Here is a 57,671-nt window from a genome sequence, read left to right on the forward strand (position 1 = left end):
GATTAGAAGGTATCATAACTAATATTAAAAAAGAAATAGATTTATTATCAATAAGATACGAAGATGCAAAAAAAGAAAAAAATGAAAAGATACCTTTATTAATTGAAGAAAAAGGTAAGCTTCAAAGAGGTATAGAACTTGAGGAAAAAATAGAGATTTTAAATTTTTCTATTAAAGAGCTTAAAAAAGAAATTGATATAGAAACTAAGGTAAAAGAAGAACTGAAAAAATTAATAACAGATTTACAAAATCAAGTTGATAGTAAATATAAAAAAATTCAAGACAATAACAAAAATATTGAATCTTTAAGAATAAGTACTCAGCTAAAAGAAAATATATTTGAAGCTTATAACAAAGAAGAAGAGTTAAAAAAAATAGGTGCTGAAAGAGAAGAAAATAAGAACTTATTAAAAGATGTGAACAAAAGAATAGAAGATTTAAAATTTAGAAATATTGATGTTGAAAAAAATAAATCATCTGTAAATATAAAATTGAAAAGACTTCTAGAACATCAAGAAACTTTAAATAGAAGTTGTCCGGGAGACAATAAGATAATATCAAGTGAAAAGGAGTATCTACATAATTTAAAATCAAGATTAGAAAATACAAAGGATTATGAGAAACAAATTAACTCTATTAAAGACGATTTAAATAAAAATGAAAAGAGTAAATTTGATAATCAAAGATACTTAAACGAATCTAGTATAAAATTAGAAAGAATTAATAAGGCTATAGACGACTTAAAAGAGGAACAGGGAAATTTAATATATCAAAATATGGCATCTTATCTAAGACAAGAATTAAAAGACAATGAGCCTTGCCCTGTTTGTGGTTCAATTCACCATGAAAAAATTTATATTAGTGCTAATTTTGAAGAAGCAAAATTAGTAGAAGAAAAAATTAAGAAATTAGAAGATGAATATAGTAAAGAAAAAAGAGATTATGATGAATTGGCTTTAAAAAATAGAGAAATTAATTCTTTTGAGAGTATAAAGAGAAAGACTTTAAATGAATTAGAAAGTAAGTTAGGAGATTATAATTCTTCATCACTTGAGAAAGAAATAGATATAAAGCAAAAAGAATTAAAAATCCTAGAAGAAAAGGTATCATCTTGGGAAGAGGACAAAAATAAAACCATAGAAGAAATCTACAAAATAAAAGATTTAAAATATGATGTAGAAAAAGAAGAAGTAAAAATAAAAGAAAATTTAAATTTAGATAGAAAATTAAGTATAGAACTAAAAGATAAGATAGATAACTTAAATAATAAGTATGATAATCTCAATTTAGAATACTTAGGATTAAAATCTAAAGTTAAAGTTAATGATTTAGCAGTTAAGGTAAAAGAAATTGGCGAAAATGAAAAGAAAGTTGAAAAATTAAATAAGGAAATGTCAATTTTAAATAAAGAAAAAGAAGACCTAGATAAAGAATATAAAGAGAAAGAGAGTTTATTTAATGAAATTGATAAAAAACTTTCTAACTTAGTTCAACATAGGGATACTAAATATAAAGAAGTGAAAAATAAGGAAGAAGAATTGAATAAAATTGCTAAGGGAATTTCACCAGCTAAGTTATTACAAGCTACTATAGATAATATTGATAGAATTACAAATAATGAAAAAGAATTACACGAAGCATTAACTAATAAAAAACATGGTTTTGATGAAAATTCTAAATTGAAAAGTAGTAAAGATGGTGTATTATCTCAAGCTAAAAAGCAACTAGAAAGTAAAACTCAAACTTTAACAACATTATTAATAGATAATAAATTTGACTCTGTTAATTCTGTTGAAAAATCTATTTTACCAAAGGAAGAAAAGGATAAGTACAAAGGGGAAATAGAATATTTTGATGAAGAGACTAAATATTTAATAGTAAAGATATCTGATTTAAATAAAAAATTAAATGGAAGAAGTATAAAACCTGAAGAGTTTGAGAATCTTCATATTTCAATTAATTCATTAAAAAATCAAATAGCTACTTTAAGAAAAGAGATTGGTTCAAAAGAAAATGAACTTAAAAATATTGAAAAATCTTTATTATCAATAAAAGAATTAACTAAAGAGGTTAAAAATGTTGACCATGAATTATCCTTACTAGATGAGATTAATAAATTGATAATGGGTAATAAGTTTGTAGAATATGTGGCTACGAATCAACTTAAATACATTGCATTGGAAGCATCAAAAAGATTAGGTTCAATAACGAGAGGAAGATATGCACTAGAAATCGATGAAAATCTGAATTTTATAATGAGAGATAATATGAATGGAGGGCAGAGAAGAAGTGTTGATTCATTATCAGGAGGAGAAACATTCTTAACATCTTTATCATTAGCCTTAGCACTATCATCTCAGATACAATTAAAAGGAAGTAGTCCATTAGAGTTCTTCTTCTTAGACGAAGGTTTTGGTTCTTTGGATACTGAGTTACTAGAAGTAGTTATGGAGTCTTTAGAAAATCTTCATAATGACCAACTAAGTATAGGTATAATTTCACATGTGGAAGAATTAAAAAATAGAGTACCAGTAAAGCTTATAGTAAGTCCATGTGATGTTGGAAAAGGATCTAGAGTAAAAATAGAATATAGCTAAAATAAATTTGATAAAAGAACCGGCCCTGAGGGGTTGGTTCTTTGTGAGTAAAGAAAAAGAGGCACCTACTGGGGGAATAGTAGATGCCTTAAAAAATATATACTTATTAGGGGGAGAGATATATAATTTCCGCTCTCATATATAATTCTTTCCGTATTTTAGAATTTTATACATTTTTTTTCGAAGCTCAGAAATAAATATCAACAAAGGAGTAACAACAAAATATTATTGTTATAAGAAAGACTCTCTCTTAGCCTTTCTTAATTATAATATATGTGAAAACTCATAAAATGACACAAAATGATAAAAAAAACTTTTTTTCGTTATATTTTATTTGGTGCAATTTTATTAAGGCTATATTTTCATAATAAAGAAGATATTTATTGTAAGTTTAAATTAATAAGGGACAAAATGGATATAATATTTATTATGGCACTATAATAAAATTAATTAATTCAAAATAATATAAAATTATGCTATAATACTTAATAATATAAAAATATACATATAGGAGAGTGGTAAGGGTTGGATAGTTCGACCAGTAGTTTGATTCAGATAATTTTATTAGTAATTTTATTAATAGGGTCAGGATTTTTCTCTGCATCTGAGACAGCATTAATGTCACTTAGCAGAATAAAAATAAGACATATGGAGGAAGATGGAGTTAGAGGAGCAAAGTTTGTGGGTTCTTTATTAGAAGATTCAAATAGATTGTTAACATCAATATTAATAGGTAATAATATTGTGAATATAGCAGCAACTTCTATAACAACTTCATTATTTACTACCACATTAGGATTAGGAGCTCAAGGTGTGGCGATGGCTACAGCTTTAATGACTGTATTGGTTTTAATCTTTGGTGAAATAACACCAAAAACAATATCAGCAAATACTCCAGAAAAAGTATCTTTAATGGTTGCTAAACCAATTAAATTTTTTATGGTAATATTAAAGCCAGTAGTTGGAATATTTAATGTTATTACAAAAATAATATTTAAACTTCTTGGGGTACCTGATAATGGTGTAAGACCATTCATTACAGAAGAAGAATTAAAAACTATGGTAAATGTAAGTCATGAAGAAGGCTTATTGGAAATAGAAGAAAGAGAAATAATTAACAATGTCTTCGAATTTGGAGATATGCAAGCAAAAGAGGCTATGGTTCAAAGATTAGATATTGTAGCAATTGATTTAGAAGATAGTTATGACGAAATAATAGAATTATTTAAAACAGAAAAATTAAGTAGGATGCCTGTATATGAAGAAACAATAGATGATATTATAGGTATATTAAATATAAAAGATGTAATATTCTTGAATGATGAAGAAATAGCTAACTTTGATGTAAAAGAATATATGAGAGCTCCTTTCTTCACTTATGAATTTAAGAAAATTACTCAACTTCTAGAGGAAATGAAAAAAGACAAAAGCCAAATGGCCATTGTAGTAGATGAATATGGTGGTACAGCAGGTTTAATTACCATAGAAGATTTAGTAGAAGTTATAGTTGGAGATATAGAAGATGAATATGACGAAGAGGAAGATGAAATCGAAGTAATAAGCTCTAATGAATTCCTTGTTGAAGGAAGTACTAAAATCAGCGATGTAAATGAAGTCTTAAATATTAACTTAGAATCAGAAGAATTTGACTCCATAGGTGGATATATCATAGGATATATCAAACACATACCAGAAGAGAATGAACTTATAGAAGTAGATGGAGTTAAATTTAATATAGAATCAGTAGATAAAAACAGAATAAAGAAAATCAGAATAATGTTATAACAAATAAAGCACTGTTTTTAAACAGTGTTTTTATTTACACTTTTAGCAATAGATAAATAAAGATATATTATTGGTTATATAAATAAAGTTAGTTTTGTATATTAAAATCGTATTAAGCATATAATCAAAAATAGAGAGAGGAATGATGTGTATGTCTGTATTGAACAGCTCTTTTTTACATAGGTTAAAAAACAATGTAATATTTTTCGTTATATATTCAGTATTATTTTTATTAATAGTAAAGACCTTTGGATATATAGCTCCATTTTTTATAGCAGGTTTATTGGCAATTATCATAAATCCCATATCAGAGAAGCTAAAAAGAAGATTTAAAATAAATAAAGGTATATCAACTTTATTTCTAAGTTTATTAGGTGTTGGATTAGTTATATTTTTAGCATCATTCTTATTAGTAAAAGGAAGCCAGCAGCTAGTTTCATTTTTAAATAACATAGATAGCAATAGTTATTCATACATTGGAACTATGGTAAATGACTGGGTCAATAATTTGGATAAATATGTTAATTATTTTCAAGGTATAGCTAATAATAGTATAGATATTGAAGGATTAGTAGCTAATTATGGTAAGAGTCTTGCAGATATAGCTAAGACAATGTTATCTAAAATAATAAATTTAGCAACATCATTACCAACGGTAGTACTTATCATAATAACATTATTTATGTCTACATATTTTATAGCTAAGGATTTTGATAAAATAGAAAATGGATTTCTAAGTATTTTTACAGATGATACAAAAATAAAAGTACGTAGAGTTAAGAGTGAAATAATGTACTCCATAAAAGGGTACATAAAGGCATATACAATTTTAATGAGTATTACATTTTTAGTTATATGGATAAGTTTTTCTGTGTTTAAGGTTCCTTATGGATTACCTTTAGGTATAATTGGAGCATTACTCGATCTAATACCTTTCTTAGGTATAATTGTAATATTTGTTCCAGTTATAATTTATTACTTTGTTATAGAAAACTATTTTGTTGCCATAGGAATAGCAGTAGTATTTATAGGATTGTCAATACTTAGACAAATCTTAGAACCGAAGTTAGTATCAGCTAATGTTGGTATAAGCCCATTGCTTACAATAGCTGCAATATTTATAGGCATACAAGTTGGTGGAATATTAGGAATAATATTCTGTTTAGGATTATTAGTTATGCATGACATATTAAAAAGAGTAGATATATTATAATAAAAATGGCTAACTGTAAAGTTAGCCGTTTTTTTGATTAATATACTTGTCTGAATCGATAACAAAATGATTTACCAAAACATACTTCAGGAGAAGTATGTTTTTAATTGTAAGGAAATTATATGTTATCTGTCCTGTGGATAACGTATAATTTCCAACTTTGCTATTTGAGCAACGGGCGAAGCCGTTGGCTATATGAAGTAGAGCGCCCACGCAGTGGCTTAAAGTGTTTCGCCGACACGTCGCTCAAGCGAAGCGAATTTTTTATTTGCAATCGCATCCGTCTTCGCAATCACAATTATCAACTTCAATTATTTCTTTTGTATTTATATCTATTAGGTTGATTTCTAATTCAAATTCATCTTCCATATTATCATCATTTAATATTTCTATTGTTGCTACAGAATGAGTACCATCTTTTGGGATAGCAGTACTTCCTGGGTTTAATATTATAATATCTCTATCTACAGATAACTCTTTTACATGAGTATGACCTTGTATAAGTATATCTACTCCCAGTTCTCTAGCTTTTTTAATTATGTCTTCTCTTGATTCCCTATATCCATGGTCCATAAGTACACTAATGTTATCTATTTTTTTGTGTACAAAAGGAGATTCAATTGGATGCTTTATAACCATTTGATCTACATCAGCATCACAGTTACCTCTAGCTATTGTAATATTATCTAAATTATTTATGATTTCTATTACAGCTTTTGGATTGTATCCTTCTGGAAGATCATTTCTAGGTCCATGGTATAATACATCACCAAGGTGAAGCAATACATCGCAGTCTGATAATGTGTCCAGTGCCTTTTCTAAGTAAGGTAAACTTCCATGAGTGTCACTAAGTACTCCAATTTTCATATTCTTTCCTCCTATAATTTATAAGAATTTCTCACACACCCTACTCCAAAACTCATAATTTGATGTCCTAAGGAGTTTGATTTTTCTATCTGATATGGAAAGACTTATATTATCTATTTCTTTAAAATTATACTCCAAACCATCTACCACTACTAGGGTGGAATTTTCAAATTCACATTCCGGAGATACATTAACTATGGAATCATGTGAACATATAATGCTAGACGTGAAACATCTATAAGCATTTGTGTTTATTGGTGATATGGGTGCAACTTGTATAACATTTAAGCTTGTGTCAACTATACTACCACCTACAGCGTAATTATAAGCAGTAGAACCAGCAGAGGTTGATATTATTAAGCCATCTCCACTAAAGTTTTGCACACGTTTATTATTTATATCCAATTTTAGATGGATAGTTCTAGATTTATCTCCTTTAACCACAGCCTCGTTTATTCCAAAAATATTGCAACATCCATCGCTAGTTGTAACTTTAGCTTGAAGGAGAGGTAGTTCTTGAGTTATATAATCTCCTTCCAAATAAGATTGAATGAAGATATCTATATCTTTTGGAGATATATCTGGAAAAAAACCTAAATGACCAGTATTAATTCCTACTAAGGGTACATTTGGGAGATTATAATCTCGAATAGTTTGTAAAAAACAACCGTCTCCACCTATAGATATTATTAATTCTGCTTCAGGATTATATTCATAGTCAACATCAAATCCAACTTCAATTAATTTTTTATGCAAAAGTTTTCTAGTATCAAGAGACCTTTGCACTTTATTAGAGTTTATTGTTACAATTCTCCCCATTTTTCCACCTCGTTTATAAGTTGTATTATATCAAATATATGTAAATTTAGGAAATATCCTTTGTCAAAAAAACATATTATTATGTTAATATTTATACAAAAATGTATGAAAACCTCTATTTAATTGTAAGGATTTTATATTTTATCTTTCGTGTAGATAAAATATAAAATACAACTAATTGGTGAATATGTTTTTAACGTATATTACTCAAGTAATGGAAAGTCATTGTCCATATGAAGAATAATGTCCACATGGTGGTTTGAGAAAAGTAAATTTTACTTTGATAATTTAAAAAATGTTAATTTTATTCTCTAAGGAATTTTATATGATATACTTATTTTGGGAATAATTATAGGGAAATGTTGTAAATGGAGGTGTATAATTATGTCAATAGAAAAGGTAAGAGAATTTTTCAAACAGTATAACAAGGAAGATAATGTTATGGAGCATGAGGTATCTTCGGCAACAGTTGAATTGGCAGCAGAAGCAGTGGGTGTTATTCCTGCTAGAATAGCTAAGACTCTTTCTTTTAAAAATAAAGAAGGAGATAACGCCATATTAATAGTTACAGCTGGTGATGCTAAAATTGACAATAAGAAATTTAAATCAGAGTTTGGACATAAGGCTAAGATGTTAACACCAGAAGAAGTATTAGAATACATAGGTCATGGCATAGGCGGTGTATGCCCTTTTGCTATTAAAAATGATCAGGTAAAGGTATATCTAGATGTATCTATGAAGAGATTTGACACAATTTTCCCAGCAGCAGGAAGCAGTAACTCATCTATAGAGTTAACTTGCGATGAGTTAGAAAAATTTTCTAATGCAGACAAATGGGTAGATGTTTGTAAAGGATATGAAGAAACAGAAGAAGTAAAATAAATTTTATTAGATATTATAAAAATCACACAACTCACAGTGTGATTTTATTTTTTGAGCAAAGGGAATTTTTTGTTTTTACTTATATAAAACTATGAATTTATGGTAATATAAATAATATTAAGTAAAAGTAGGTGAGCATATGTTTAAGAAAGAAGATCAGAAATATAATATTATTTCATATATAAATGAAGAAGAAAATTTAACTTTGAAAGAAGTTTTATTAGATAAACTAAACTTTTCAGTAAGATCTTTATCAAAAATGAAAAGATATAAAGCTGTAAAAGTAAATAATACATATATTAGACCAGCTGACAAAATAAATAAAGGTGACTTAATTGAGGTAAGAATTGAAGAAGATATGGCTGATTTTAAGCCACAAGACTTAAAACTATCTATTTTATACGATGACTTTGATATAATTATGGTGAATAAGCCAGCGTTTATGGTAGTTCATCCAACAAAGAGTCATTATGAGAATACTATTGCCAATGGTGTTACTCACTATATTATGGAGAAGGATGAAAAGGTAAAAGTAAGGTTTGTAAATAGACTTGATATGAATACATCAGGTTTAGTTATTGTGGCTAAAAATCCTTATGCTCAATTTGTTTTATCATCAGATATGAAAGATGATAAAGTGGAAAAAATGTATATAGCTGTAGTAAAAGGTATTGTTGAATCAGATTTTGGGACTATAAATGAGCCAATTTATAGACCTACTGATGATAGTATAAAAAGGATAGTTCATGAAGATGGACAACCTTCAGTGACACACTTTGAAGTAGTAGAAAGATTAAAAGATGCCACAGTTTTAAAATTAAAACTGGAAACAGGAAGAACTCATCAAATAAGAGTTCATTTAAATCATATAGGTCATGGAATTATAGGAGATGAGTTATATGGATATGTGGATGAAAATTTAATTAAAAGACAAGCTCTACATGCTTATAGTTTAAAGTTTAAACAACCAAGAACTAGGGAAGATTTAGAGTTTAATGCCCCTCTTCCAAAAGATATGGAAGAATTAATAGAAAAGTTAAAATAAATTACGGAGGTAGTTAGATATGGTTATACATAAGTATATTATTCACGTTCTTGATAGAAATAGTGAAGGCCCAATATTAAATGATTTTGAAGGAAAAAATAATGCAGAGGTAGACAAGTTTTTCCAAAAGATTATTAACAGAGCAGCAAAGGATGATGATTTAAGAAAAGCTGTATTTAAAGACTATAATGAAAATATAATAAGAAATTGCTGTGAACAAATAATATACGATGCTGATACTTTTGTTCAAAACTCAAAAGAAATAGCTTCATTCTTATTTGATATAATGAAAAAATATGAAGACATAGATTCATGTGATTTAGCTATGTGTTTATATAGTGTAAAAGATGAAAAATATGTAGGAATAGTAAAACTAGACTACAAGAAATTATACACTCATTCTATAGAATTATTAGATGAAAAATTCAACATACAAATAATAAGCAACGAAATAGGAATACCAGACACAGGAAGACAAAAACAATGTGCATTAGTTGGACTTAGTGGAATAAATGATGACTTCCATTTAAGATTATTAGACAAAGATTCAGAGAAAGAAGAAGATCCAGAGAAAAAATCAAGATTTATAAATGAATTCTTACATGCTGAAAAAGTTACTGATGATAAGTTTAATACAAAAACTTTCAAAACTACTGCAGATAATTGGATAACAAATGCTATGGGTAATAATATAAAAAAAGCAGAAGATGTTAGAAGTTTATTAAATTACACATTAAAAGAAAAAGAAGAAGTTGATATAGAAGAATTTGTGGAAAAATCAATAGATGATGACCATTTAAAAGAAAGTTTCAAAGAATTAATGACTGATAGAGGAATTGAAACTAGCTTCAATATAGACAAAAAATGGGTTGAAAAGAAGCTTAAAAGAAGAAGTATAAAAACAGACAATGGATTTGATATAAAAGGAAATCTTGTTGATTTTGAAGATCCTATGAAATATAGTGTCAGACAAAATGAAGATGGTACTGTTGATATAATAATAAAGAATGTAAGCTTTTATGAAGAAAAATAATTGAAATATTAAGATTTATTTTTAAAATCATAAAAAACAAGTTTAAATATGCTACAATATATTAAGAAACAATTTAATATAAATTTAGGTTCTTAAAGATTAATAGGGAAAGAGGTGTAATTCCTCTACAGCCCCCGTTACTGTAATGTGGACGAAACTCAGTATACCACTGTATTATAAGCAGAGTAAATTCTTAACAATATAGTTGTCTAAAGCTATAGCGAAGACAATTTGTTAACGACATGAACAAAGCGAATTTTATGGGAAGGTGAGGAGTAGGTTGATACTAAGTCAGGAAACCTGCCTGAATTATGAAGCAAATTTCTTCGGGGTGAAGGAAATATATTAAAAGACATATTATGTCAAAACATAGATATATGAGCCTAGCCTTGTGCTAGGCTTTTTTTATTACAATTTTAACAAGGGGGAAGACTTATGAAGAAAAAATTATTATCATTATTATTATGTGTGGTTATGCTTTTTACAGTAGCATGTAGTAGTAATAAAGAACAAACTGTAACAGATAGAGAAGGTAACAAAGTTGAGATACCATCTAATATTGAAAAAATAGTATCTACAGCACCTTCTAATACAGAAATATTAGCTGGTTTAGGTGTGGGAGATAAAATCGTATGCATGGATACATACTCAGAGGGGATTGAAGGTGTAAATAAAGATGTAAAGAAAATGGATTTTACTTCACCAGATGCAGAGGCAATAATTGAGCTGGAGCCAGATATTGTTATAGCTTCAGGTTATAATAAATCAGGTTCATCTGATGATCCATTTAAATCTATTAGCGATGCAGGGATACCTGTAGTTTACATACCAAGCAGTGAAAGTATAGATGGAATATACAAAGATATAGAATTTATAGCATCTATAGTTAAGGAAGATTCAAAAGGCGAAGAAATAGTTTCTAATATGAAAAGTGAAATAGAAAAAATATCTAAAGTTGGAGAAACAATAAAAGATAAAAAGAAAGTATATATAGAAATAGGGCCAGCACCTAATTTATATAGTATTGGTAATTCTACATTCTTAAATGAAATGGTTGAAATCATAGGAGCAGAAAATATATTTAAGAATCAAAAATCATGGATATCACCAACTGAAGAATCTGTAATAGATGCAAATCCAGATGTAATATTAACTACAGTTAACTATGTAGAAAATCCAGTAAAAGAAATAAAATCTCGTGAAGGTTGGGAAAACATTAAAGCAGTGAAAAATAATGAAGTTTATTATATAGATGCAGATTCATCATCTAGACCAACTCAAAATATAATAAAAGCTTTAAAGGAGATGGCTAAAGCTACATATCCAGATGAGTATGAGAAATAGGGAAAAAATAATTTTAAGCATAATTGTATTACTTACAATTATTTTGTTAGGAACATCCATAGGAAGTTCAGATATAGGTTTATTTGATACATTATCTATAATAGGTAATAAAACCTTAAATTTACCTTTATCAGAAAATGTTACATCAAAACATATTGCAATAATATGGAAGCTTAGGTTGCCAAGGGTATTATTAGCATTTTTAGCTGGAGGTTGTTTAGCAACTAGTGGATCTGTAGTTCAATCTATACTTAAAAATGAATTGGCATCACCCTATACCTTAGGAGTATCTTCAGGTGCTTCTTTGGGAGCTGGGTTTATAATAGTAACAGGAATATCACTACCATTAATAGGTGGATTTACTTTGCCTTTAATAGGATTTATTTTTGGCTTAGTTACTGTTTTTTCTGTAATTGCATTTTCAACAAAAATTGATAAGACCATGTCAAATAATACTGTAGTTCTTGTAGGTATGGTTTTATCACTATTTGTAAATGCACTACTAACTACTTTAACAGCCTTTTTTAGTAATGATTTAAAGAGTATAACTCTTTGGCAAATGGGAAGCTTTGCCATGAGAGGATGGACTTATGTAGGATTGATATTGCCATTTTTTGTAGTTGGAATGTTAGGAGTAGTTAAATATACTAAAGAAATGGATATTCTTACATTTGGAGAAGAACAGGCTAAGGCTGTAGGTGTAGATACCTATAATGTAAAAAGAAAATTATTTGTTTACTGTGCTATTTTAACAGGTGGATCAGTGGCACTTAGTGGAACTATTGGGTTTGTGGACTTAATAGCCCCTCATATAGTAAGAAAGGCTTTTGGTTCAAATCATAAATATGTTGTACCCATGTCTTTTTTATTTGGAGGAGGGCTAATGGTAATAACAGATTTGATTTCTAGAACCATATTTGCACCAATGGAATTACCGGTAGGAGCTGTAACAGCTTTAATAGGTGCACCGTTTTTTGCCTATGTATATTTTAAAAAAGGAAGTTGATGTTAAATGTTAGATGTTAAAAATCTTTATTGTGGTTATGATGATAAAGATATAATTAAGAATATCAGTTTTAATGTAAAAAATGGAGAAAACCTATGTATAGTTGGACCTAATGGATGTGGTAAGAGTACATTATTAAAATCTATAGCCAATATTATTGATTATAAGGGAAATATAAAAATAGATAATAAAGAAGTAACTATGCTTAGTAGAGTAGAATTGGCAAGAAAAGTAGGACTTATGAGTCAAATATCTCAATTATATTTTCCTTATACTGTTTATGATACTGTATCCTTAGGAAGATATGCATATTCAAAGGGTGCTTTCTCAAAACTTTCTTTTGAAGATAGGAAAATAATAGTAGATAGCATGAATAAAGTAGGTGTGTATGATCTTAAAGATAAGTTAATTACAGAATTATCAGGAGGTCAATTACAAAGAGTATTTTTGGCTAGGGTATTTGCTCAAGATCCAGATATAATTCTGTTAGATGAACCAACAAATCATCTTGATTTTAAAAATCAAATAGATCTTTTGGATAATCTTAATGAATGGGTAAAAGATAATAATAAGATTGTAATAGGAGTATTGCATGATTTAAATTTAGTTCAGTATTTTGCAGATAAAGTACTTATGATCAAAAAAGGAGAAGAAGTTTCTTATGGAACACCGGAAAGTGTTTTAAAAGATAAACTACTAAATGATATCTATGGAATTGATATAAAGGACTTCATGGTAAATATTTTGCAAAAATGGGCTTGATAAACGACAAAATAAAATTATATAAAATAAAAAAATTGAATAAATTACAAAATATGTTATAATGAATTGAGTAAAAATTGAATACATTAGATTTTAAGGTTCTATTTACAATAGATTAAAAGGGAAAGAGGTGTGATTCCTCTACAGCCCCCGTTACTGTAATGTGGACGAAACTCAACAATACCACTGTGAAAATTTATAAAAGAAAAGCGAATTTTGAGCAACGGAGTTGTCTGAAATTGCATGGTGCCGACGTAGTCGCTTAAAGCGGTAGCAAAGACATCTCGTTGGCGACATGAAGTATTTCGCCGACACGTCGCTCAAGCGAAGCAAATTTTTATGGGAAGGTGAGGAGTAGGATGAAGCTAAGTCAGGAGACCTGCCTAAAATCATAAAGTAGTTTCTTCGGGGTGAAGAAAATATTACATTATGGAACATTGTGTTTTAAATTTTAATATATTGAGAGAATAGATATGTATTTTTTTGATTTAATATGACAAAGCATTTATGTTTAAAATCTATGTATATATTTGCCTAACCTTTCGGTTAGGCTTTTTTTACATACAAGGATATTATATTGCTATCAAATCTGTGGAAAACTCGTGGAATTAAGCAATATCAACAAATATTGAAATGTAAAAAAAGTTACTTTTGAGCAACGGAGTTGCCTGAAGCGAAGCGAATTTTTATGACAATTTATAGGAGGAAAAGACATGAAGAAAAGAATATTAGCAATTATAACAAGTTTTATACTACTGTTTACAGTTGGATGCAGTAATAGCAAAGAGACAACTGTAACTGACAGGGAAGGAAATGAGGTTACAATACCAACAAAATTAGAAAGAATAATATCTGCAGTGCCATCAAATACTGAAGTTTTAGTAGAACTTGGTGTAGGAGATAAACTAGTTGGTGTAGATAAATATTCTGAAGGAATAGAAGGATTGAATGAAGAACTTCCCAAAATGGATATGAATAATCCAGATGCAGAAGCAATAATAGCTTTAGAGCCAGATATAATAATAGCATCAGGACACAATAAAATAGGCTCTGCAGAAGATCCATACAAAGCAATAGTTGAAGCAGGTATACCAGTAGTTTACATACCAAGTAGTGATAGTATAGAAGGTATATACAAGGATATAGAGTTTATAGCTTCTTTAGTAAATGAAGAGAAAAAAGGTGCAGAAATAATCACTGATATGAAAGAAAAAATATCTAAATACGAAGAGTTAGCTAAAACTATAAAAGATAAAAAGAAAGTATACTTTGAAATAGGTCCAGCTCCAAACTTATTTAGTTTTGGTCACAGCACATTCTTAAATGAAATGGTTGAAGTAATAGGAGCAGAAAATGTGTTTAAAGATGAAGAAAGCTGGTTTGCACCAACAGAAGAGGCAATATTAGATGCTAATCCAGATGTAATATTAACAAAAGTTGATTATGTTGAAGATCCAGCAGCAGAAATATTAGCACGTGATGGATGGGATAACATAACAGCTGTTAAAAATGGAGATGTTTATTATATAGATGCAAATTCAGCTGCTCGTGGAAATCAAAATATACTGAAAGCTTTAGATCAAATGGCTAAAGCTATATATCCAGATGTTTATGGAAAATAGAAATAAAAAGAAAATATTATTAAGTGTATTGATTACATTTTTTATTATAAGTATGGGAGCTTCCAATGGAAGTTCCCATATTAGCATTTTAGATACCATATCTGTTATGCTAAATAAAATTTTAAATTTACCACTTAATGAAAACATAGCATCTCCGCAAGTAGCTATAATTTGGAAAATAAGATTACCAAGAGTGTTATTAGCATTTATAGTTGGTGGATGTCTTGCTGTAAGTGGCACTGTCATTCAATCTGTATTAAAAAATGAATTGGCATCACCATATACACTAGGTGTATCCTCAGGGGCATCTCTTGGCGCAGGGTTGGTAATTGTTTCAGGTATATCAATACCTTTACTACAAGGCTTTACCTTGCCATTAATAGGATTTATTTCTGGTTTAGCTACTGTATTTCTGGTTATAACTTTTGCATCTAAAATAGATAAAACTATGTCAAATAATACAATAATTTTAGCAGGAATGGTATTTTCTTTGTTTGTAAATGCTTTATTAACAACATTAACAGCATTTTTCACTGAGGATCTAGAAAGTATTACACTGTGGAAGATGGGAAGCTTTGCAATGAAGGGTTGGTCATATGTTGGACTTATTATACCTTTCTTTATTATAGGAATGTTAGGGGTCCTTAGATTTACAAAAGAAATGGATATACTTACATTTGGTGAAGAACAAGCAAATTTAGTAGGGGTAGATACAAAAAAGGTGAAAAGCAAATTATTTATATATTGTTCTATTTTGACGGGAGGTTCAGTAGCATTAAGTGGAACCATAGGATTCGTAGACTTAATTGCTCCTCATATTGTAAGGAAAATATTTGGTTCTAATCATAAATATGTGGTACCTATGTCATTTTTATTTGGAGGATGTCTAATGGTTGTTACAGACTTAATAGCAAGAACTGCATTCTCACCTATGGAACTACCTGTGGGGGCTGTAACATCGTTAATAGGAGCTCCATTCTTTGCCTATATATATTTCAAAAAAGCTAGGTGATATTAAATGTTAGAAATAAAAAATTTATATACAGGATATGATAAAAAAGAAATAATTAAAAATATTAATCTTAATGTAAAAAGAGGAGAAAATCTTTGTATTGTAGGACCTAATGGATGTGGTAAGAGTACGCTTTTAAAATCTATTGCGAATATTATTGAATATAAAGGTAATATAAAAGTAGATGGAAAAGAAGTAAGAGAACTTAGCAGACTGGAGTTGGCAAAAAAAATAGGATTAATGAGCCAAATAACTCAGTTATATTTCCCTTATACTGTTTATGATACCGTATCTCTAGGAAGGTATGCTTATTCAAAGGGGGCTTTTGCAAGGCTATCTCCTAAAGATGTTGAAATAATAGTTGAGAGTATGAAAAAAGTTGGCATATATGAATTAAAAGATAGGATGATTACTGAATTATCAGGTGGTCAACTTCAAAGAGTATTTTTAGCAAGAGTCTTTGCACAAAATCCAGATGTGATTTTATTAGACGAACCTACCAATCATCTAGATTTTAAACATCAGATAGAATTATTAGAAAACCTAAAGGATTGGGTTAAAAATAATAATAAAATAGTGGTTGGTGTATTACACGACTTAAATTTAGTTCAATATTTTGCAGATAGAGTACTTATACTTAAAGATGGAAAAGAAGTTGATTATGGATTACCTGAGGATGTATTTAATGGTTATACATTAAATGAAGTTTATGGGATAGATATAAAAGACTTTATGAAAAATATTTTACAAAAATGGGCTTAAATATATGAAAAAGGGATGTTCCTAATGGAAACATCCCTTTTTATATATTAGTGACCTTCAATATATTCTACTATATCACCAATAGTTTTGAAGTTTTCAGCATCTTCGTCTGGTATTTCTATATCAAACGCTTCCTCTAAAGCCATTATAACTTCAACAGCATCTAGAGAATCAGCATCTAGATCTTCTTTAAGTGATGTTTCCATAGCTAAAGAATCAGAATCATCTAAACCTAATTGTTCAACTATAATATCTCTAATTTTTTCAAACATTAGTTACCTCCATGTTAATTTAAAATTTAATTGTAGTTTAATATAATATTGGCAATTTTTCAATATATAATCAAAAAAAGTCCTAAAGTTTTAAAAAATGAATATAAATTTAATATAGATAATAACTTTAGGAGGAAGGATAATGAAAAACATAGGATTATTATTATCGTCAATTGCAGGTTTTTTTATAATTCTTGGGTGTCTTTTTTACAACTCATTGCTTATAGATATGGATAGAATAAAAGACTATGTTGCTGAGAGTAATGTAATCTTGCAAGATGTAATGGAAAATGAGGATAAGGTTAACGAAAAAAAAGGGGAGTATATATCTAGATTAATGAAGATAAAAAAAGGTATGGAAAATTCACATACATCTTTTTTGTTTGACAAATATAAATTAATAAAAACTTCATCTATCGAATTATTAATAGATGTCATAAACGAAGATAATGAGGATGATAAAGATGAATATTTAAAATTAGTATTTGAAGCAAATAATGAAAGCCAAAATGAGCTAGATACACTGATGAATAAAAATTTCATTGAAGTAACTTATTTATGCTTGAAAACATATATTAGTATATAGCAATATAACCGTTTGACTTTAAGGGGGGAGTGACATGGCAAAGTTAGAGGAAACTTTATCAAGATTTTTTGGCGGGGATGACTGTGGATTTAATGGCGGATTATTAATAATAATAGCTATTGTATTTTTACTTTTGGCTACAAACATATTTGATGATATATTTGATGATGATAGCATATGGATTTGGGTGATTTTGATTATATTACTATTATTTAACTTTGATGATGGCTGCTGTTGCTAATGAAAAGCAAATTAATAACCCATTTTAGGTACAAATTTAGTTTGTATTTAAAATGGGTTATTTTTTTAAATCTTTAAAAATTAAAAGAGAATATGTTGATAAAATTGCATTTTGCAGAAAAAGTATTAATTTGTAGATTTTACATATCATTAATTGTTTTTTATATATAATTAAAATGTTATAATATTATTTGTGATAAGAAAGGTAAGTTGACAGCAAGGGAGGAATTATTATCAAAAAGAAAGCATGGGCTATTTCAATAATATCGATAGGTACTATTATAGGGGTAATAAAACTTAATGGTAGTACTGATGCTCTTAATAATACGGATAAAAGAGAAGAGTCACAAGTTATCAAGGGAATTGAAATAATAAAGGGATTAGAAAATAAAGATGTATTAGAATCAGAGGAAAAAATTGACTTTGTACAGTCGAGTTTACAAGGAATTAATATAAATAAAGAAAATAATAATGAAAAAGTTGATCTTATAGATAAGTTTTCAAATTCAGTTATACTAGGAGATTCAAGGGCTGAATCCATAGTGTCATATGAAATTTTAAATAACTCATCAGTGGTTGCTTATAAAGGAAGAAATCTTAAGAGTGCACAAAAAGAAGGCGATATAAATAAAGCTATTAATTTGGCACCGAAAAATATTTTCTTAACTTATGGGTTAAATGATATACAAATATATGGTAATCCTTTAGATTTTATAAAGGAATATGAAAAAATAATAAAAGATATCCAAAATAAATTACCAAATACAAAAATTTATGTAAACTCAATATTTAGAGTAAATAGTAAAGCAATAAGTAAATCTCCAGCCTTAAAAAATGTACCACAGTTTAATGCAGCCATCATGGATATGTGTAATAAACAAGGAGTCACTTATATAGATGCCTCATCAATAGTAGATGATAGTTCATATGAAAGTGATGGAATACATTTCAAACCAAATTTTAATAAAAGATGGGTTGAATTATTGATACAAAAGGCGAATTTATAAGGAGGGAGAAATAGATGAATATTAAGTTAAAAAAGAAGTTACTGGTTGCCACATTACTAGTAACCACTTTAATTACAGCTGGTTGTGGAGTTAACAATGATAAAAGTGTGGATCAAATAGAAAATAGTATGAAAAAAGAAGTAAAGTTTGAAAAAATGGAAAAAGGAGATAGTAAATCTCTTAAACGTTTTTATAAATTAAATGCCAATGACTATGATGGTTTTATTTTATATACACCACAGTCAACAATGGATGTAAATGAAGTATTAATAGTTAAGGTAAAAGATAAATCTCAAATTGAATCTTTAGAAGATAGTATTGATTCTAGAATTAATTATCAGCTACAAAGTTTCTCAGGATATGGACCAGAGCAGTGTGCTTTAGTTAATGATTATGAGTTAAAAACTAAGGGTGACTTTGTGTTTTTTGCTGTCTCTGAAAATGCAAACCAAATTAAAGAAGCATTTTTAGATAGTATTAAGCAGTAAGCATTTCAGAGGAGGCGATTAAATGGTATTCAGTAGTATAGTTTTTTTATTTACATTTCTACCAATATCACTTTTAATTTATTATATTTCACCAAAGAAATTTAAAAATGCCATATTATTGCTAACAAGTTTAGTATTTTATGCATGGGGAGAACCTGTATATATCTTCCTTATGATAGGAACAATTATATTTGATTATATTATGGCGTTGAAAATAGATAAATATAAAAGGGATAGGAAAAAATCAAAGAGATTTTTCATATTTACTCTTTTAGTTAATGTGGGAATTTTAGTATTCTTTAAATATGTTGGATTTATCATAGGTAATATTAATAGTATTTTTTCAATTAATATTCCTTTTAATGAATTGAGTTTGCCAGTGGGGATCTCATTCTATACATTCCAAGTATTATCTTATATTGTAGATGTGTACCTAGGAAAGGTTAAGGTACAAAGAAGCCTTGTTTCTTTTGGAGCTTATGTGACAATGTTCCCTCAGTTAGTTGCTGGGCCTATAGTGCAGTATGAAACAATAGAAGAACAATTAAATTATAGAGAAGAGTCCCTTGAAAAGTTTGGACAAGGAGTAGAGCGTTTTATTCAAGGTTTAGGAAAGAAAGTATTGTTAGCTAACAACATAGGTCTAATATGGACAACAATAAGCGCTACGGACCTTGGAAGTATGTCTGTATTAACAGCTTGGATAGGAATAATAGCTTATACTTTCCAAATATATTTTGACTTTAGTGGATATTCAGATATGGCAATAGGTTTAGGTAAGATGTTTGGATTTGACTTTATAGAAAACTTCAACTTCCCATATATTTCAACAAGCGTAACAGAGTTTTGGAGAAGATGGCATATATCTTTAGGCTCTTGGTTTAGAGATTATATTTATATACCTTTAGGAGGAAATAGAGTTAGTCTTGGAAAGCAAATAAGAAATATATTTGCCGTATGGTTTTTAACAGGACTTTGGCATGGAGCAAGTTGGAACTTTATAGTATGGGGTTTATATTATGGTGTAATTCTTTTACTAGAAAAAATGGTATTTGCTAGAATTTTAGAAAAAACACCAAGGTTTATAAAACATATTTATACCATGTTATTAGTTATAATAGGATGGGTATTCTTTGCTAGTCCAACACTATCTTATGCATTGGATTATATAAAGATAATGTTTGGATTTGGACATAATGTGATTATGGATAGTGCAGGAATTTATTATCTATATACAAATGCAATTATGTTTGTAATTTTAGCAATATGCTCAACACCTATTGTGAAAAATGCTTTAGACAAAATAGTTGTAAAATCAAAATCAAGATATGTTAATGCGTCTTTAATAGCGTATATGTTAATTCTATTTTTAGCTACGGCTTATTTAGTGAATGAAACTTATAATCCGTTCCTATATTTTAGATTCTAGGAAAGGACGTAATTAAATATGAAAAGAAAAAATATTATAAATAAACAAAGACAATATTATAAAACTTCAGCAGTATTATTTATACTTTTTTTAGTATTAGTTGTTGGAGCTAATATAATAACAAAGGATAAGACTTTTTCAGAAAGTGAAAATAGAATGTTGGCAGGTAAGCCAAGATTTACAGTAGATAGATTAATAGAAGGAAGATTTACTTCTAAGTTTGAAGACTATGTGGTTGATCAGTTTATAGGAAGAGATTTCTTTACAAATGTAAAGATGAATGTGGACAGGCTATTAGGTAAAAAAGAGTCTAATGGAGTTTTCCTAGGAGAAGATGGATATCTGATAGAAAACTTTAGCAAGCCTAATGAGGAAGCTGTAAATGAAAATTTGAAGGCTATAAATAATTTTTCTGTTAGATATAAAGATGTAAAACAGTACATGTTAATATCTCCAACTGCAGTAAGTATATTGAAAGATAAATTACCTATGGATGCACCCGTTATAGATCAAGAATCGTATTTACAATCTTACAAAGATAAATTACCATCTAGTGTAACATTTGTAGATAGTTATAAAACGATGTATGACCATAGAAATGAATATATTTACTATAAGACAGATCATCACTGGACGTCACTTGGAGCTTTCTATTCATACAAAGAATTAGCTAAATCTATGGGACTTGATGAAACACCAGAGAATTATTATAAGCAACAGCTAGTTTCAAACGACTTCTTTGGAGCGCTATCATCAAAAAGTGGATATGATGTGAAAGAAGGAGATAAAGTAAATGTTTATTTACCTGAAAAAGAAGATTCAGAACATGTGGTAGTAAACTACGTAGAAGAGCAAGAAAAAACAGCTACACTTTATAATAGTGAGGCACTGGAAAAAAAGGATAACTACGAAGTTTTCCTTAAAGGAAACCATCCTTTAGTAAAAATAAAAACAGATGCTAGAAATGATAAGACTCTATTAATTTTTAAAGACTCTTATGCTAATAGTTTTATACCATTCTTAGTAAAAGATTTTAGTAATATAATAGTGGTTGATCCAAGATACTACTATGAAGATATAGATAAGTTGATGGAACAAGAAAGTGTTGATGAGGTATTATACTTATATAATGCTAATACTTTCTTCAATGATACGTCACTATCACCAGTATTAAATAATGAATAAATAAAAACAGCAGCGCAGGAATCACCATTAGATGAAGACTGGCTGCTGTTTTTTTATAAATTTAGAACTCAACTACTACATAAAGAATAGTATATATGTAGAAATGAGATGTTTTTATGAGAAATAATGATGAATCATATATAAAATATTTAAATGATAACTACAATAAGGATATAAGAGAAGATTTGCTAGAATTAAGTAAATATATACCAGAAAGTAATGGTAGTAGATATTATGAGAAACATAAAAAAATATTGCTGTTATAACTGATGAATTTATGTTTAATTACTACAAAGATGGAAGAAATGAAAGAAGATATAATACTTGATACTAGAAATTGTTTAAATGAAGAAGAAGTTAAAGAACCTGGATTCGTATATAAGCTTTTAGGAAGTAAATAAATAAAAGAATCGAACTATTTAGTTCAATTCTTTTATTTATTTCAGCAGTATTATAAAAATAAAAAACATTAATTCTGAAAAGTTAATATTTAAGGGAGAAATTGTAACAAAATAGCCAATAAAATCATATTTTATAGTAAATAAGCAAGAAGCTTATTAAATATTAAAAAAGGAGAAGTTATTATGTCAGAAAATGCAAATCTTTCAAGATTATTTGGCGGTTTTGATTTTGGGTGTTTTGGAGGATGGCTATTACCATTAATAGTTATATTCTTTATATTTATGGTGGGAGACGATTTACTAGAATTTTTATTCTGTGAAGATTCAGCAATAATATGGATAATATTAATCGTTATGTTACTATTCTTCATGCAAGAAGATGACTGCTGCTGCTAACACTAATTTTAGACAATGAATTAATACTAAGAAAAACAAAAATATTATTAAATAAGACAAAAAGCTATGAAAAGGAGATTTATACTTCCAATTCATAGCTTTAAATTTTTACATAAAACTTCATTTAATTCATTTGATTTAATAGATACAATTCCACCATCTAGAACTTTTGCATCTATACCAAGTAACTTTGCGTATGCCCATAAAGTAGGGCTTCTAAGTCTTCCTTTAGAACAAGCAATGATAATTTTGAATTTTTTATTATTAGAGATTTTTAGTAAATCTGATTTTATATTTTTTATATTTTTTAACAAACCATATATTATAACTAGCTCTGCAATAATTAAATGTTTATGGAGAAAATCATATTGAACCTTATTAATAATAGGTATATTGTGTTGTAATATTTTATCAGAATTATATTGATCCTCGGTCCTTGCATCAATTGTAACTTCATCTGTAATATCATTATATTTAATTAAATATTTTTTGAAAAATATTCTCATAAATTTATCTAGTGTAAGTATATTAATCCCTCCATTAATTATTATATTTTAAGTATTTTACCATATATATAAACTATTTCATATGGAAATTTAAAGGTAATTTTAACTTTATTGAGATTATAGGGAACACTTTTATTTTTTAATCATATTATATAATAGAAGAGTTTTGCCAGTTATCATCGACAGTATTTACATAAACTAGGTAATCTCTTTTATGCTAAAGGGAGGTAATTACATGAATAGTAGTTTGACTAGAATATTTGATGGTTTGGGAGGCACAGGCTGGTGGATAATAGTCCTGTTCTTTTTATTTTTAGCTTTTCAAGAATGCTGGGCTGATATTTGCATTACAGACTGGATTCCTTTCTTAATTTTACTACTAATTGTTTGCTCTTGTAGTGCTTCTGATAATGATTGTGACTGTATGGAAAATAATATGGACTACAATTATAATTGCTAAATAAGGAGCAAAAGTAATACCTGGTTTAAGGTGGCTACTGCATGGAGATTATGTGATCTTTGGCAGTAGCTCACCTATAAATTAAAAATGTTAACAAAATGATGAAAATTTTTATTTAATACTAACGCAAAAATTATTATCACAAATAATAAGATTTGCATATTATATGTTAAGAGCGAGAGCTCAAGAAATTAAAATTAAAAAAATATATATATCAACAGGAGGTATACAACAATGTTAGACAGATTATTTGGGGATGAAGGATTCTTTGGAGCAGGAGCTTGGTGGATAATAGTATTATTCTTCTTATTCTTAGCATTTGGTGAAAGCTGGGTAGACATAGACATAATGGCTTGGATACCATTCTTAATTATACTATTAATACTTTGCAGCTGTGGAGACTGCTTCTAGACTAATCAAGTAATAAATCATAATAAGTAGGGGGACAAAATAATGTTAGATAGACTATTTGGTGGCTGTGGATGTGATGAAGGAATGTTTGGAGGATGGTGGATAATAGTACTATTCTTCTTATTCTTAGCATTTGGTGAAAGTTGGGTAGACATAGATATCTGTGCTTGGATACCATTCTTAATATTACTATTAATAACAGTTAGCTGTGGTGGCTTACTTGGTGATGAATGCTAATTTAATTCAATTCACAATTAAAGTTAAGAGATAAATAAGTAAGGATTAGCGTTAACTTATATTTATATAAGCTAGCGCTAATTTTTTATGATTGTATGAAAAAAGCATTAATACATGTTAATAAAATAGCAAAATTATTAAGATTCAGTTGTATGAAAATGTTTAAAGAAATATAATTAAAGTAAGTACATAATAATTAATTTTAACATAAAATTTTTATTAAAAAATTAGGGGGTACTTGTTTATGAACAATGATTCGTTAAAGAAAATGGGATTTGCAACTAAGGCAATTCATGCAGGAACTACAGAAAACACACCGGGAACATTAGCAACTCCAATCTATCAAACATCAACATTCTATTTTGACTCAGCTGAACAAGGTGGAAGAAGATTTGCAGGAGAAGAAGGAGGGTATATCTATTCGAGACTAGGAAACCCAACAACAAAAGTATTAGAAGATAAAATTGCAATACTAGAAGGTGGGGAAGCAGCTGCAGCCATGTCCTCAGGTATGGGGGCTATATCTTCGGCTCTTTGGACACTTTTAAAGGCGGGAGATCATGTTGTAGCATCAAAAACTTTATATGGATGTACTTTTGCATTACTTAATCATGGACTAACAAGATATGGAGTAGAAGTTGATTTTGTAGACGTTACTGATCCAGAAAATGTTAGAAAGGCAATGAGAGAAAATACAAAAGTAGTTTATCTAGAAACTCCAGCAAATCCAACTATGTTGATTACAGATATAGAAGCAGTAAGTAAGATTGCTCATGAGGTAGAAGGATGTCAAGTTATGGTTGATAACACTTTCTGTTCACCTTATTTGCAAAGACCACTTGAACTAGGAGCAGATATAGTAGTTCATTCTGCAACAAAATATATAAATGGGCATGGTGATGTTATAGCAGGCATAGTTGTGGGAAGAGAAGATTATATTACTCAAGTTAAGATGTTTGGTATAAAAGATATGACAGGAAGTGTATTAAGCCCTAATGATGCATTTTTAATGATAAGAGGTATGAAAACACTTCAAATAAGAATGGATAAACACTGTGCTAATGCTATGGCAGTTGCAAAGTTCTTAGAATCACACCCTGCAGTAGAAAAAGTTTATTATCCAGGATTGGAAAGTTTTGAAGGACATGAATTGGCAGCAAAACAAATGAGTCAGTTCGGTGGAATAATGGCATTTGAAGTAAAAGGTGGAGTAGAAGCAGGTAAGAAATTAATGAATAGTCTTCATCTATGCATATTAGCAGTAAGTTTGGGAGATGCAGAAACTCTAGTAGAGCATGCAGCCTCCATGACACACTCACCATATTCTAAGGAAGAAAGAGAAGCAGCAGGAATAAGTGATGGGCTAGTTAGAATCTCTGTTGGATTGGAAGATGTGGAAGATATTATAGGAGACTTAAAACAAGGACTAGATCAGTTATTATAAAATTTGATCTAGACAATTAATTTGATTAAAATAAATATGTTTATAAATTTAAAGTTTTGTAATTAAAAAAGCTACCCAGAGATTTTCTCTGAGTAGCTTTTTATTGTACATGAGTGTTTTAGTAAAATATTATGGGTATTTTAATATTTATGCAGATAAGAAGATGTTTATTAGTTATTTTTTTTTGCAAAATAAAAAAAATATAAGTAAAATAAAATAAGTAGAAATTTACATATTAAAATTCATCAGGAGGGTAGTTATGAGAAATATAGACATAAATAAGCTACAAGAGGAAGTCAACAGATGCCTTCTTTGTAAAAAGCCAAGATGTAAGGCAAACTGTCCAATAGAGACACCAATCCCAAAGATAATTGAACTTTATAAGGCTGGTAAGATAGAAGAAGCTGGAGAGATTTTATTTAATAATAATCCATTATCAGCAGTATGTGGAGTAATATGTCCTCACGAAAATCAGTGCTTAGGACATTGTATTAAAGGAATAAAAGATAAGCCGATAAAGTTTCATGAACTAGAAACTCATATATCTAGTGAATATTTAAAAAATGCAAAGTTTAAACAAGAGAAAAAACTAGAAGATAGAATAGCGATAGTTGGTTCAGGACCTGCAGGAATTACACTAGCATTTATTTTAGCCAAAAGAGGATACAAAATCACAATATTTGAGAAAAATTCAGAAATAGGTGGGGTACTTAGATATGGTATACCTGATTTTAGATTATCAAGGGAAGTTCTAGATAATATAGAAGAAAGGCTTTTAGACTTAGATATAAAAATCAGATATAATGCTTTAGTTGGTCCAGTTTTAACACTTGATAAATTGATGGAAGATGGATATAAGGCTATATTTATAGGAACAGGAGTGTGGAATCCAAAACCACTTAGGATAAAGGGAGAAAGCTTAGGACATGTTAATTATGCCATAAATTACTTAAAGTCACCTAAATCATTTAGATTGGGAGAAAAAGTAGTAATTATAGGAGCTGGAAATGTGGCGATGGATGCAGCAAGAACTGCAAAGTATTATGGAGCAAAAGAAGTAACTGTTGTATATAGAAAAGATTTTGAACATATGACAGCTACAAATGCAGAGATAGAAGATGCAAAAGAAGAAGGCGTAAGGTTTGAATTATTTAAGTCTCCTGTAGAAATAGTGGATGAAGGTGTTGTATTTATTGATACAAAAATGATTGAGGAAGATGGAAAAGAGAAGATGATTAATGTAGAAGGATCAGAAAAGTTAATGGAAGCTGATTCTGTGATAATAGCTGTTAGTCAAAGTCCTAAAAATAATATTGTATCAAATACAGAAAATTTGGAAACGAACAGACATGGACTGCTTGTAATAGATGATATTGGGCACACAACTAAAGAAGGAGTATTTGCTTCTGGTGACGTAGTTACAGGTGCAAGGACTGTTGTAGAAGCAGTAGCTCATGGTAAAAAAGTAGCTGATGCAATTGATGAATTTGTAAGGAAAAATAATTAAATAAATAGATAATATGGCTAGAGTGAAAATTATAAAATATTTTAACTCTAGCTATTTTTAATTGTAATAAATTTATATTTTATATGATTTGTAGACAGTGATGAGGTAATTTACCAATGTAGAAACTTAATATAAGGGAAAATTTTGTTTTTGTGCATTAAATTAGAAAATAAAGATAAAAATTACATTAAAGTAAAATTATTTGTAATATGAACAATATATAAAAATATAATGGATAAAGGAGTGAGTAATTTGACAGATGATAGAAATGTAGATGACATATTAGAAAACTTTACACAATTTTGGGGGAGATTAGCTGAAGAATTTCCACCAAAAGATTCCTATGAAATATATAGGGATAAAGCAAAATCTGCTCAAAATAAAGACGAAGCTCTTAACTTTATGCACAAATCCGTTTCAGAAGCAAAAAAGATGATTCCTAAAAATGCGCTGGAAGGAATGGACGGTGAGACATGGCTAAGTCAAAATGCCAGACCCTATATAATGATGAGAAAAGAGCTGGCAGAGATGTATGTTTACTTTAGACTAATTGATGAAGCTGTTAAAGAATATTTTGATATTTTAGATATGGATGCTTTTGACAATCTTAATATTAGAGGCAACTTAGCAAGTTTACTGCTCAATGAAAATAGATATGAAGATTTTGAAAGATTGATTAGTAACTATTGGTAAATAAATTTTAAATATATATAATAAAAATGAATGAGAACTGGTCTCTTATGGGGCTAGTTTTTTTGTGGAAAAATGCAAGATAATCAAAAATTACAATTAGGAAAAGGTTACAAAATAATTAAAAATTAATTTTTTTTAGAAAAACTGATTAGAGAATGAAAGTGTTGGAAATGCTTGGATTACATTATGGTAAATAAGTGAAAAATATTTAAAATGTAACTGATTTGTAATTTTTTTACTGTAAAACACTTTAAAAAGTTACAAAAATGTAATATAATACATATATAAAGTTACAAATGAAAACAAAGACAAAAAGAATTTTTAATTTGAAATATAGTCCTAAAAAATTAATATAGGGGGAAGATGTATGTTTAAAAAAAGTTTAAAAGCGACGGCATTTGTATCATCATTAGCAATAATGTTTGGTATGGCTAAGCCTATAAATGTGGATGCAGCAACTACTTATGTAATGGCAACAGGAAGTGTAAATGTTAGAACAGGAGCATCAACTAAATATAAATCAATAGATAAACTTAAAAAAGGTAAAGTAGTAAAAGTATTATCTTCAAGAAATGGATGGTACAAAGTACAATTATCTAGTAGTAAGACTGGATGGTCTAGTAAAAAATATTTAACAACTACAAATGCTACGGTAAAATCTAGTGTAAACGTTAGAACAGGAGCATCAAAAAAATACAAAGTCATAGATAAACTTAGTAAGGGAGAAAAGGTAAAAGTATTATCTTCTTCAGGCGATTGGCGCAAAGTACAATTTGATGGTGATGAAATTGGATGGTCTCATGAAGACTATATAAAGAAAACAAGTTCATCAAGTTCATCAGGATCATCAATGAACGTAAAGAAAAAATTAACTGTTAAAGCTTACGCATACACAGGTGGTGGATACACAGCAACAGGAACGAAAGCTAAATATGGAACATTAGCAGTAGATCCAAAGGTAATTCCTTATGGAACTAAAGTTTATATAAAAGAATTAGATAAAGTTTTCACTGCAGAAGATTGTGGTGGTGGAATAAAAGGAAATAAAGTAGATATATATATGAACTCAGAATCTGCTTGCAGAAACTGGGGAGTTAGAACAATAACATTACAAATATTAAAATAGAAAATGAAGAGTAAGGTAAATTCCTTGCTCTTTTTTATATATTAGTATAATAATTTGAAAAATAGAAGTTAAAAATAGCAACTATTTCAGATATTTAATATCTAAGATAGTTGCTATTTTAATTCGTATTATTTGCTGAGTATACTGTTATAAGTTTTAGTTATATTATATTTTAATTCATCAAGTTGAATATCTTTTGCACTACACATGCTGTTATACACATTAATAATCTCACTAGGCATGCCATAAGCACCGTTAACCCATTCTAAAGCAGTAGGACCGTCTGTTTCTGCTAGAATATGATCTAGAGGAACTAGTTTGGCAATTTCTTTGCTTTTTTGTGAAGTATTTATATCCACACTTAAAGTAAAATAAGAATTACTATCTATAAATTTATTTAAAGTATGAAAATCACCGCTATACCAGTGGATTATAGATTTTTCTAGCATATTTTCTTTATTTAAAATATCATAAACTAATTTTTCTGCGCCTTTAGTATGGATATTTAAAAATTTATCATAAGTTTTAGCTTTTTTTACAAAGTGTTTAAAAACTTCAATCTGAGGTTCAAAGGTTGATTTATCTTCTACCCAGTGAAAATCTAGACCAACTTCGCCTATGATTTTGCTACTTTTTATATAATCATCATAAATATCCAAGTTGGGAACTTTATCAGTAATTTTCCAAGGATGTATACCAAAAGTAGGTATAATATTAGAACATGACTTGGAAAACTCAAAATTCTTCTTATAACTTTCTTCATCCATAGCACAGGATATTACTTTTATATTATTTTCATTTATATCATCATAAACCTTTTGTAATTCATGGTCTTTGTAGAAATCTATATGACTGTGAAAATCTATATACATTTATAAATAACCTAAGATTTCTTTCTTAAGTTTTGCCACATTTTCCAAGTTATCTTTATTATAGACTCTATTGTCTACAAATATTTCCTTAGTAATTACAGCAGGTTTATTTGATAAAATATAAATTCTATCTGATAAAAGTATTGCTTCATCAATATCATGAGTAATAAGCAATATGGTAGATTTAATTTCTTTTTTTATATCTAGTAGCCAGTTTTGCATGGAAGATCTCGTGATAGAATCCAGTGCGCCAAAAGGTTCATCAAGGAGCATAATATCGCTGGAATTAACAAAAGTTCTCATAAAGTTAACTCTTTGTCTCATACCACCAGAAAGCTCATTTGGATATTTATTTTCGTAGCCTTCCAGACCAAAAGTAGAAAAGTAAGGCTTAACTATTTCGCGACTTTTTTTCTTTTTTTCACCTTTTAAAACTAAAGGTAAAGAAACATTGTCTATTATATTTTTGTAAGGAAGAAGAAGGTCTTTTTGGTACATATAACTGAAACGACCGTTAATATCTACCTCACCAGAGTCACATGTAGTTAAGTTGGAAAGTATGTTGAAAATAGTACTTTTACCACAACCACTAGGACCTATGATGGAAACTATTTCATCCTCATAAACATGCAAATCAATATCTTTTAAAATAAGTTTGTCTTTGTATTTTTTTGATAAATTACTAATAACAATCTTCTTATTATTAGTTTGGTAAGAATTCATTTGTATATGCATCACTTGCTTTCATATCCTTGTTTATTAATTTATATTCTTTCATGAAATCAGTGTAGTTATCCCAAACACTATCCTTCATTTCGCCCCATTTAGAAGCATCATCTATATATTTGCTTGCTAAATATTTTTGACTTTCAATAGCCAAGTCTTCGTTTATTTCAGGAGCGTGCTTTAATAATATTTTTGCACTTTCTTCAGGATTTTTAACACAATCTTCATATCCTTTGCTTGTTGCAGCTAAAAACTTTTTAGCAAGCTCTGGATTATCATTTATTATTTTATCGTTAGTTACTAAAAGAGGAGTGTAGTAGTCTAATCTCTTGTCTAAATCTTTAGTAGCTATAAAGTTAATATCTTCGCCACGAAGTTTTGCTTCCACACCTGTCCAACCTTCGAAAATATTGGCTATATCTATGTCACCTTTAGTAGCTGTGAAGAAGTCATCTTCTCCTATATCTACTATTTTAATTTTGCTAAAATCAGCATTGTTGTTAGTCATAATTGCATTTAAAGTGGCTTTTTCTGACTCTGATCCCCATCCACCATAAGTTTTGTTTTCAAAATCTTTTACAGTTTTTATATTTTTACTTGCTGGAGAAGCAAACCCAGAAGTATTATGTTGGATAATTGTTGCTATAGCTTTTATTGGAAGTGGATCTTCACTAGTTTTCGCGTAAGTAACATCTTCTTGATAACTTACACCGAAATCAGCCTTACCAGTAGCAACTATAGTAGTAGCACTACCATCAGCTGGTTGAATTATTTCAACATCTAAACCTTGTTCTTTATAGTATCCTTTATCAAGGGCAACGTATAATCCTGTATGGTTAGTATTTGGAGTCCAATCTAGAACGACAGTAACTTTTTCTAAATCTGAACTTCCTTCTTGTTTTTCAGTACCTTTGTTTGAGCAACCAGTCACTAAACCTATAGTAAGTAGTGCTGATGTCATTAATGATATGCTTTTTTTTAATTTCATCTTACTCTCCTTTGTACTTATGTTTTAATATTATTTTCTTTAAAATATTTATAATCATTACAAATATTAAACTAAATATTATTACTAATATTGTTGATGCAAATACCTTATCTAGGGCATAAGAACTTTTCGCTCTTACCATATAAACACCAAGTCCAACGCTTCCACCTAACCATTCAGCAACAGTTGCTGCAACAAATGCGTAAGTGGCAGAAATTTTTAATCCTGTAAATAAACTTTCCAAAGACATGGGAAGTTTTAGATGGATAAAAGTGCTTAATTTACTAGACTCCATAGTTTTGAATAAATTTATATAGTCTTTATCTATGTTTTCCATGCCATCCACAAAATTTATTAATATGGGGAAGAAACAAGTAGTCATTACCATGATTATTTTTGGTAGTGAATCAAATCCAAACCATATTATAAGTAGTGGAGCTATGGTTATTGTTGGTATCATTTGAGATACTAACATTATGGGATAGAAACATTTTTTTATAAATGGAACAAAGTCCATAATAGTTCCTATTAATAATGCTAACAATATGGAAAATACAAATCCTAAAACAGACTCTTTTAAAGTGATTAAAGAGTGCATTTGTAAATTGGCAAAGTCTGAGCTAAAAACCTTTATTATCTCACTTGGTGCAGGCATTATATATTTGGGGATATGGTTGCTTACAACAATAAACTGCCATATTAAAATAATACTTATAAATGTTACAAGTGGATAAATATAATTTTTAATTTTATCTGTGATTTCTAAGTTTGTCTTCAATTGTTAAGCCTCCAGCTTTTTCGTCAACCCTAGCAACTGTTATTACTCTTTCACATCCTAGTTGAAAAGGTATTTTGTGCATTACTTTTATTAAATCAAATACTTCTTCAAATTCCCCTTCAAATGTAGTACTCATAGCACCAATTTCGTACTTAAGTCCACTTTCTTTTACTTTTTCGATGCAAGCATCTACTACTTTGTACATTTCATCTTCACCTGTATAAGGTCTAAGAGGCATTACTGCCACGTCTGCTATAACCATTATTATCTCTCCTTTTTATTTAAATACCCTAAATATAAAATTCGCTTCGCCTGAGCGACGTGTCGGCGAAACACTTCATATCGCCAAAATTGAGAAGCATATCGTCAACGATATATCATCGTTACCACTTCGGATAAATCCGTTACTCAAACGAGATGCCTTCGTTACCACTTTAAGCCACTGTGTGGGCGCTATGAAATTTCAGGCAACGACCTTGCTCAAAATATACTTTTTACGTATTATATACTCATTGATATTTTTTATTTTATAAATGTAAATAAAAAATGCTATACCCGTAGGTATAGCATGCATAATCGAATTTAAAACCCTAGAATTTTTATGGGAAATAAAGTGGATGAAGCTTTCCTACGCTGGTATTATCCAGATCAGGTACAAGGGTCGGTAAAACCTCTCAGCCAATTAAGGCACCCCTAGCAATTATTTACTTTCAACTTCATTATAGTTGATTACAAAAGATTGTCAACTATGAATTTAAGTATAGATTCGGATAGTTTGATTGTCAGATGATATAAAATATACTATATATGTAATTAGGAGAATAAATACTTCAGTTAATGGAATTAAGATAAGAAAGATTTTTTAGTTAATAATAGAGATTTTATAGTTAAAGTGAAAATATTATATCTGGGGGAGGAAGGATATGAACTTTACTTCAAGTAAGAATAAATACAATTCCATAAGAAATGTTGTTTATGGAAAAAATGGAGCAGTGGCAACATCAACACCAATTGCAGCTGGGGCAGGTTTAGATATTTTGAAAAAAGGTGGAAATTCAGTAGATGCAGCCATAGCAACAGCAGCTTGCCTTACAGTAGTTGAGCCAACAGGATGTGGAATAGGTGGAGATGCTTATGCATTGGTGTGGATTGAGAAGGAGAAGAAGCTTTATGGGTTAAACTCCAGTGGATTTGCGCCACAGAGAATGAAACTGAAAGAATATGAAGGGATGACTGCCATGCCTAAGTATGGATTTGGAGCTGTAACAGTTCCAGGAATACCTGCTGCATGGGCAGAGCTTAATAGAAAATATGGCAAGTTAAGCTTGCTGGAATGTTTAAAACCTGCCATAAATTATGCAAGAGATGGATATGCTGTGGGAAAAACCGTATCTAAATTATGGCAGACAGCTTATGATGAGTACGAAGAGAACTTAGTGGGAGAAGAGTATAAGTACTGGTTTGACACCTTTGGAAAAAAAGGAAGAGCGCCAAGGGCTGGAGAGATTTTTAAGTGTGAAGAAATGGCAGCAACTCTTGAAGAAATAGGAAGAACCAATAGTGAAAGTTTCTATAGAGGAAGCTTGGCTGACAAAATAGATGAGTTCTCTAGAAAATATAATGGTTTTATTAGAAAAAGCGATTTAGAGAAGTTTTATCCTCAGTGGGTGGAACCAATTAGTACAGAATATAAAGGATATAATGTTTTTGAAATACCACCAAATGGTCATGGAATAACAGTGCTTATGACTCTTAATATATTAAAAGGTTTTGACTTGGATAATAACAGAGAAAACTTGGACAATTATCACAAAATCATAGAAAGTTTAAAACTTGCCTTTGCTGACAGTAAGTCCTATGTAACAGATATAAAGGAAATGAAAGTTAAGGTAGAAGCATTATTAAATGAAGAATATGCAAAGGAAAGAAGAAAACTGATAAGTTCAAAAGCAATTGAACCTGTTTGTGGAGATCCATATTCACCGGGAACAGTGTATTTATGTAGTGGTGACAAAGAAGGAAATATGGTTTCATACATACAAAGTAATTATACGGAATTTGGTTCAGGGCTAGTGGTTCCAGGTACAGGTATAGCTCTTCATAATAGGGGAAATAACTTTAGCTTAGATAAAAATCATGTAAATGTAGTGAAGCCTTTTAAGAAGCCGTATCATACCATTATTCCAGGATTTTTGTGTAAAAATAATGAAGCAGTGGGAGCTTTTGGAGTTATGGGAGCTTTTATGCAACCACAGGGTCAACTACAAGTACTTACTAACTTGATTGATTTTAATATGAATCCTCAAGAAGCTTTGGATGCACCTCGTTGGCAGTGGATTAAAGGTAAGGAAATTCAAGTAGAAAGTGATATAAATGAAGAAATTGTAGAAGGCCTTAGAGAAAAGGGTCACGAGATTACAGTTATGGATGATTTTACAAATATGGGTAAAGGTCAAATTATATTAAAAAATGCCGAATCTGGATCCTATGTTTGCGCTACAGAAAAAAGATGTGATGGTTATGTGGCCGCTTGGTAAAGTTTTGATGAAAAAATATATTTAATGAGCTAATATTATTTATAAAATGAAGTTTATTATGAAAGGGGAAAAAATTATGAATGAAACATTGAAAACATTAAAAGAAAGAAGAAGTATAAGAAAGTATAAAAAAGAACAAATAAGTGATGAGCAGCTGAACCTAATATTAGAAGCTGGATCTTATGCACCAACAGGAATGGGAATGCAATCTCCGATTATGGTAGTTGTGCAAGATGAAGAAACAATAAAAGAATTATCTAAGATGAATGCTGATGTTATGGGAACAGATTCAGACCCTTTCTATGGAGCGCCAACTGTTGTAGTTGTACTTGCTGATAGAGGATGCAGACCTACATATGTGGAAGATGGATCTCTTGTTATGGGGAATCTTATGAATGCAGCTCATTCAGTAGGAGTTGATTCGTGTTGGGTTCATAGAGCAAAGGAAGTATTTGCAAGTGAAAGAGGTCAGGAATTGCTTAAGAAGTGGGGAGTTGAAGGTGACTATGTGGGAATAGGTCATTGTATCTTGGGATATAGAGATTGTGAGTATCCTGAAGCTAAGGAAAGGAAAGAAAATTATATAGTTAGAGTATAGTTTATGGAGGAGTTACCTGGAGTATGGGTAACCCTTTTTTATTTGGAAAAATAAATGGGTATTCAAAATTAATTATGTGAAAAATTGGTGATTATAATGATTATAATTATAATAATTATATAAAAATTATTTTACATTATAATTAATTACGGAAATGAAAAATGATAAATGCGGAAAAAGTATGTCTAGATAATAAGGAAATTGGTGTTACCATTTAAATATACATTATGAGAGGTGGAAACAGATGAAAACAATTATTTTATTAGCTGGTTATCCAGGGACAGGCAAAACTTATATGTGTAATAAAATATTATCAAAATTTCCTTATTTCTACATTGTGTCACAAGACAAAATAAAAGAAGAAAATTTTGATAAGTATGGTTACAAGAATTTAGAAGAAAGAAATAAAATTATAGAAAAATGTAGGGATGAGTTTTATAGAATAATGGAAGAAAATATGGATAAACAAAATAATATTATTTCGGATTATCCATTTAGTGAAAAGCAAAAGAGTATAATAGAAGATTTATCAATCAAATATAAATATAAAGTAATAACTATAAGGCTCATAGCTGATTTAGAAGTTTTATATAAAAGGCAATTAGATAGAGATTTAGATGAAAGTCGTCATTTATCTCATATAATGAGTTCTTATCATAAGGGACAAATTTTAAAAGATAGAAGGAAAGCAGATTTACTAGTTTCCCATGATGAGTTTATTAATAGATGTAAAACTAGAGGATATGGTGAGTTTCAATTGGGAGATTTAATTGAAGTAGACGTAACTGATTATTCTAAGATTGATTATGATAATATTAATGAACAGATTGGTAAACTCATAGGAAAGGTGGAAGCTATATGAAAAAAGTATGCTGTATAGGGCAAAGTGTGTATGATATGACGTACCCAATTCATGAAGATGTTAGTGAAAATAGAAAATATAGAGTCACTGAAAAATTTGAATGTATGGGAGGTCCAGCAACAAATGCTGCATATCTTAATGCAAAGTGGGGAAATGAAACGTGTCTTATTTCTAGGGTAGGTAATGATTTATATGGAAAAAAAATACTGTCTGGGTTAAAAGATATAGGTGTAAATACTGAATTTGTAAAAATTTGTGGTCAAGATACTTCTGTAAGTGCAGTAATCTCAAATTTAAGTAATGGAAAAAGAACAATATTTAACTGTCCTGCAAATAAGGAAGAAATAAATTTTGAATATCCAAAAGATATAGATGTTATTTTAGTAGATGGTCATGAACTTAAGGCATCTTTAGAGATATTGAATTTATTCCCTAAAGCAAAAAGCTTAATTGATGCAGGTACATATAAACCAGAACTAAAAGAATTAATAAGTAAAGTTGATTATTTAATTTGCTCTGAAGATTTTGCAAAGCAATATACTAACTTGGAAATTGACCTTGATGATAATGATTCTATAACTACAATTTTTAAAAAATTAAAAAAATTGAATGATAAGCAGATTGTAGTAACAATGGGTGAAAGAGGCTTATTATATGAAAAAGATGGAGTAATAAATCATATGAAAGCTTTTGAGTGTAAACCTCTTGACACAACAGGAGCTGGTGATATCTTCCATGGTGCATTTGCTTACTGCTTAGCAAAGGATTATACATTAGAAGAAAGTTTGAAAATAAGTTCTATGGCATCGGCAATATCAGTAGAGACAATGGGAGGTCAGGTATCTATACCTTCGCTTGAAAAAGTAATAGAAAGAATAAAAAAGTCATAGGTGATGCGGAAATTTCCGTACAGTTGAGGAAAATGTATAGCCCTAATAAACATATAGAAATAATACAATAAGATTAGGGGGAAAGAAATTGACATTATTTAGTAATAAAAGAGTTGTTAAAATACTAGAAATTTTGATGGATAGTCAAAAGCATATAAGTGGAGAGAGAATCTCTATAGAACTTGGTGTGACATCAAGAACAGTAAGATCTGATATTAAAGAATTGAACAAATACTTAAATGACAATGGAGCAAATATTATATCTGTCACGGGAGTGGGATATAGTTTGGAAGTTGAAGATGAGAATAAATTCAATTATTTTCTAAAAGATGTAAAACTGGTTAAACAAGGAAGTAGTGAACAACTTAATATAATACCAACTTATTCAGAAGATAGAATTAATTATATTATTTCTAAGTTGCTAATGAATAGTTTAAAAGATAAAAATAAATCGATTAATCCATATAATCTATGTGACGAACTATTTATAAGTTCTTCTACATTAAAAAAGGATGTGGCGAGTATAAATACACATCTAGCCAGATTTGACTTAAAAGTAGTTATAAATCAGAGTAAGGGAATATTTATAAAGGGAAAAGAGTCAAATATCAGATATTGTATAGCAGACTATATTTTCAATAAAAGGGAAATCGTTAACCTTGAAAATATTGAATTTTACAATGAAATATTTTCGAGAACGCTATTAGAAACTACAGAAAATGTACTTTTAAATGTTTTATCTGAATACAATGTACATCTTACTGATATTTCATTTAAAAACCTGTTAGTTCATGTGTTGATTATGATTAAAAGATATAAGTATAATCAAGCAGTGTTATTTGATAGTACTAGTATAGAGTTTTTAAAGAACACAAAGGACTACTTGATTGCAAAAGATATAGTTGAAAAAATTGGAGAAGCAGTAAAGGTAGATTTTAGTGATGAGATATATTACTTAACTCAACACTTAGTATCGAGTAAAAAATTCTCAAATCAAGATGATAGTATTTATTTTGAATATAAGGGTGTAATAGATAAAATACTTGAAGCTATAAAATCTCAGATAGGAGTAAATTTATTAGAAGATCTACAATTAGTTAATGGACTGGCAGTTCATTTAAATGTAGCGCTTAATAGAATGAAGTTTAATATGAATATTAGAAATGATTTCTTAGATTCTATAAAAAATTCATATCCATTTGCTTTTGAGTTAGGAATAATAGCGTCGAATGTTATAAGAAAAGAGTATAATGTTTCAGTTAATGAAAATGAAATTGGTCTTTTAGCAATACACTTCGGGGCTGCGCTTGAAAGGATAGGCATTAATAGTAAAAAATCTGTTAAAAATGTTACCATTGTTTGTGGGTTTGGTATAGCAACAGCAATGTTAATAAAAGAGAAAATACTAAGATTCTTTGATAATAGAGTTAATATCTTAAATATAAGTTCGTTACATGATTTTGATAAAACAATGCTTGATAATTCTGATGTGGTAATAACAACAGTACCAATTACGAAATTCCAATCTAGTAAAATTATAGAGGTACCTTTAAACCTTGGGTTTAAACACTTACAAAGGATAGAAGATATTATGCTAGGGGAAGAAAAAATAGCAATGGATTATAAGGAAATTTTAAAAGAAGATTTATTTTTTAGAAAGTTAAAAGCTAGTAGTAAAGATGAAGTATTAGAAATTTTAACTAATAGGATGATAGATCTAGGGTATATGGATGAGAATGCAAAAGAATCTGTGTATTCTAGGGAAAGAATGTCTACAACAGAATTGGGAAATTTAGTTGCTTTACCCCATATTTTAGAATTAAATGGAAATAATGCTTCGGTTAGTGTAGCAGTATTGGATAAGCCTGTAATTTGGGATAAAGAGAAAGTTCAAATAGTTTTACTTCTCAACATTTCAAAAGAATTTATTAATGAGTGGGAACAAATATTTAAGAATTTATACAATTATCTTATTGTAAAATCAGGAGTTAACAAGCTTATAAAAGGAATAAGTTACAGTGAGTTTATTAATGATTTGATAGAAAATAATGCTGTTAACAGTGCAATTTAATAATAAACACTGTTTGAATTTCATGATAAGAGGGGAAATTTAGATGTTTCAAATAGAATTTAATGAAAAAAATGTAAAGTTAAATATTAAAGCAGATGGATGGGAAGATGCAGTAAGGCAAGGAGCTCAAATACTTGTTGACAATGGACAAGTAGAGCCACGATATGTGGATGAAATTATAAAAGCTATAAAAAAATTTGGACCATATATTGTAATTTCAGATGGATTAGCTATACCTCATACGAGACCAGAAAATGGGGCAATCGATATCGGTTTTTCATTAATAACATTAGAAGAGCCAGTAAAGTTTGATGAAGAAACAAGCCCAGTAAATGTTATGATTTGCTTTTCTGCAGTAAACGGAAATAGCCACTTAGAAATATTAAGAATGATTGTTAACTTTGTTGAAGAAGGAAAAATAGAAAAAATTGCAAAGTTACAAAATATAAGCGAATTACTAGAATTAACAAAATAATTAACTAGTTTTTCATAGATATAATACTTTAATTAATAGGAGGAGTTTTAATATGTTAAATATTTTAATGGTTTGTGGAGCAGGTTTAGGAAGTAGTTTTGCGTGTCAAATGAGTGTGGAAACTGTATTACAAGATTTAGGTGTAGAAGCTAAATTAGATCACTGTGATATATCAAGTGCAGCTGGGATGAGAGCGGATATTATAATATCTGGTAAAAATTTTGAATCACAATTCAAGCAATATAGTATAGATGCAGAAAAAATATTTTTAAATAAATTAATAGATAAAACAGAAATAAAAGAAAAGTTAGTACCAGTTTTAAGAAAATTTAATGTGGAAGTATAAATTACAGCATAGGGGGAAAATGATATGCAAGCACTAAATTTTATTATAAATAATATATTAACGCAAGCAGCCGTAACAATTGGATTAATAGCAATGTTAGGATTGCTTTTACAAAAGAAACCTTTTGGACAAGTTGTTTCAGGAACAATGAAGACTATGTTAGGATTCATGGTCTTAAGTGCAGGTTCAGGAATAATCGTTGAGTCGTTAACTTACTTTGGGGAAATATTCACAGCAGGATTTGGAATGAAAGGTCTAGTACCTTCCATAGAAGCAATCAATGGTCAAGCAATGAGTGACTTAGGATTAGGTAGTGAGATAGCATTAACATTAGCTGCAATATTTATATTCAATATACTTATAGCTAGATTTACTAAGTGGAAATATATATTCTTAACAGGTCAAGCTTTATTATGGATGGCAACTATATGTGGTGTGTTTGGTTATTATGTAGGACTTAGAGGACCAGCTTTAGTATTAGTAGGTGGTTTGGTTGGGGGTATATTTGCAGTAGCGATGCCAGCAATAGCACAACCTTGGATTAGAAAAATAACTGGTGATGAAAATGATAATATAGCATTAGGCCACTTCTGTACTATAGGTTATGTATTTACAGCATGGGTATCTAAATTAGTTGGTGATTCTTCAAAATCAACAGAAGATATGAAATTACCAAAAGCATTTGAATTTTTACAGGATACTTACCTTTCTGTAATGGTAGTAATGGTTCCATTATATGTAGTAACAGCTTTATTTGCAGGGCCAGAATTTTGTGGGAAATTCAGTGGATCAACTAACTATGTAGTACATGCATTTTTACAAGCAATGCAATTTGTAGTTGGTATATATGTATTAATGTCAGGGGTTCGTTTATTACTTGCTGAGATAGTTCCAGCATTTAGAGGTATAGCAATGAAGTTAGTTCCAGATGCAATACCAGCTCTAGACTGTCCAGTATTATTCCCATATGCTCCAAATGCAGTTATATTAGGATTTATAAGTACTACTATAGGTTCTATATTAGGTATGTTCCTATTCCCAATGTTTGGGTTACCAATGATATTACCGGGTATGTTAACTAACTTCTTTGCAGGAGGTTGTGCAGGTATATTTGGTAATGCAGCAGGTGGTAGAAGAGGTTGTATTATATCAGGTATAGCACATGGTTTATTTATAACACTATTACCAGCAATACTTGCACCGATGTTAGGTGATATAGGGTTTATAAATACTACGTGTACAGATGTTGATACAATAGCAGCAGGATTATTCTATGGTTGGTTATTAAAACCATTATTTTCAATATTTATGTAGGTGATATGAATGGGTTGGTTTAGTAGAAAAAAAGAGAAAAAGGCTTCTGAGGTGAATGTTAAAGCAGAGGCATTAAATATAGATGAATTAAGAGAAAATGCAGAAAAATTAAAAGTAGGATTACAAAATAGTGAAGGAAATGAAAGAGTAAATATTCTTAATGAAATAGGTGATATTTATTATAAAATTTCTGACTATGATGAAGCTGCCAAATATTATGAAGAAAGTTTAAGTTTACATAAAGCTATAGGTAAGGCATATACAAATCTTCTTAACATTTATAATGCAAAAAGAAAAGAAGCGGCAGTAAACAAGGATGATGATCAAATACAATATTATTTAGTAAAAATAGATGAAATGATGAAAATCTCGAAAGATGTTGTCAGAGGTAATGTATAAGGGGGATAGAATTATGTATAAAAATTTAACAGATTTATTTAAACAAAATGAAGGTAAAGGAGCAATAGGAGCATTTAACTTACATTGTTTTGAAATGCTTCCATCAATGGTAAAAGCAGCTGAAGAAATAAATGTTCCTATAATAATACAAACATCACTAGGTACAGCTGAGTATATAGGATTTGAAACTTTAATAGCAGCAGTTAAATCTTTAGCAGAAAGATCTAGCATAGATGTGTGCTTACATATGGATCACTGTAAAGATATAGATGCTATAAAAAGAGCGATTGATTGTGGATATACATCAGTAATGTATGATGGATCATCACTTCCAATTGATGAAAATATAAAAAATACTAAAGAAGTTGTTGAATATGCTCATGCAAGAAATGTATCAGTAGAAGGTGAAGTAGGGTCTATTGGTGGAGCAGAAGAAGGTGTAGTGGTAGCACAAAGTGATGCAGCTTATACAAAGCTAGAAGATGCTTGTAAATTTGTAGAAAGTACAGGAGTAGATGCTTTAGCAGTAGCAATAGGGACTACTCATGGACAATATAAGTCAAAAGCAAAAATAAACTTTGAATTAATGCATGAATTAAGAGATAATCTAAAAGGAGTTGGATTAGTACTACATGGTGGAACAGGAGTATCTGATGAAGATATGAAGCGTTGTGCATCAGATGGAATGAAAAAAATAAATGTAGGAACTGAGCTAAACAAGTCTTATATAGAAGAAGTAAACAAAACATTCCCAGATGCAACACCTTTAACATCTTTAAGAGGATTATTAGGTCCAGCAAATGATAGAATTAAAGATATAATTATAGATAAAGCTTCATTATTTAAAGTAGAAAAAGAATTAGCTTTATAAGATTGTTAAAAAAGGCTTCACATAACATTTAAGAGGAAATGTTATGTGAAGCCTTTTGATACTTAAATTATATATGAGTTATGATTGAGTAAAAAGTAAATAGATATACAGTTATTAATGTAAAAATTTTTAATTAAACAATGCTTTTAGAGAGATTTTTTTTTATTTAAAATTTCATATTTGTCATAAAAGTTAAAAATGATATACTTAGATAAATAATAACTTACAACAAAATTTGGGGGACATTATGAAAAAAATTTCCATAATATCAATGAGTGAAGATACTGGACAAAGCATAAAACAACAATTAGAAACAATATTTGCAAAAGAGTTTTATATAGAGTGCTTAAATTTGATTAATTATAAAGAAAAATACTTGGAATGTGATTTATTAATTTTCTCTAGCGAGGAAGTTAAGGATATTTGTAATTGTATTATTGACGAAAATATAAACTACATAGTATCAAAAAGAGTAATAAAACACGAATATATTGATGAGATACTAAATATCCCTAGAGGTACAGAAGTACTTTTAGTAAATGATGCAAGAAGTTCTTGTGAAGAAGTAGTTACACAGTTAAGGAGCCAGGGGCTTAATCATATAAAATACAATCAATATTACCCAGGAATTGAGTCTTATAAAACAGCGGATATTGCAATAACACCTGGAGAAGCTCACTTAGTGCCAAAAGAAATCTCAAGTGTGATAGATATAAAATCAAGACATTTAGACGTATCTACTTTAATAGAGATCTTAATCAAATTAAATTGTATGGATAAATACGGAAGCATAGTATCTTCTTATTTTTATAGAGATATGATAAATGTATCTATAAAATATATCAAAAAGTCTCAAGAATCAACTAGATTAAAAGACTTACTTACTAATTTGTTAGATAATCAAAAGAACGGAATTATTTATACAAATATAAATAACAAGGTTATTGTTCTAAATGAAGAATCGTTAAGATTGCTATGCGTAAACAAAGAGAACATATTATCAAAAGATATTTATGAAATTTTTCCTGATTTAAAGGATGATATTATCAATATAAATAACAAGAAAATTTTAGTTTCAAAAGAAAAGATACAAGATAATAATATTTATACAGGTAATATGATTATTTTAAATGAAGTGAAACATATTCATAAAATTGATGAGGAAGTAAGAAGAAGAGAAAAAATAAAAGAAAATCAAGCCAAGTATACTTTTGATGACATGGTAGGAAATTGCAGTTCTATAGTGAAAAATGTTAAATTGGCTAAAAAAGTAGCAAAAACAAACTCAACTGTACTGATCCAAGGAGAAACAGGTACAGGGAAAGAGGTATTAGCTCAAGCTATACACAATGAGTCTGAAAGAAAAGATTATCCTTTTGTAGCCATAAATTTTGCTGCAATACCAGAAAACCTAATAGAAAGTGAACTTTTTGGGTATGAAGATGGAGCTTTTACAGGAGCGAGAAAAGGTGGAAAAGAAGGGTTATTTAAAAAAGCTCATAAAGGTACTATATTTTTAGATGAAATAGGTGATGCATCTTTATACTTACAATCTAGATTACTTAGAGTACTTCAAGAAAGGGAAATTACACCTGTCGGTAGTACAGAAAATATTCCTATTGATATTAGAGTAATTGCAGCTACAAACAAAGAGCTGCTACAAGAAGTAAAGCTTAAGAATTTTAGAGAAGATTTATATTATAGATTAAATGTTATGCCAATGTATTCTATTCCACTGAGAGAAAGAAAGACAGATATTAAGCTATTACTACAATACTATTTATTTAAAATTACAAAAGTTGAAAATATAGAAGAATTTTTTACGAAAGAAGCTATTGAAATGTTGATTAGCTATAATTGGCCGGGAAATATAAGAGAACTTGTCAATGTTGTAGAGTATGTATCAACTATAAAAGAAAGTGGAATAAAAATAGATATTACATATTTACCTAAATATATAATTGAAAATTGTAAATCATCTAATTTATTGATTGAAAAAGAACATCATAAATCACTAAATGAATCAGAAATTTGGGTATTAAAGAAGATTTATAAATACGAAGGGATTGGTAGGAGAACATTATCACTGTTGGCAAAAGAAGAAGATGTTCATTTGACAGAAGGAAAAATAAGAACAATAATGGCCAAATTAAAAAAAGAAGGATATATAGAAATTCATAAGGGATTAAAAGGAACGAAAATATTGGAAAAGGGGCTAGAAATCATATAAAAGGGATGAAAAATGGCTATAAATGGGGTTGAAAAGGGATGAAAATTTATTTATTTATCCCTTTTTCTTTTTTTGATAAAAATTAAGCTTGTTTAATATTAAAGCAATAAAATGAGTTTATCCTTAAATAAAAATTCAGAAAATTCTATATGCCTTATGTTTTAAAGTATAAAAATATTTTTGTGGGAAAATTAAGTTTTGGCATGGTAATTGCTTAATATTTAAAATAACAAATTTAAGTTTCCGTGTACTATTGTTTTAAATAAGATTTATAAGTCATTATATGAGGAAATTTAACTAAATTTTAAATATTTATGGGGATGGTGAAGTTAATTATGAAAGAAGTACAAAGAAAAAAGCCTACTTTGGCACAATCATTAACACCAATAGTTTTTATGGTTGTTGCTCTAGCTTTAGGTTATGGAGTTTTAGGTATAAAAGCAGAGCCTATAATAATATGTTCAGCATTTATAGCAGGAATAATTGCTCTTAAATTGGGATATAAATGGGATGATATGCAAAATGCTATAGTAGAAAAAATAGCTAGTGCACTTCCAGCTACATTAATTTTATGGAGTGTTGGATTATTAATAGGAGCATTAATGTTCTCAGGAGCAGTTCCAATGATTATATACTATGGTGTTCAAATGATAAATCCTAAGTTTATATTAGTTACAGCGTTTTTATCATCAGCAATACTTGCAATAGTTACAGGGACATCGTGGGGTGCAGCAGGTACTATAGGTGTGGCAATGATGGGAATTGCAGGAGGATTAGGAATATCATTACCAGCAACAGCAGGTGCTGTAGTTTCTGGGGCATTCTTTGGAGATAAATTGTCACCACTTTCAGATACAACTAACTTAGCACCAATGGCAGCAGGCAGTGAGTTATACGAACATATAAAACACATGCTTTATACAACTGTACCAGCATCATTATTAGCAATGGTTGTATATTTATTTGTCGGATTTAGTGCGTCAGGTGATTTAGTAAGACCAGAATCAGTTCAATTAATGATGGACCAGTTAGACACAATGTTTAACTTTAATATAGTATTACTTTTACCATTTGTATTAGTAATTTTAGGCTCAGTAAAAAAATGGCCTACAATACCTACAATGCTAGGAACAAGTTTATTAACTGTAGTTTTAGGAGCTGCAGTTCAAGGATTTAATATAGTAGATGGATTTACATCTTTAATATCAGGCTTTGATATAACAATGACTGGATTTACAGGAACTCCTACAGAAGAAGTAATTAAACTTATAAACAGAGGTGGAGTTGCATCAGTAACAAGTACTACAGTTCTTATATTCTGTGCTATGGGATTTGCAGGTATAGTAAGTGTTTCAGGTATGTTAGATGTGGTTTTAGATTTATTAATGTCAAAAGTAAAATCAACTGCAGGAATAATAATATCTACAATCGTATCATGTTTCACAGTTGCATTCGTAACAGGAAGTTCATATTTATCAATACTTGTACCAGGGGAGTTATTTAAAGATGTTTACCCTAAGAAAAACTTACATCCTAAAAACTTATCTAGAACTCTAGAAGATTCAGGAACAGTTTTAGTTCCATTAATACCATGGTCAGCAGCAGGGGCATATATGACAGCAACGCTGGGAGTAGATACACTACAATATTTACCATGGGCAATACTTAACTATTCAGGAATAGTATTTGCAGTTATATTTGCTATTACAGGATTTGGTATAGCTAAATTAGATAAAAATGAAACTAAAGACGATAAGAATGTTGTTTAAATAAGGAGTATAAGATTTATGATATTAATAAAAAATGTGGAAGTATATTCACCAGAGTATAAGGGAAAAAAAGACGTTTTTGTAAGTGGTGGAAAAATCTCTTTAATAGAAGATAATATAAATTTTGAAAATGAAAAAATAAAGATAATAGATGGTAGTGGTAAAAAACTTACACCAGGTTTTATAGATCAACATGTTCATATAACTGGTGGAGGTGGTGAAGGAAGTTTTAAAACTAGAGCACCAGAAATAACTTTAAGCAAATTAACTACTGCTGGAATAACAACTGTTGTTGGACTTTTGGGGACAGATGGAACTACTAGAAGTGTGGAAAACTTAGTATCAAAAGCAAAAGCTTTGAAGGAAGAAGGAATAACAGTTTTTGCTCACACAGGTTCTTATGAGTATCCTTCTGTAACAGTTACAGGTTCTATAAAAAAAGATATATGTTTTATAGATGAAATAATAGGTGTAAAATTGGCACTTTCAGACCATAGAGCACCAAATGTAAGTAATTTAGAATTACAAAGAGTGGCTTCTGATGCTAGAGTTGCAGGGATGTTAAGTGGAAAACCAGGTATAGTAGTACTTCATATGGGAGATGGGAAAAAAGGCCTTCAACCAGTTAGAGAAATTTTAGAAGAAACAGAAATACCAATGAAGTCAATAAGACCTACTCATGTTAATAGGAGAGAAGAGTTGTTAAAAGAAGCTTTTGATTATGCAAAATCAGGAGGAAAGATTGATTTAACTTGTGGTATAAAGGAGCAGTTCACACCAGGAAGATGTATAAAAAGAGCTTTAGAAGAAAATGTACCTAGTGAAAATATAACAATAAGTTCTGATGGATATGGCAGCTGGTCAAAATATGATGAAGCAGGAAATCTTGTGAAGATGGGTGTTTCTAGTGTGTCTAGCTTACATAATGAGTTTAAACAAATGGTAAATGAGTTAGATTTTACTGTGGAAGACGCTCTTGTTTATTTAACTTCTAACGTGGCAAAAGGGTTAGAAGTTTACCCTAGAAAAGGATGCGTGGCAGAAGGTTCTGATGCAGACTTATTATTGTTAGATGAGAATTTGGATATAGACACTGTTATTGCTAATGGGAAGGTTATGATTGAGAATAAGGAAATATTAGTTTACGGCTCTTATGAGCAAATGTAACTATGTGGGAAAGAGAATCTTTAGATTCTCTTTTTTAATGTTAAAAAATAACACTTTGTTAATTGTTTTTCTATGATAAAATAAATTATCATAATTAGAATATGAATGATAGGAGAGACAACATGAAATCAAGATTTGAAGGAGGGCTTCTAGGACTTATAGGAGTCAATATATTAGCATGGGCGGTAACATTCTTTACATTTGGAATAGCTACACCTTGGGCTATGTGTATAAAATACAGATGGGAAGCTAAACACACAGTAATTGAAGGAAGAAGACTTAAATTTATAGGTAGTGGAGGAAGTTTATTTTTACACTATATTAAATGGTTAATACTGACTTTTATTACGTTGGGCATATATGGATTTTGGCTTTATATAAAAATGTTACAGTGGAAGACGGAGAATACTGTGTTTGCTGATTAATATGTATAAATCATAAATATGTTAATATATGATGAGAAGGCTGTAGTCTAAGTAATTTAACTTAGGACTACAGTTTTTTATGGGGATTTTTATAGGGCAGTGAGTAACATTTTTGTTATGCACTTTTTAGGGGGAAATTTCCAATCTCACATCGACATGAATCGACATATAAAATTATTTTTTTATGATATATTTTGTATAGCGATAAATTATAATCTTAGGAGGAATTATGATAAAAAAATATTTAAGATTAATCCCAGTCTTAATAGTTGGGATAGCAGGAATAATATTTACACCAGTTTCAACATCTGATTTAGATGATTATAAGAAGAAGCAAATTGAATATAATGAAAAGAAAAGAAATCACGAAGACTTTGTTCAAATGAGTGAAGAGTATAAAGAGGATTATAGCGATTTAGCTATGAGATATGAGCAAACTCAAAATGAGTATAAATTATATAAGGAAAAATATAACAGTAATGCAGATTTAAATAAGGAACTGAATAAGCTTTTAAGTAAAAGAGATAACTATTTAAATCTTATAGAAGAATATTCATCTCAGCTAGATAATTTATAGGGGGAAGAAAGTTGAGAATTTCAGAAAAAATTAATAATAAAACAATTTTAGCTGGTATAGCAGTTGTAGTAATTGGACTTTTTATACTAAGCCCAAATAATTCTATTATTACAAGAAAAAAGCTAAAAGAGTATGAAGGTTTAGATAAAAAAATCCAAGAATTAGATGAAGAAAGTTCAAAATACTATAGTGATAATAAGGATGAAATATCTAAATATTTGGATTTAAGAGTGAAATATGAAGATTTGGAACAGTCTTTTTATGAATATAAAGAAAAATATCCAGATGACCTGGCAGATGATATAGAGAAAGCAAAAGAGGAAGTTAACGAGTATTATGCAAAGGCAATAAAACTGGAACATGAACTTAAAGAAGCTAAGGCTAAAAAACAAGAGAGTCAAATAGCAAGTTCTAACTCTTCTACTGGATCATATTCAAATGGGGGAAGCAGTAGTCAAAGTAGCTCTAGTCATGGACAAGGTCACAACGATAGTAGTTCCAATAAACATATAGGAAAAAGTGTTTATGTTTCCAATGGAAATAGCTATTATCATGCCATATCAAACTGCAAGTACTTGGAAGGTGCGAGAACTTATGTTGTTACGTTGACATCAAGTATGAGAAAGTATGAATGTAACTGCTGGACAAATCCAGTTGTTTATAAAAAGCCGTCTTCGAGTAGTTCTTCTGGTGGAAGTTCTAACTCAGGTGGTAGAACGGTATACATAGCTAGTGGTAATAGTTATTATCATAAGAGTTCTAGTTGTAAGTTTTTGAGAGGGGCAAGTGTGAAGGCTGTTGGCATTAATAATGTTGGTGGTAAGCATGCTTGTAATTGCGTGAAGTATTAGAGAAGGAAGGTAAAATAATCAATTTCTTTACTTTCATTAATTTTATTTCTGTGCTTATGTATATAGGCACAGAATTTTTATTGTTTATACTTATTACATATATGATTTAGTAAGATTTTAGCGTTATTTTTGTGCATTCTGTGTCTATCTCTTAATTTTTTGAGAAATGAGCATAGGATAGTATTATAAAAAGTATGAATGTAACTGTTGGAATTAATAACGTTTTTAATGAGGTGCTTTATTTAAATGTATAAATTATTAGATAAAAATGGGAAAGAGTATTTATCAGAAGAACCAGGTACTATTGGTGGACATAGAAAGTTGAAGATTTATGGAAAGCTGGATTGTTCTTCAGCGCAAAGATATATAGCTAAAGGGCAATATGTTCAGTATAGAGTGTTCTTTAAAGATGAGGATACAGCTATTGCTGCAGGGTATAGACCTTGTGGAGTATGCATGAAGGAAGAGTATAAGAAGTGGAAAGAGAAAAGAGAAAGATAGCTTAGGGGGAGAGAGTTTATGAGGCAAACATGGCAGTTTTCAGCTATTCCATGTATAGAGGAATCTACATTTAATAAAATTTTAGAAAGATTCTACAACTTTGGAATATCTGGATTAGTAAGAGAAAATATACAAAACTCATTGGATGGAAAATTAAAAGGATCTGATGAACCTGTTATAGTTACTATAAAAACAGGAAGTGTAAGCAAAAACGATATACCAGGATTGGATGAGATAAAAGAAAGAATAAAATCTTTAAAAGGTCAAAATAGTTATACAAAAGAAACTATAGAACACATGAAAAATAAAATGGATGATGAAATCGTTAACTATATATATTTTGAAGATTTCAATACAAAAGGCCTTACAGGTGCAAACAGAGGATAAAGTAATAATCAAAAAGATACTTGGAGCATATATGCATATAACAAAGGTGTACATACAGAAGAAGAGGACGAAAGTGTAGAAAAGTCCAGAGGTGGATCTCATGGTATAGGAAAGATTGCTTCAAATGCGGCATCTGACTTATAATATGATGTATTTTGCTAACTGTGATGCTGATGGCAACAAGCATTTGGGAGGAACAGTTCAGCTAATAGAACATAAGTATAAAAATCACCACTACAGATCAACAGGATACTTTACTGATGTTAAAAAAATTGGGGACAATAAAACGAAATTTTTACCATTTGAAAATAAATTCAATGAAGCTATATTGAAAAATAAAATAGTATAGATATAATTAAGAATAGAAAGAAAAGTAATAGGGGGGAAAAATAATATGAGTAGAAAACCAAACACTGTTGGAGGAGGAGCGCAAACAAATAAAAATGGGCTTCATTTTGAACGAACAACATCACTAAATGATGCATTAATAAACCAAGGATACAAAATCAGTAATTACAAGATAACAAAAGATGGTCAATATATAGGCATGTCTATGGATAAACACAAATTATATAGTGAATTTTTAAATCCAAGGGGAGTCGATTACACAAAAATAATATCAAGAAAATTATTACCAGATGAGGCATTATACAACGATAGCAATAAGACACTTTATATAATAGAAAAGAAATTTCAACAAGGAAATGGTTCTGTAGATGAAAAGCTTCAAACGTGTGATTTTAAAAAGAAACAGTATAAAAAATTAGTATTAAGTTTAAATCTAAAAGTAGAATATATATATGTTTTATGTGATTGGTTTGCTCAAGCTAAATATAGAGATGTGTTTGATTATATAAAAGATTCAGGTTGCCATTACTATTTTAATGAAATACCATTGTCATTATTAGGAATCTAAAATAAAAATAAAATAATAATTATCAAATACAAAAAAATTGTCAAAACTCCATATAAAAGGAGGTAGATACCATCAACAACAATATCGAAACCACGACAATATGGAGTTTCCCAGACAGAGGTAACTGGCTAACGCATAAAGGAGACTATCCAGGAAACTGGAGTCCACATATACCAAAAAACATAATCCTAAGATATTCAAAAGAAAAAGACAAAGTACTAGACCAATTTATAGGAAGTGGAACTACATTAATAGAAACAAACAGACTAAATCGCATAGGAATAGGCAGCGATATAAACATAGAAGCACTAAAATTATGCCAAATAAGAGTACCTCAAAACAACAAAACATACATACGAAAACAAGATGCAAGATATCTAAAACTAATAAAGGATAACACTATAGACCTAATATGTACACATCCACCTTATGCAAACATAGTAAAATATAGCGATTCAATAAAAGAAGACATATCACTACTAGATTTTGAATCATATTACGAATCAATGAAATTTGTAGCCCAAAGTTGTTACAGAGTACTAAAACCACAAAAACATTGTGCAATATTAATAGGAGATACTAGAAAAAATGGACTAATAGAACCACTAGGATTTAATGTAATGAACATATTTTTAAAAGAAGGCTTTAAACTAAAAGAAATAATAATTAAAGAACAACATAATTGCAAATGTACAGATAAATGGAAAGAACTAAGCAAACAAAGAAACTTCTTATTAATAGCACATGAATATCTATTCATATTTAAAAAGGATTAAACATCTTAATGTTCTAATAAATAACATTAGGATGTTTAATCCTTTTTTGGTACAATATCTTTATAACATACTTTATGTAGAATATTGGGGGAAAAATGAAAAAACTAAATTATTATAATGACAAAAACCTAAAAACTGAGGAACAAGTATTTAATTACCTAATAGAAACACTAATTGACAGTATCTACACATGGGATTACTTTACTGATTTTAAAAAATCCATGGAAAATGCAAATTCATTTGATAAAGAATTAAGAGCACTAGATACATTATTAGGGTTAAATAAAAAAGAGCTAAGGCAAGAATTAATAAAAATTATAAATGAAAATGTAAAAGTAAAAAAAGCTTTATTATTACTAGTAGCATTAAGACCCGTAAAATTAAAAGAAGTAGCAGTTATCGATAACTTTGAAACGTTAGAAAGCACTTATAAACATGAATTATTTACTAAAAGGGGCTCTTTAACAAAAGAAGATGAAGAACAAATAATATTATTCTTTGAACAAACAGGATTAGAAGAATTCTTTATAAATAAAGAAGTTTCATCATTATTAGATTATTGTAAAGGTGTAGAAGTCGGCCTAGATAGTAATGCTAGAAAAAATAGAAGCGGGCAAACTATGGAATCAATATGTGAAAGATTTGTAAAAGAATATTGTGAGCAAAATGGATTTGAATATATAGATCAAGCAACAAGTAAAAAAATAAAAGATATATTTGGTGTAGACTTAAAAATGGATAAAATAGATAGAAGAATTGATTTTGCTATAAAGACTAATCAAAATTTATATCTAATAGAAGTAAATTACTATAGTGGTGGAGGTTCAAAACTAAAAGCTACAGCAGGAGAATATAAAGATCTTAGTGATTTGTTAAAAGGACAAGGATATGAATTTATATGGCTTACAGATGGTAAAGGATGGAATACAGCTAAATCACCATTAAAGGAAACATTTGAACACGACGATTATATATTAAATCTAAGTATGATAAAAGACGGAGTTTTAGAAGAAATAGTTAAATAGTAGATAAAAGATTGACATTATAGTCAATCTTTTTTATTGTAGAATAGACTAATAAATAGACGTTTTATGACTAAAAATTATTATAATACAAAAAATATTTAAAAAGGAGGTAAATATCATGAGCATATATTATGAAGAGGATACAGTAAAACTTTATAAGGGCGATTGTATAAATATACTAGATGAAATTGAAGAAAAATCTATAGATATGATATTTGCCGATCCTCCATATTTTTTATCTAATGGAGGAATAACTTGTAAATCAGGTAAGATGGAAAAGGTAGATAAAGGACAATGGGACAAAGTAAATACATTTGAAGAAAAATATAAGTTTAATCAGGAATGGATTAGTAAATGTAAAAGAGTTCTAAAAGACAATGGAACTATGTGGATATCAGGAACAATACATAATATCTATGTAGTTGGATTTGTATTAGAGGAACTAGGATTTAAAATATTAAATAATATTACTTGGCAGAAAACTAATCCGCCACCAAATATGTGTTGTAGATATTTTACACATTCAACAGAAACAATACTATGGGTAAGAAAAGAATGTAAAAATAATTCGCATTTCTACAATTATAAATTAATGAAAGAATTAAATGATAACAAACAAATGAAGGATGTGTGGACATCACCAGCTATATCAAGAAAAGAAAAGATATACGGTAATCATCCAACGCAAAAGCCGGAATGGCTTCTAGAAAGAATAATACTTGCTAGCACAGAGCAAAATAGTATGATATTAGATCCATTCAATGGTAGTGGCACTACAGGAACTATAAGTAAAAAATTAGGAAGAAATTATATAGGAATAGAAATAGAAGAAGATTATTTACAAATAACAAAATCACGTTTGAGAGAATTAGATATAATGCAAATGTCATTTGAAAATAACTTACTAGATTTAATTGACGAACAAAGTAATGAGACAACGAATGGAAAGGATGAAGAAACATATATGCCAGAAGTCGGGAAAATGAAACCATTCATAAAATGGGCAGGTGGAAAAACTGAACTTTTACCAGTTTTAGAAGAAGAACTACCAAAAGAAATTAGAGAGAAAAAAGAAATTGATACATATATAGAGCCATTTGTAGGAGCAGGTGCAGTATTTATATATTTATCATCAAATTATAAATTTAAAAAAATAATAATTAATGATATTAACTATAAGTTAATAAATGTTTATGAATCAATAAAAAATAATTGTGAAGAACTTATAGTGGACTTAGAAGAACTAAGACGAGAATATTTAGAATATGAAGAAGATGAAGATAAAAAAGAAATGTACCTAAGAATTAGGGATGAATTTAATGATTGGAAGAGCGTAAATAAAATTAAACAAGCTGCTAATTTTATATTTATTAATAAAACATGTTTTAACGGATTATACAGAGAAAATAAAAGTGGAGGATATAATGTTCCTTGGGGGCAACATAAAAATCCGTCTATATATGATGAAGAACAAATTACTAATATGTCAAAAATTTTAAATTCTAAAGATGAAGAAGGTAATGATAAAGTAATTATATGTTGTGGAGAATATAAAGAGTTAGAAAAGTATGTGGATGAAAATACATTAATTTATATGGATCCTCCTTATAGACCTATAACTAAAAGTGGCTTTACTTCTTATAATAAAAGTGGATTTAATGATGATGCACAGATTGAACTGGCTAAATTTTATGAGGAATTAAGTGATAAAGGTGCTAAGGTTATGCTTAGTAATTCTGATCCTAAAAATTATATAGATGATGATGAGTTCTTTGATGAGTTATATGGAAAGTTTAAAGTTAAGAGGGTTAGCGTTAGTAGGATGATAAACTCTAAAGGTACGGGAAGAGGAAAAGTCAAGGAAATATTAGTGACTAATTATTAGTATGAATATTTTTATACTAAATTAAGGGTATAGGAAAATAAAGAATAAAGGAGTATTTATATTATGAGCTCTAATAAAAAAGATAGAAGGATATTATATTAAGTTAAAATATACTTAAAGTTGTTGGATATTGTTATTAAATCTAAATCACAGTTAAAATCTAATATTTATTAATAATATAATATGATATAATTATAATAATATGTAGATTAAAGGGGGAAGGTAATGGCTAATATAAATGATTTTAAGATTGTTAATATGAAAAGTTTGAGAATGTTTGACTATCTTGGTATTGATACAAATAAAGATATTCAAAAAATGAGACTGGGATTCTATCATTTAATTTTAGAAAATATAACAGGATTAAAAGAGGTTGAAGAAATAAAGTCATTAATAATAGATACCGATTATAATAAAATTGTAAACAATATTAATATAAATGATTTAGGTATAGATGCAGTTTATATAAATGATGATTCAGGCAAAGATAAGGAGATACAACTTTTTAATTTTAAATTTAGGGAAAATTTTAAAGTAGAAAAGACAAAAAGTGAAAATGACCTTTCTACAAGTACAAAATTTCTACAATATTTAACTACTGATAAAAATTTAGATGATTTAGATATAGATTATATTGTTAAAGAAAAAATAGTACAAATAAGAGAATTGCTAGATAGTAATATGGTTTGTAATATAACATTATATATGGTTTCTAATGAAGCAAATGGATATGCAAGAAATTCTGATGAATATATTGAATTACTAGAAAAAAGTTATGGGATGAAAATAATTAATATATCACTAGATGATATTATTGGTTTTTTTAATGTATTAAAAGATGATCAACAAAGTAAATTTATGATTTCTCCTAATGATTTTTTATCTTTTGAAAATGACGAAAAATCAACTAAGAAATCATATATTATTAAAATGTCACTAATTGATTTAATAAGAATAACATGTAGCAGTGAGGAATTGGCTAATAACTATGCTATGGAAGATGACAATTTAGTCGATAATTGTTTATTAGATTTTTCTTTATTGTATGATAATGTAAGAGGATATTTAGGAGAAACTAAATATAATAAAAGTATAAAAGCTACTTTAAAAGATAAACATAAAGATTTTTTTATGTTTAATAATGGAATAACCTTAACTGCAAAAGGAATAAATTGTGCAGAAAAAAATAGTGGAAAAAAATATTTATTTACCATAAATGGATTTCAAATAGTAAATGGTGGTCAAACTCTAAGATCTATTTATAAGTTTTTGCAAGATAATAATGATTCAGATAAGTTTACTAAATTAAGAGAAGCATTTGTATTAGTGAGAATGTTTAATATTAATGAGGATGATACTTTAAAAAATTCTATTGCAGAGTATACAAATAGTCAAAATTCAATCTCTCCAGTTGATTTAAAATCTGTAGATAAAATACAGATACAGATAGAACGATATTTTAAAGAAGCTAGGGTTCTTTATGCAAGAAAAGCTGGTGATTTAGGAGATATAGATGTAAGTTATGATTATAGAATATCTATGGAAAGACTAGCACAAATACTATACTCTGTCAAAGGATATCCTGATAGAGCGACTAATCAGAAAAAAAGATTATTTCAAGAATATTATGAGGAAATATTTGAGTGTAATGAGTTTACATTGGAAGATGCATTGAAATATAGTAATAGCTTCATAGAAATTGAAAAAAGATATAAGAAAGAATTTAGTAAATTTAAGTATTATGAACAAAAAGCATTTTATATAATTTATATATTGAAAAATACAGAATTATCTTTAGAAGACGCTATTAAAAAACTAGAAGAACTGATTGAGAGTTATAATGCAAAAGCTAGTGATGCTAGAAAATTAGTACAAAAAGGATTTAAAGAACATGTAAATAAAATTTTAAATATAGAAGAACAACTTATTTTGCAAGTATAAAATTTTAAGTATCTAGATTTATATATTATGCTAAAGCACTTAAGACAAATATTTATTAAATAAATAACTTTAAAATATAGATTAAAGTATAAATATCTATAAAATAGATTATACAACATATGCTAAATAAAAGTAACTTTAATTTATATAAATAAATTACTATAATAAAAGTAGTGCATTATCAATAAATTACTATAATAAAAGTAGTGCATTATCAAAATGCGCTACTTTTTACTTTATAAATAATCACTGAAAAAGGAGATTAAAATTGAATAAATTCAAAGAAGTATTTCAGTTTTTAGAACAATATGGGGGAACTAGCTTTATAGCAGATAAAAATAAAGAAAATTATAATGA

General features: G+C 28.9%; 62 protein-coding genes and 3 riboswitches (1 of these 65 running past the window's edge). Of the genes, 53 read left to right on the plus strand and 9 right to left on the minus strand.

Features of this window, described 5'->3' with window-relative positions; translation table 11 throughout:
* The 3 genes from QX51_RS11770 to ytvI all read left to right on the plus strand — a co-directional run.
* Positions 1 to 2,597: SbcC/MukB-like Walker B domain-containing protein (locus QX51_RS11770; protein ID WP_039680109.1), on the plus strand; the 2,597-nt coding region annotated here is incomplete at its 5' end.
* Positions 2,598 to 3,122: 525 nt separating this feature from the next.
* The gene (locus QX51_RS11775) at positions 3,123 to 4,382 is read left to right on the plus strand and encodes an HlyC/CorC family transporter (RefSeq protein WP_039680110.1); all 1,260 of its coding nucleotides are present in this window, start codon (positions 3,123 to 3,125) and stop codon (positions 4,380 to 4,382) included.
* Positions 4,383 to 4,533: 151 nt separating this feature from the next.
* Positions 4,534 to 5,595, plus strand: a complete 1,062-nt coding sequence (gene ytvI, locus QX51_RS11780) for a sporulation integral membrane protein YtvI (RefSeq protein WP_039680111.1) — start codon at positions 4,534 to 4,536, stop codon at positions 5,593 to 5,595.
* A gap of 264 nt (positions 5,596 to 5,859) precedes the next feature.
* Here the strand turns inward: ytvI and yfcE are convergent, their stop codons facing one another.
* Complete coding sequence (gene yfcE / locus QX51_RS11785; protein WP_039680112.1) at positions 5,860 to 6,462, minus strand: phosphodiesterase; 603 nt, start codon at positions 6,460 to 6,462, stop codon at positions 5,860 to 5,862.
* 18 nt (positions 6,463 to 6,480) lie between these two features.
* Positions 6,481 to 7,281: an NAD(+)/NADH kinase gene (locus QX51_RS11790; protein ID WP_039680113.1), complete on the minus strand. Its 801-nt coding sequence runs from the start codon at positions 7,279 to 7,281 to the stop codon at positions 6,481 to 6,483.
* A gap of 384 nt (positions 7,282 to 7,665) precedes the next feature.
* On the opposite strand from QX51_RS11790, the gene QX51_RS11795 reads away from it, so the two are divergent.
* The 9 genes from QX51_RS11795 to QX51_RS11835 all read left to right on the plus strand — a co-directional run bounded on the left by QX51_RS11795 (position 7,666) and on the right by QX51_RS11835 (position 16,749).
* On the plus strand, positions 7,666 to 8,163 hold the full coding sequence (locus QX51_RS11795) for a YbaK/EbsC family protein (RefSeq protein WP_039680114.1): 498 nt from the start codon (positions 7,666 to 7,668) through the stop codon (positions 8,161 to 8,163).
* Positions 8,164 to 8,302: 139 nt separating this feature from the next.
* The gene (locus QX51_RS11800) at positions 8,303 to 9,208 is read left to right on the plus strand and encodes an RluA family pseudouridine synthase (protein ID WP_039680115.1); all 906 of its coding nucleotides are present in this window, start codon (positions 8,303 to 8,305) and stop codon (positions 9,206 to 9,208) included.
* A gap of 19 nt (positions 9,209 to 9,227) precedes the next feature.
* Complete coding sequence (locus tag QX51_RS11805) at positions 9,228 to 10,241, plus strand: nucleoid-associated protein (RefSeq protein WP_039680116.1); 1,014 nt, start codon at positions 9,228 to 9,230, stop codon at positions 10,239 to 10,241.
* Positions 10,242 to 10,310: 69 nt separating this feature from the next.
* Positions 10,311 to 10,563: riboswitch (cobalamin riboswitch) on the plus strand.
* Between the two features lie 113 nt (positions 10,564 to 10,676).
* On the plus strand, positions 10,677 to 11,585 hold the full coding sequence (locus QX51_RS11810) for an ABC transporter substrate-binding protein (protein ID WP_039680117.1): 909 nt from the start codon (positions 10,677 to 10,679) through the stop codon (positions 11,583 to 11,585).
* Entirely contained in the window at positions 11,575 to 12,591 is a 1,017-nt protein-coding gene (locus tag QX51_RS11815; RefSeq protein WP_039680118.1) for a FecCD family ABC transporter permease, read from the plus strand. The genes QX51_RS11810 and QX51_RS11815 overlap by 11 nt, the downstream gene beginning before the upstream one ends.
* Positions 12,592 to 12,597: 6 nt before the next feature.
* The gene (locus tag QX51_RS11820; RefSeq protein ID WP_039680119.1) at positions 12,598 to 13,353 is read left to right on the plus strand and encodes an ABC transporter ATP-binding protein; all 756 of its coding nucleotides are present in this window, start codon (positions 12,598 to 12,600) and stop codon (positions 13,351 to 13,353) included.
* A gap of 79 nt (positions 13,354 to 13,432) precedes the next feature.
* Positions 13,433 to 13,754: riboswitch (cobalamin riboswitch) on the plus strand.
* 312 nt (positions 13,755 to 14,066) lie between these two features.
* On the plus strand, positions 14,067 to 14,975 hold the full coding sequence (locus QX51_RS11825; protein ID WP_039680120.1) for an ABC transporter substrate-binding protein: 909 nt from the start codon (positions 14,067 to 14,069) through the stop codon (positions 14,973 to 14,975).
* Positions 14,965 to 15,987 carry a FecCD family ABC transporter permease gene (locus QX51_RS11830; protein WP_200886398.1) on the plus strand — a complete coding sequence of 341 codons (1,023 nt, stop codon included), beginning with the start codon at positions 14,965 to 14,967 and terminating at the stop codon, positions 15,985 to 15,987. The genes QX51_RS11825 and QX51_RS11830 overlap by 11 nt, the downstream gene beginning before the upstream one ends.
* A 6-nt stretch (positions 15,988 to 15,993) precedes the next feature.
* Positions 15,994 to 16,749, plus strand: coding sequence for an ABC transporter ATP-binding protein (locus QX51_RS11835; protein WP_039680122.1), 756 nt, complete (start codon positions 15,994 to 15,996; stop codon positions 16,747 to 16,749).
* A gap of 47 nt (positions 16,750 to 16,796) precedes the next feature.
* Here the strand turns inward: QX51_RS11835 and acpP are convergent, their stop codons facing one another.
* Positions 16,797 to 17,021, minus strand: a complete 225-nt coding sequence (acpP, locus tag QX51_RS11840) for an acyl carrier protein (protein WP_039680123.1) — start codon at positions 17,019 to 17,021, stop codon at positions 16,797 to 16,799.
* Between the two features lie 142 nt (positions 17,022 to 17,163).
* Between acpP and QX51_RS11845 the strand changes: the two genes are divergently transcribed.
* From QX51_RS11845 to QX51_RS11875, 9 genes are all read left to right on the plus strand, one after another.
* Complete coding sequence (locus QX51_RS11845; RefSeq protein WP_039680124.1) at positions 17,164 to 17,607, plus strand: hypothetical protein; 444 nt, start codon at positions 17,164 to 17,166, stop codon at positions 17,605 to 17,607.
* Between the two features lie 34 nt (positions 17,608 to 17,641).
* Positions 17,642 to 17,848, plus strand: coding sequence for a hypothetical protein (locus QX51_RS11850; protein ID WP_039680125.1), 207 nt, complete (start codon positions 17,642 to 17,644; stop codon positions 17,846 to 17,848).
* Positions 17,849 to 18,389: 541 nt separating this feature from the next.
* On the plus strand, positions 18,390 to 18,854 hold the full coding sequence (locus QX51_RS21230; protein WP_039680126.1) for a GDSL-type esterase/lipase family protein: 465 nt from the start codon (positions 18,390 to 18,392) through the stop codon (positions 18,852 to 18,854).
* 14 nt (positions 18,855 to 18,868) lie between these two features.
* Positions 18,869 to 19,342: a DUF4358 domain-containing protein gene (locus QX51_RS11860; protein ID WP_039680127.1), complete on the plus strand. Its 474-nt coding sequence runs from the start codon at positions 18,869 to 18,871 to the stop codon at positions 19,340 to 19,342.
* Positions 19,343 to 19,364: 22 nt separating this feature from the next.
* Complete coding sequence (locus QX51_RS11865) at positions 19,365 to 20,771, plus strand: MBOAT family O-acyltransferase (protein ID WP_039680128.1); 1,407 nt, start codon at positions 19,365 to 19,367, stop codon at positions 20,769 to 20,771.
* Between the two features lie 18 nt (positions 20,772 to 20,789).
* Complete coding sequence (locus QX51_RS11870; RefSeq protein ID WP_052233029.1) at positions 20,790 to 21,956, plus strand: DHHW family protein; 1,167 nt, start codon at positions 20,790 to 20,792, stop codon at positions 21,954 to 21,956.
* Positions 21,957 to 22,072: 116 nt separating this feature from the next.
* Positions 22,073 to 22,222 carry a hypothetical protein gene (locus QX51_RS20695; RefSeq protein WP_161791924.1) on the plus strand — a complete coding sequence of 50 codons (150 nt, stop codon included), beginning with the start codon at positions 22,073 to 22,075 and terminating at the stop codon, positions 22,220 to 22,222.
* A gap of 3 nt (positions 22,223 to 22,225) precedes the next feature.
* On the plus strand, positions 22,226 to 22,357 hold the full coding sequence (locus tag QX51_RS21460; RefSeq protein ID WP_278246226.1) for a hypothetical protein: 132 nt from the start codon (positions 22,226 to 22,228) through the stop codon (positions 22,355 to 22,357).
* A 183-nt stretch (positions 22,358 to 22,540) separates the two neighbouring features.
* Positions 22,541 to 22,753, plus strand: a complete 213-nt coding sequence (locus tag QX51_RS11875; protein ID WP_039680129.1) for a hypothetical protein — start codon at positions 22,541 to 22,543, stop codon at positions 22,751 to 22,753.
* A gap of 92 nt (positions 22,754 to 22,845) precedes the next feature.
* Here QX51_RS11875 and QX51_RS11880 read toward each other — a convergent pair whose 3' ends face one another.
* On the minus strand, positions 22,846 to 23,259 hold the full coding sequence (locus QX51_RS11880; RefSeq protein ID WP_052233030.1) for a rhodanese-like domain-containing protein: 414 nt from the start codon (positions 23,257 to 23,259) through the stop codon (positions 22,846 to 22,848).
* A 235-nt stretch (positions 23,260 to 23,494) separates the two neighbouring features.
* On the opposite strand from QX51_RS11880, the gene QX51_RS11885 reads away from it, so the two are divergent.
* The 7 genes from QX51_RS11885 to QX51_RS20020 all read left to right on the plus strand — a co-directional run bounded on the left by QX51_RS11885 (position 23,495) and on the right by QX51_RS20020 (position 29,137).
* On the plus strand, positions 23,495 to 23,719 hold the full coding sequence (locus tag QX51_RS11885; RefSeq protein ID WP_039680130.1) for a hypothetical protein: 225 nt from the start codon (positions 23,495 to 23,497) through the stop codon (positions 23,717 to 23,719).
* A 234-nt stretch (positions 23,720 to 23,953) separates the two neighbouring features.
* On the plus strand, positions 23,954 to 24,130 hold the full coding sequence (locus QX51_RS20925) for a hypothetical protein (protein WP_018591670.1): 177 nt from the start codon (positions 23,954 to 23,956) through the stop codon (positions 24,128 to 24,130).
* A 42-nt stretch (positions 24,131 to 24,172) separates the two neighbouring features.
* Complete coding sequence (locus QX51_RS11890) at positions 24,173 to 24,367, plus strand: hypothetical protein (protein ID WP_039680131.1); 195 nt, start codon at positions 24,173 to 24,175, stop codon at positions 24,365 to 24,367.
* Positions 24,368 to 24,611: 244 nt separating this feature from the next.
* Complete coding sequence (gene megL / locus QX51_RS11895) at positions 24,612 to 25,811, plus strand: methionine gamma-lyase (RefSeq protein ID WP_039680132.1); 1,200 nt, start codon at positions 24,612 to 24,614, stop codon at positions 25,809 to 25,811.
* Positions 25,812 to 26,070: 259 nt separating this feature from the next.
* Positions 26,071 to 27,318, plus strand: coding sequence for an NAD(P)-dependent oxidoreductase (locus QX51_RS11900; RefSeq protein WP_039680133.1), 1,248 nt, complete (start codon positions 26,071 to 26,073; stop codon positions 27,316 to 27,318).
* Positions 27,319 to 27,570: 252 nt separating this feature from the next.
* Positions 27,571 to 28,011 (plus strand): hypothetical protein, encoded by a 441-nt coding sequence (locus QX51_RS11905; protein ID WP_039680134.1) that lies wholly within the window; start codon positions 27,571 to 27,573, stop codon positions 28,009 to 28,011.
* A 367-nt stretch (positions 28,012 to 28,378) separates the two neighbouring features.
* Entirely contained in the window at positions 28,379 to 29,137 is a 759-nt protein-coding gene (locus tag QX51_RS20020) for an SH3 domain-containing protein (protein WP_082007835.1), read from the plus strand.
* A gap of 128 nt (positions 29,138 to 29,265) precedes the next feature.
* On the opposite strand, the gene QX51_RS11915 is transcribed toward QX51_RS20020, so the two are convergent.
* Genes QX51_RS11915 through QX51_RS11935 form a run of 5 tightly spaced genes read right to left on the minus strand, consistent with a single transcriptional unit; the run spans position 29,266 to position 32,763 of the window.
* Positions 29,266 to 30,009, minus strand: coding sequence for a TatD family hydrolase (locus QX51_RS11915; RefSeq protein WP_039680135.1), 744 nt, complete (start codon positions 30,007 to 30,009; stop codon positions 29,266 to 29,268).
* Positions 30,010 to 30,732, minus strand: coding sequence for an ABC transporter ATP-binding protein (locus tag QX51_RS11920; protein WP_039680248.1), 723 nt, complete (start codon positions 30,730 to 30,732; stop codon positions 30,010 to 30,012).
* Positions 30,713 to 31,723 (minus strand): ABC transporter substrate-binding protein, encoded by a 1,011-nt coding sequence (locus tag QX51_RS11925; RefSeq protein WP_039680136.1) that lies wholly within the window; start codon positions 31,721 to 31,723, stop codon positions 30,713 to 30,715. Before QX51_RS11925 ends, QX51_RS11920 begins: the two co-directional genes overlap by 20 nt.
* 1 nt (position 31,724) lies before the next feature.
* Positions 31,725 to 32,501 (minus strand): ABC transporter permease, encoded by a 777-nt coding sequence (locus QX51_RS11930; RefSeq protein ID WP_039680137.1) that lies wholly within the window; start codon positions 32,499 to 32,501, stop codon positions 31,725 to 31,727.
* On the minus strand, positions 32,473 to 32,763 hold the full coding sequence (locus tag QX51_RS11935) for an MTH1187 family thiamine-binding protein (RefSeq protein WP_039680138.1): 291 nt from the start codon (positions 32,761 to 32,763) through the stop codon (positions 32,473 to 32,475). Before QX51_RS11935 ends, QX51_RS11930 begins: the two co-directional genes overlap by 29 nt.
* A gap of 346 nt (positions 32,764 to 33,109) precedes the next feature.
* A riboswitch (TPP riboswitch) is annotated at positions 33,110 to 33,206 on the minus strand.
* A 218-nt stretch (positions 33,207 to 33,424) separates the two neighbouring features.
* Between QX51_RS11935 and ggt the strand changes: the two genes are divergently transcribed.
* The 25 genes from ggt to QX51_RS12055 all read left to right on the plus strand — a co-directional run.
* A complete protein-coding gene (ggt, locus tag QX51_RS11940) occupies positions 33,425 to 35,038 on the plus strand; it encodes a gamma-glutamyltransferase (protein ID WP_039680139.1) in 1,614 nt (537 codons plus the stop codon).
* Between the two features lie 76 nt (positions 35,039 to 35,114).
* Positions 35,115 to 35,636: a nitroreductase gene (locus tag QX51_RS11945; protein ID WP_039680140.1), complete on the plus strand. Its 522-nt coding sequence runs from the start codon at positions 35,115 to 35,117 to the stop codon at positions 35,634 to 35,636.
* Between the two features lie 244 nt (positions 35,637 to 35,880).
* Positions 35,881 to 36,498 carry an AAA family ATPase gene (locus QX51_RS11950; RefSeq protein WP_039680141.1) on the plus strand — a complete coding sequence of 206 codons (618 nt, stop codon included), beginning with the start codon at positions 35,881 to 35,883 and terminating at the stop codon, positions 36,496 to 36,498.
* Positions 36,495 to 37,388, plus strand: a complete 894-nt coding sequence (locus tag QX51_RS11955; protein WP_039680142.1) for a carbohydrate kinase family protein — start codon at positions 36,495 to 36,497, stop codon at positions 37,386 to 37,388. Before QX51_RS11950 ends, QX51_RS11955 begins: the two co-directional genes overlap by 4 nt.
* A gap of 88 nt (positions 37,389 to 37,476) precedes the next feature.
* The gene (locus QX51_RS11960) at positions 37,477 to 39,459 is read left to right on the plus strand and encodes a BglG family transcription antiterminator (protein ID WP_039680143.1); all 1,983 of its coding nucleotides are present in this window, start codon (positions 37,477 to 37,479) and stop codon (positions 39,457 to 39,459) included.
* Between the two features lie 43 nt (positions 39,460 to 39,502).
* On the plus strand, positions 39,503 to 39,934 hold the full coding sequence (locus QX51_RS11965) for a PTS sugar transporter subunit IIA (RefSeq protein ID WP_039680144.1): 432 nt from the start codon (positions 39,503 to 39,505) through the stop codon (positions 39,932 to 39,934).
* Between the two features lie 52 nt (positions 39,935 to 39,986).
* Positions 39,987 to 40,280 carry a PTS sugar transporter subunit IIB gene (locus QX51_RS11970; protein WP_039680145.1) on the plus strand — a complete coding sequence of 98 codons (294 nt, stop codon included), beginning with the start codon at positions 39,987 to 39,989 and terminating at the stop codon, positions 40,278 to 40,280.
* Between the two features lie 24 nt (positions 40,281 to 40,304).
* Positions 40,305 to 41,594 (plus strand): PTS sugar transporter subunit IIC, encoded by a 1,290-nt coding sequence (locus QX51_RS11975; protein WP_039680146.1) that lies wholly within the window; start codon positions 40,305 to 40,307, stop codon positions 41,592 to 41,594.
* A 9-nt stretch (positions 41,595 to 41,603) separates the two neighbouring features.
* The gene (locus QX51_RS11980) at positions 41,604 to 41,993 is read left to right on the plus strand and encodes a tetratricopeptide repeat protein (RefSeq protein WP_039680147.1); all 390 of its coding nucleotides are present in this window, start codon (positions 41,604 to 41,606) and stop codon (positions 41,991 to 41,993) included.
* A gap of 13 nt (positions 41,994 to 42,006) precedes the next feature.
* A complete protein-coding gene (locus QX51_RS11985; RefSeq protein WP_039680148.1) occupies positions 42,007 to 42,864 on the plus strand; it encodes a class II fructose-bisphosphate aldolase in 858 nt (285 codons plus the stop codon).
* 247 nt (positions 42,865 to 43,111) lie between these two features.
* Complete coding sequence (locus tag QX51_RS11990) at positions 43,112 to 45,094, plus strand: sigma-54 interaction domain-containing protein (protein ID WP_039680149.1); 1,983 nt, start codon at positions 43,112 to 43,114, stop codon at positions 45,092 to 45,094.
* 335 nt (positions 45,095 to 45,429) lie between these two features.
* The gene (nhaC, locus tag QX51_RS11995; RefSeq protein ID WP_039680150.1) at positions 45,430 to 46,863 is read left to right on the plus strand and encodes a Na+/H+ antiporter NhaC; all 1,434 of its coding nucleotides are present in this window, start codon (positions 45,430 to 45,432) and stop codon (positions 46,861 to 46,863) included.
* Positions 46,864 to 46,881: 18 nt separating this feature from the next.
* The gene (iadA, locus tag QX51_RS12000; RefSeq protein ID WP_039680151.1) at positions 46,882 to 48,030 is read left to right on the plus strand and encodes a beta-aspartyl-peptidase; all 1,149 of its coding nucleotides are present in this window, start codon (positions 46,882 to 46,884) and stop codon (positions 48,028 to 48,030) included.
* Positions 48,031 to 48,152: 122 nt separating this feature from the next.
* Complete coding sequence (locus QX51_RS12005) at positions 48,153 to 48,455, plus strand: YjgN family protein (protein WP_242842737.1); 303 nt, start codon at positions 48,153 to 48,155, stop codon at positions 48,453 to 48,455.
* Positions 48,456 to 48,684: 229 nt separating this feature from the next.
* On the plus strand, positions 48,685 to 49,032 hold the full coding sequence (locus tag QX51_RS12010) for a hypothetical protein (RefSeq protein ID WP_039680153.1): 348 nt from the start codon (positions 48,685 to 48,687) through the stop codon (positions 49,030 to 49,032).
* 11 nt (positions 49,033 to 49,043) lie between these two features.
* Positions 49,044 to 49,883: a coiled-coil domain-containing protein gene (locus QX51_RS12015; protein WP_039680154.1), complete on the plus strand. Its 840-nt coding sequence runs from the start codon at positions 49,044 to 49,046 to the stop codon at positions 49,881 to 49,883.
* 246 nt (positions 49,884 to 50,129) lie between these two features.
* Positions 50,130 to 50,384, plus strand: a complete 255-nt coding sequence (locus QX51_RS12020; protein ID WP_039680155.1) for an Ada metal-binding domain-containing protein — start codon at positions 50,130 to 50,132, stop codon at positions 50,382 to 50,384.
* Between the two features lie 18 nt (positions 50,385 to 50,402).
* Positions 50,403 to 50,771 (plus strand): hypothetical protein, encoded by a 369-nt coding sequence (locus QX51_RS21235; protein WP_052233031.1) that lies wholly within the window; start codon positions 50,403 to 50,405, stop codon positions 50,769 to 50,771.
* 145 nt (positions 50,772 to 50,916) lie between these two features.
* Entirely contained in the window at positions 50,917 to 51,120 is a 204-nt protein-coding gene (locus tag QX51_RS21240; RefSeq protein WP_052233032.1) for a hypothetical protein, read from the plus strand.
* A gap of 45 nt (positions 51,121 to 51,165) precedes the next feature.
* A complete protein-coding gene (locus QX51_RS12030; RefSeq protein WP_039680156.1) occupies positions 51,166 to 51,687 on the plus strand; it encodes a PD-(D/E)XK nuclease superfamily protein in 522 nt (173 codons plus the stop codon).
* 83 nt (positions 51,688 to 51,770) lie between these two features.
* Positions 51,771 to 52,463, plus strand: a complete 693-nt coding sequence (locus QX51_RS21680; RefSeq protein WP_334291550.1) for a TRM11 family SAM-dependent methyltransferase — start codon at positions 51,771 to 51,773, stop codon at positions 52,461 to 52,463.
* 95 nt (positions 52,464 to 52,558) lie between these two features.
* Positions 52,559 to 53,488 carry a type II restriction endonuclease gene (locus QX51_RS12040; RefSeq protein WP_039680158.1) on the plus strand — a complete coding sequence of 310 codons (930 nt, stop codon included), beginning with the start codon at positions 52,559 to 52,561 and terminating at the stop codon, positions 53,486 to 53,488.
* Positions 53,489 to 53,606: 118 nt separating this feature from the next.
* Positions 53,607 to 55,373, plus strand: coding sequence for a Dam family site-specific DNA-(adenine-N6)-methyltransferase (locus QX51_RS21605; protein ID WP_330376077.1), 1,767 nt, complete (start codon positions 53,607 to 53,609; stop codon positions 55,371 to 55,373).
* Between the two features lie 225 nt (positions 55,374 to 55,598).
* Positions 55,599 to 57,314, plus strand: coding sequence for an AIPR family protein (locus tag QX51_RS12050; protein ID WP_039680159.1), 1,716 nt, complete (start codon positions 55,599 to 55,601; stop codon positions 57,312 to 57,314).
* A 268-nt stretch (positions 57,315 to 57,582) separates the two neighbouring features.
* Positions 57,583 to 57,671, plus strand: the 5' portion of a protein-coding gene (locus tag QX51_RS12055) for a hypothetical protein (protein ID WP_039680160.1). 91 nt of this gene lie beyond the right edge of the window; the window shows 89 of its 180 coding nt (coding positions 1–89); its start codon is at positions 57,583 to 57,585; its stop codon lies off the right edge, out of view.

This window comes from Terrisporobacter othiniensis (assembly GCF_000808015.1).
Taxonomy (GTDB): Bacteria; Bacillota; Clostridia; order Peptostreptococcales; family Peptostreptococcaceae; genus Terrisporobacter; species Terrisporobacter muris.

Coding starts and splice junctions, on each gene's coding strand:
- ytvI (WP_039680111.1), top strand. CDS start 4,534: ATGTCTGTATTGAACAGCTCTTTTTTACATAGGTTAAAAAACAATGTA.
- yfcE (WP_039680112.1), bottom strand. CDS start 6,462: ATGAAAATTGGAGTACTTAGTGACACTCATGGAAGTTTACCTTACTTA.
- QX51_RS11790 (WP_039680113.1), bottom strand. CDS start 7,281: ATGGGGAGAATTGTAACAATAAACTCTAATAAAGTGCAAAGGTCTCTT.
- QX51_RS11795 (WP_039680114.1), top strand. CDS start 7,666: ATGTCAATAGAAAAGGTAAGAGAATTTTTCAAACAGTATAACAAGGAA.
- QX51_RS11800 (WP_039680115.1), top strand. CDS start 8,303: ATGTTTAAGAAAGAAGATCAGAAATATAATATTATTTCATATATAAAT.
- QX51_RS11805 (WP_039680116.1), top strand. CDS start 9,228: ATGGTTATACATAAGTATATTATTCACGTTCTTGATAGAAATAGTGAA.
- QX51_RS11810 (WP_039680117.1), top strand. CDS start 10,677: ATGAAGAAAAAATTATTATCATTATTATTATGTGTGGTTATGCTTTTT.
- QX51_RS11815 (WP_039680118.1), top strand. CDS start 11,575: ATGAGAAATAGGGAAAAAATAATTTTAAGCATAATTGTATTACTTACA.
- QX51_RS11820 (WP_039680119.1), top strand. CDS start 12,598: ATGTTAGATGTTAAAAATCTTTATTGTGGTTATGATGATAAAGATATA.
- QX51_RS11825 (WP_039680120.1), top strand. CDS start 14,067: ATGAAGAAAAGAATATTAGCAATTATAACAAGTTTTATACTACTGTTT.
- QX51_RS11830 (WP_200886398.1), top strand. CDS start 14,965: ATGGAAAATAGAAATAAAAAGAAAATATTATTAAGTGTATTGATTACA.
- QX51_RS11835 (WP_039680122.1), top strand. CDS start 15,994: ATGTTAGAAATAAAAAATTTATATACAGGATATGATAAAAAAGAAATA.
- acpP (WP_039680123.1), bottom strand. CDS start 17,021: ATGTTTGAAAAAATTAGAGATATTATAGTTGAACAATTAGGTTTAGAT.
- QX51_RS11845 (WP_039680124.1), top strand. CDS start 17,164: ATGAAAAACATAGGATTATTATTATCGTCAATTGCAGGTTTTTTTATA.
- QX51_RS11850 (WP_039680125.1), top strand. CDS start 17,642: ATGGCAAAGTTAGAGGAAACTTTATCAAGATTTTTTGGCGGGGATGAC.
- QX51_RS11860 (WP_039680127.1), top strand. CDS start 18,869: ATGAATATTAAGTTAAAAAAGAAGTTACTGGTTGCCACATTACTAGTA.
- QX51_RS11865 (WP_039680128.1), top strand. CDS start 19,365: ATGGTATTCAGTAGTATAGTTTTTTTATTTACATTTCTACCAATATCA.
- QX51_RS11870 (WP_052233029.1), top strand. CDS start 20,790: ATGAAAAGAAAAAATATTATAAATAAACAAAGACAATATTATAAAACT.
- QX51_RS20695 (WP_161791924.1), top strand. CDS start 22,073: ATGAGAAATAATGATGAATCATATATAAAATATTTAAATGATAACTAC.
- QX51_RS21460 (WP_278246226.1), top strand. CDS start 22,226: ATGAATTTATGTTTAATTACTACAAAGATGGAAGAAATGAAAGAAGAT.
- QX51_RS11875 (WP_039680129.1), top strand. CDS start 22,541: ATGTCAGAAAATGCAAATCTTTCAAGATTATTTGGCGGTTTTGATTTT.
- QX51_RS11880 (WP_052233030.1), bottom strand. CDS start 23,259: ATGAGAATATTTTTCAAAAAATATTTAATTAAATATAATGATATTACA.
- QX51_RS11885 (WP_039680130.1), top strand. CDS start 23,495: ATGAATAGTAGTTTGACTAGAATATTTGATGGTTTGGGAGGCACAGGC.
- QX51_RS20925 (WP_018591670.1), top strand. CDS start 23,954: ATGTTAGACAGATTATTTGGGGATGAAGGATTCTTTGGAGCAGGAGCT.
- QX51_RS11890 (WP_039680131.1), top strand. CDS start 24,173: ATGTTAGATAGACTATTTGGTGGCTGTGGATGTGATGAAGGAATGTTT.
- megL (WP_039680132.1), top strand. CDS start 24,612: ATGAACAATGATTCGTTAAAGAAAATGGGATTTGCAACTAAGGCAATT.
- QX51_RS11900 (WP_039680133.1), top strand. CDS start 26,071: ATGAGAAATATAGACATAAATAAGCTACAAGAGGAAGTCAACAGATGC.
- QX51_RS20020 (WP_082007835.1), top strand. CDS start 28,379: ATGTTTAAAAAAAGTTTAAAAGCGACGGCATTTGTATCATCATTAGCA.
- QX51_RS11915 (WP_039680135.1), bottom strand. CDS start 30,009: ATGTATATAGATTTTCACAGTCATATAGATTTCTACAAAGACCATGAA.
- QX51_RS11920 (WP_039680248.1), bottom strand. CDS start 30,732: ATGAATTCTTACCAAACTAATAATAAGAAGATTGTTATTAGTAATTTA.
- QX51_RS11925 (WP_039680136.1), bottom strand. CDS start 31,723: ATGAAATTAAAAAAAAGCATATCATTAATGACATCAGCACTACTTACT.
- QX51_RS11935 (WP_039680138.1), bottom strand. CDS start 32,763: ATGGTTATAGCAGACGTGGCAGTAATGCCTCTTAGACCTTATACAGGT.
- ggt (WP_039680139.1), top strand. CDS start 33,425: ATGAACTTTACTTCAAGTAAGAATAAATACAATTCCATAAGAAATGTT.
- QX51_RS11945 (WP_039680140.1), top strand. CDS start 35,115: ATGAATGAAACATTGAAAACATTAAAAGAAAGAAGAAGTATAAGAAAG.
- QX51_RS11950 (WP_039680141.1), top strand. CDS start 35,881: ATGAAAACAATTATTTTATTAGCTGGTTATCCAGGGACAGGCAAAACT.
- QX51_RS11955 (WP_039680142.1), top strand. CDS start 36,495: ATGAAAAAAGTATGCTGTATAGGGCAAAGTGTGTATGATATGACGTAC.
- QX51_RS11965 (WP_039680144.1), top strand. CDS start 39,503: ATGTTTCAAATAGAATTTAATGAAAAAAATGTAAAGTTAAATATTAAA.
- QX51_RS11970 (WP_039680145.1), top strand. CDS start 39,987: ATGTTAAATATTTTAATGGTTTGTGGAGCAGGTTTAGGAAGTAGTTTT.
- QX51_RS11975 (WP_039680146.1), top strand. CDS start 40,305: ATGCAAGCACTAAATTTTATTATAAATAATATATTAACGCAAGCAGCC.
- QX51_RS11980 (WP_039680147.1), top strand. CDS start 41,604: ATGGGTTGGTTTAGTAGAAAAAAAGAGAAAAAGGCTTCTGAGGTGAAT.
- QX51_RS11985 (WP_039680148.1), top strand. CDS start 42,007: ATGTATAAAAATTTAACAGATTTATTTAAACAAAATGAAGGTAAAGGA.
- QX51_RS11990 (WP_039680149.1), top strand. CDS start 43,112: ATGAAAAAAATTTCCATAATATCAATGAGTGAAGATACTGGACAAAGC.
- nhaC (WP_039680150.1), top strand. CDS start 45,430: ATGAAAGAAGTACAAAGAAAAAAGCCTACTTTGGCACAATCATTAACA.
- iadA (WP_039680151.1), top strand. CDS start 46,882: ATGATATTAATAAAAAATGTGGAAGTATATTCACCAGAGTATAAGGGA.
- QX51_RS12005 (WP_242842737.1), top strand. CDS start 48,153: ATGAAATCAAGATTTGAAGGAGGGCTTCTAGGACTTATAGGAGTCAAT.
- QX51_RS12010 (WP_039680153.1), top strand. CDS start 48,685: ATGATAAAAAAATATTTAAGATTAATCCCAGTCTTAATAGTTGGGATA.
- QX51_RS12020 (WP_039680155.1), top strand. CDS start 50,130: ATGTATAAATTATTAGATAAAAATGGGAAAGAGTATTTATCAGAAGAA.
- QX51_RS21235 (WP_052233031.1), top strand. CDS start 50,403: ATGAGGCAAACATGGCAGTTTTCAGCTATTCCATGTATAGAGGAATCT.
- QX51_RS21240 (WP_052233032.1), top strand. CDS start 50,917: ATGATGTATTTTGCTAACTGTGATGCTGATGGCAACAAGCATTTGGGA.
- QX51_RS12030 (WP_039680156.1), top strand. CDS start 51,166: ATGAGTAGAAAACCAAACACTGTTGGAGGAGGAGCGCAAACAAATAAA.
- QX51_RS12040 (WP_039680158.1), top strand. CDS start 52,559: ATGAAAAAACTAAATTATTATAATGACAAAAACCTAAAAACTGAGGAA.
- QX51_RS21605 (WP_330376077.1), top strand. CDS start 53,607: ATGAGCATATATTATGAAGAGGATACAGTAAAACTTTATAAGGGCGAT.
- QX51_RS12050 (WP_039680159.1), top strand. CDS start 55,599: ATGGCTAATATAAATGATTTTAAGATTGTTAATATGAAAAGTTTGAGA.